The sequence below is a fragment of the Nocardioides albidus genome, assembly GCF_006335005.1.
GTDB classification, from domain to species: Bacteria; Actinomycetota; Actinomycetes; order Propionibacteriales; family Nocardioidaceae; genus Nocardioides; species Nocardioides albidus.
This window is the reverse complement of the sequence record NZ_VDMP01000024.1, coordinates 357678-413473: the sequence shown is the minus strand read 5'-3', so window position 1 is coordinate 413473 and position 55796 is coordinate 357678. Positions and strand designations below refer to the sequence as shown.

Here is a 55796-nt window from a genome sequence, read left to right as displayed (position 1 = left end):
ACGCAACCACCTACCGGACTCGACTGCGCGCGCGGCAGCGCGGCGGAGCGCAGCGACGACGCGCTCGCGCCATCCAACGAAACGCTCGCGCCATCCAGGCGGAAGGGACCCGGGACACCTTCGGACCGTCCCGGCTCCCGACTGGCTGCCGCCGCGCGCGACGTTGTCTAGGGTGACCCGGGCCCTTCCGGCTCGCTCTCGAGGGGCGAACCGACCTCCGCGAACCGTCCCCGCGCGGAGCTGGTGCTACTCCGCCGACATACGGCCACTCGGACGTCGGTCCGCCGGCCACGACCTGCACGAGCGAACGTCTGACGTACTTTGGTAAGCCTCATTCATCCTGTCAACCGCCGCCTGACCTGCGGTGATACGCGTTCTCGCAGGTCAGTGCGCCCTGCCCGACGCCGAAATTCCCGCAAAATTGGCGGTCATCCTCGGCGTGTCGGCCGGCGACGCGCCGAGAGGCGGGTCAGTGACCGACGGGACGGTTCTCGTAGTACGTCGAGAGCACGATGGTCGTGCGGGTCGAGACGTTGGCGGCGGAGCGGATCCGGCCGAGGAGGAGCTCGAGCTCGGCGGGCGTGGTGGTGCGCACCTTGAGGACGTAGGACTCCTCGCCGGCGACCGACCAGCACGACTCGATCTCCGGCAGCCCCTCGAGGCGGTCCGGGCAGTCGTCGGGCTGGGAGGGGTCGATCGGCCGGATCGAGATCAGCGCGGTGAGCGGGACCCCGATCTCGGCGTAGTTCACCGTCGCGCCGTAGCCGAGGATCAGGCCACGCTGCTCGAGGCGCTTGACGCGCTGGTGCACGGCCGAGGTGGACAGTCCCGTGGCGCGACCGAGATCGGTGTAGGACATGCGTCCGTCCTTGGCCAGGAGTTCCAGGATCTGCCGATCGATGGCCTCGACCGCTGGATTGCCACTCTGACTCACGGCCCCACCCTATTAGGCTCCGGCGTGATGACTCAGCGCCTTCTACTCCTCGATACGGCCAGCCTGTACTTCCGGGCCTACTTCGGCTCGCCGGAGATCCTCGCACCGGACGGCACCAACGTGAACGCGGTGCGCGGACTCCTGGGCTACATCGCCCAGCTGACCGATCAGTACCGGCCCACCCACCTGGCCTGCTGCTGGGACGAGGACTGGCGTCCGCAGTGGCGCGTCGACCTGATCCCGACGTACAAGGCGCACCGGGTCGTCGAGGAGGTCGTGGGCGCCCCGGACGTCGAGGAGGTGCCCGATCCGCTGGAGCTGCAGGTGCCGGTCATCCGTGAGGTGCTCGAGGCCTTCGGGATCGCGGTCGTCGGTGCGCCCGGATACGAGGCGGACGACGTGATCGGCACGCTGGCCACCGGCGCCGGCATGCCGGTGGACGTGGTGACCGGTGACCGCGACCTGTTCCAGCTCGTCGACGACGCGGCCGGGGTCCGCGTGCTGTACGTCGGCAAGGGGGTCGGGCGCCATGAGCGGGTCGACGAGGCCTGGGTCGTCGAGAAGTACGGCGTGCGCGCCGACCAGTACGCCGACTTCGCCACCCTGCGCGGCGACGCCTCGGACGGACTGCCCGGTGTGAAGGGGGTCGGGGAGAAGACGGCGGCCAGCATGCTGCAGAAGTACGGCGACCTCGCCGGCATCGTCGCGGCCGTGGAGGACCCGGCGAGCGACCTCGGGCCCGGCCCGCGGATGAAGATCCGCGCCGCCGCCGACTACCTCGCGGTGGCGCCACGGGTGGTCGCAGTGGCCCGGGACATCGACCTGCCCCGTGAGCACCTCGCGCTCCCCCGGACGCCGGCCGACCCCGACGTGCTCGCCGCGCTGGTCGAGCGCTGGTCGCTGTCGTCGCCGGTCGAGCGGCTCCTCGGGGTGCTGGCGTCGTAACACGGCTGTCATCGGACGGGTAGCCATCCGAAATCAGCCGTTCCTAGGTTGATCGCCGAGATGCACCTGACACCCGCCGACACCGAGAAGCTGCTGCTGAGCGTGGCGGGCATGGTCGCCCGGGACCGCCTGGCCCGCGGCGTCCTGCTCAACTACCCCGAGGCCGTCGCGCTCCTCTCGTGCTGGGTGCTGGAGGAGGCCCGGGCGGGGGCGCTGGTCGCCGACCTCATGGAACGCGGTCGCGAGGTCCTCGACCGGAGCCAGGTGCTGCCCGGCGTCGCGGACATGATCACCGACGTCCAGGTCGAGGCCACCTTCCAGGACGGGCGCAAGCTCGTCACCCTGCACCACCCGATCCCGTGAGGAGGCAGCTGTGGGCATCGTGACCGACGGTCCGGGAGCCGTGCGGACCGCGCCGGGATCCGTCGTCCTCAACGGCGACCGGCGACCCGACGAGCGGCTGGTGCTGGTGGTGACCAACACCGGCGACCGCCCGGTCCAGGTCGGCTCGCACGTGCACCTCGTCGAGGCGAACGCGGCGCTCGCGTTCGACCGGGCGGCGGCGTACGGCTTCCGGCTGGACATCCCGTCCGGCACCTCCCGCAGGTTCGAGCCGGGGGCCTCGCAGGAGGTGGCCCTCGTAGCGTTGCGGGGCGCACGACGGGTGCCGGGCATCCAGGTCAAGGCGGACGGCGGCGCCGTCGATGGTTGAGATCAGCCGCGCCGCGTACGCCGCCCTCTACGGCCCGACGACCGGCGACCAGGTCCGGCTCGGCGACACCGACCTCTGGCTGGAGGTCGAGCAGGATCTGGTGGTCGGCGGCGAGGAGGCGGTGTTCGGCGGCGGCAAGTCGATCCGCGAGTCGATGGCGCAGTCCACCCGGACCTCGGCCGAGGGCGCCCCGGACACGGTGATCACGGGCGCGCTGGTCCTCGACCACTGGGGGGTGGTCCGCGCCGACGTCGGGGTCCGTGGCGGTCGCATCGTCGCCCTCGGCCGAGCGGGCAACCCCGACATCGCCGACGGGGTGCATCCGGACCTCGTGATCGGTCCGGGCACCGACGTCGTCTCGGGCGAGGGACGGATCCTCACCGCGGGCGCGATCGACGTCCACGTGCACTTCCTGTCGCGCTCCCAGCTCGTGGAGGCCCTCGCGACGGGGATCACCACGGTCGGTGGCGGCGGCACCGGACCGTCCGAGGGCTCGAAGGCGACCACCGTGACGCCGGGAGCGTGGCATCTGGCGACCGTGCACCGGGCCCTCGACACGCTCCCGCTGAACGTGCTCCTGTTGGGCAAGGGCAACACCGTGAGTGCCGCCGGGCTGGCGGAGCAGGCCCTGGCCGGCGCCGCCGGGTTCAAGGTCCACGAGGACTGGGGGTCCACGCCGGCCGCCATCGACGCGGCGCTGCGGGCGGCCGACGAGTTCGGTCTGCAGGTCGCGCTGCACTCCGACAGCCTCAACGAGGCCGGCTACGTCGAGTCGACCATCGGCGCGATCGACGGGCGCGGGATCCACGCCTTCCACGCCGAGGGCGCCGGTGGGGGCCACGCCCCCGACATCCTCACGGTGGCCTCTCTTCCGTACGTGATCCCGGGGTCCACCAACCCGACGCTGCCGCACACCGTCAACACCGTGGCCGAGCACCTCGACATGCTGATGGTCTGCCACCACCTGAACCCGCAGGTGCCCGAGGACCTCGCCTTCGCCGAGTCCCGGATCCGGGCGACGACCATCGCTGCAGAGGACCTGCTGCACGACCTCGGCGCGCTGTCGATCACCTCGTCGGACGCCCAGGCCATGGGCCGCATCGGCGAGGTGGTGTGCCGCACCTGGCAGGTCGCGCACGTCATGAAGCACCGGTACGGCGACCACGCCGACCTGGGCGGCGGCCGCGCCGACAACCTGCGGGCCCGGCGCTACGTGGCGAAGTACACGATCAACCCGGCGATCGCCCACGGCATCGACCACGAGGTCGGCTCCGTGGAGCCGGGGAAGCTCGCCGACCTGGTGCTGTGGGACCCGCGGTTCTTCGGGATCCGCCCCGAGGTGGTGATGAAGTCGGGAGCGCTGGTGTGGGGGGCGCTCGGCGACCCCAACGCCTCCATCCCGACGCCGCAGCCGGTCGTGATGCGACCGACCCTGGTCGACGACGGGAGCGCGCACGCGGTCACGTTCGTGGCACCGGCGGCGCTGGAGGACGGGCTGGCCGACCGGCTCGGACTCCGACGCCGGCTCGCCGCCGTCCGAGCGACCCGGGCGGTCACCAAGGCGTCGATGGTGAACAACGATGCGCTACCCCGCATCGACATCGACCCGGAGACCTTCGAGATCGACGTCGACGGGGAGCGGGTCGTGCCGGCGCCGGCCGCCGAGCTCCCACTCGGCCGGCTCTACTCGATGTTCTAGGCGGGCTGGCGACGATGACCGATCCGGAGCTCATCCTGCTGCTGCTCGCGGACGCGCGGCTCCCCGTCGGCGGACACACGCAGTCCGCCACACTGGAGGGCGCGCTGGGCCGAGGGCTGGGAGCCGCTGACGTCCCCGGCTACCTCCGTACCCGCCTGCTCAGCAGCACCCGGGTCGAGGCGGGCACCGCCGTGGTGGCCCGCGCGACCGTGGAGCGACGCGGCCCGCTCGATCCGGTGGAGCGGGCCTGGGCCGCGCGCACGGTGTCTCCGGCCCTGCGCGACGCGTCCCGGGTGCAGGCCCGCGCGCTCCTACGATTCGTGCGCCGGACCTGGCCCGACGTCGCCCGGCCGCTCGACGACCTCGCGCGGCCGAGCCGGGCGACCGTCCTCGGGGCCGTCGCCGCCGGGCTCGGGCTCGGCGCCGGGTCGCTGGCCCGCCTGGTGGCCTACGACGACGTCCAGACCGTCTGCGCCGCCGCGCTCAAGCTCCTTCCGCTCGACCCGGTGACCGTCGCCGGCTGGGTCGTGGAGGCTCTGCCCGGTGTGGCCGAGGTGGAGCGCGCCGTCTCCTGGGCCGAGCTGCCGTCGGACATCCCGGCGTGCTCGGCCCCCCAGATCGAGGCGTGGGCACAGGATCACGCCGCCACCACCAGGAGGTTGTTCCGTGCCTGAGCACACCCATCCCGGCCCTGCCGGCCGGCCCTCCCGCCCGCTCCGGCTCGGCGTGTGCGGGCCGGTCGGCACCGGCAAGAGCTCGCTCATCGCGCTCCTGTGCCGTGAGCTGGCCGGACGCCTCGAGCTCGCCGTCGTGACCAACGACATCTACACCGACGAGGACGCCCGGTTCCTGCGCTCAGCCGGCGTCCTGGCTCCGGAGCGGATCCGCGCCGTCGAGACCGGCGCCTGCCCCCATACCGCGATCCGCGACGACATCAGCGCCAACCTGACGGCCGTGGAGGAGTTGGAGGAGGAGTTCGCGGGCCTGGACCTGGTGCTGATCGAGTCCGGCGGCGACAACCTCACCGCCACGTTCTCGCCGGCACTCGTCGACGCCCAGGTCTTCGTCCTCGACGTCGCCGGCGGCGGCGACGTCGCCCGCAAGGGCGGTCCCGGGATCGAGCGGGCCGACCTGCTCGTCGTCAACAAGACCGACCTGGCGCCGTACGTCGGCGTGGACGTGGCCCGGATGCTCGCCGACGCCACGTCGGCGCGGGGCGAGCGACCCGTGATCGGGCTGTCCCGCACCGACCGGGCGAGCATCGACGCGCTCGTGGCGTGGGTCGACGACGTCCGGCGCAGCCGGGCGGCCGGCATCCACGTCCCCGTCGACCCGGGCCCGATGGCGCGTCACGTGCATGCTCACCAGCACTGAGCGCACCGCCCGCACCCGGGTGCGGGTCAGCCCCGCCGACACCGGCCGCTGTCGGGTGCGGACCACGGTCACGCTCTCCGACCCCACCGCGTCCTCGCTGCGGCCGGTGCTGGTCCACCACGACGCGACGTCCGCCCGGGTGTCGCTGGTGCCCGAGGGTGCGCTGCTGTTGGCCGGTGACCGGGTCGAGGTCGACCTCGCCGTGGACGCCGGCCTCCGTCTCGACCTGGTCGAGCCGGGAGGAACGGTGGCCTTCGACATGCGGGGCGGCCGGGCGATCTGGGACGTGCGGATCACCCTCGGTCGGGGCGCGGTGCTGACCTGGGCCGGTGAGCCCTTCGTCGTGGCCGCCGGGGCGGCCGTCACCCGGAGCACCCGGATCCGGCTCCGCGACGGCGCTGTCCTGGCGCTGCGCGAGTCCCTCGTCCTGGGCCGCCACGGCGAGGAGCCGGGACGCGTGCACCAGTCGACCGAGATCGTCACCGGCGCGGGGCCGGTCCTCGTCGAGGACCTCACCTTCGACGCACTGACCGCACCGGCGCTGCTCGGGGGCCACCGCGTGATGACGTCCGTCCTCCTCGTGGGCGCGCCCGCCCCTGCCGGAGCCGAGGCGGACCGCTACGACCTGGAGGCCGGCGGCACGCTGTGGCGCCGCCTCGGCGTCCAGGCGCACGAGGCGGACCTGACGGGGGCCTGGGGTGCGGTCCGAAGCGGGGTCGGTCCCGGGGAGGGCTAGTCGCCGGCGACGATCCCGCGGCGCAGCAGCCGGACCAGCTGTCGCGCAGCGTCGCGCACCGGCGTACCGGCGGCGGCGTCGGCGATCTGGCCGGCGAAGTCGATGAGCTGCTTCATCTGGCGCACGAAGTCGCCGGCGGTCTGGTCGTTGCGGGTGATGATCTCGTCGAGCTCCTGGCCCTCGGCCCAGCGCCAGGCGGTCCAGGCGAATCCGGGGTCCGGCCTGCGGAGGAAGTCGAGCCGGTGCTCGCGCTCGAGACGCTCCAGGTCGGCCCACAGCCGGGTCATCGCCTCGATGGTCACCGCGATCGCGCCGCCGGGCACGTTCGAGGGACCGTCCTCGGGCCGACGGGCCTCGTAGACGAGGGCGGAGAGGACGGCGCCGAGCTGGGACGGGGTGAGGTCGTCCCACAGGCCGGTGCGCAGCGACTCGGCGGCGACCAGGTCGAGCTCGGAGTAGATCCGCATCAGGCCGCGCCCGCGCTCGGTGACCTCGTCGTCATGCAGGTAGTCGAGGGCTTCGAGGACCTCGCAGACCCGGTCGAAGGTGCGGGCCACGGTGTTGGTGCGCCGCTCGATGCGCTGGGCGAGGACGTCGGCGTCCTTCCTCAGCTTGGCGTGTCGCTCGGCCCAGCGGGCGTGGTCCTCGCGGTCGGCGCAGCCGTGGCACGGGTGCTCGCGCACCTGCGCGCGCAGCGCCTGGATTTCACGTGCGGTGTCCTCGTCGACGGGGCCGCGCTCGGCCCGCGGCTTCGTCACCGACAGGGGCAGTGCGCGCACCGCCTCGCGGACCTGCTGGGCGATGTCCTTGCGCTGGTGCGGGTTGCGCGCGTCGACCCGCTTGGGGAGCTTGATCCGGGCGACGGCCTCGACCGGGGTCGGGAAGTCCATCATCGCCAGGCGCCGCCCCTGACGCTCCGCGGTGATGACCAGCGGCCGGTGGCCCTGCTCCGACAGGCCGGGATCGACGACCACGGCCGGCCCGGCGAACTTGCCGACCGGTACGACGATGACGTCACCGGGCTCGAGCCGCTCGAGCGAGGCCATCGCCTCGTCGCGGCGGTCGTGGCGGCGCGCCCGGCTCGACTCCTTCTCCAGCTCCGAGATGCGGCGGCGCAGGGCGGCGTACTCCATGAAGTCGCCGAGATGGCACTGCGCGGCGTCGGCGTACCCGGCCAGCGCCTCCTCGGCCTTGCGCAGCTGCCGGGCGAGCCCGACGACGGCCCGGTCGGCCTGGAACTGGGCGAAGGACTGCTCGAGCAGCTCGCGGGCCTGGTGGCGGCCGTAGGAGTGCACGAGGTTGACCGCCATGTTGTACGACGGCCGGAAGCTCGAGCGCAGCGGGTAGGTGCGGGTGGAGGCCAGTCCGGCCAGCTCGCGCGGGTTCATCCCCGGCTGCCAGAGCACGACGGCGTGCCCCTCGACGTCGAGGCCGCGTCGACCGGCCCGGCCGGTGAGCTGGGTGTACTCCCCCGGTGTGATGTCGGCGTGGGTCTCGCCGTTCCACTTGCTGAGCTTCTCCAGCACGACCGTGCGGGCGGGCATGTTGATGCCGAGGGCGAGGGTCTCGGTCGCGAAGACGATCTTGATCAGCCCGCGCAGGTAGAGCTCCTCGACGCACTCCTTGAACGCCGGCAGCATCCCGGCGTGGTGGGCCGCCACGCCGCGGGAGGCGGCGTCGAGGAAGTCGTGGTAGCCGAGGACGTGGAGGTCGGCCGACGGCAGCCCGCCGAGGGTGCGCTCGACGTACCTGATGACCTCGTCGCGCTCCTCGGGCGAGGTGAGGCGCAGGTTGGCGTCGAGACACTGCTGGACGGCGGCGTCGCAGCCGGCGCGGCTGAAGATGAAGTCGATGGCCGGCAGCAGGTTGTCGCGCTGCAGACGGTCGATCACGTCGAGGCGGCCGGGGATCCAGATCCGGCGCCCGGTGCCGACGTTGCGGCTGCCCGGTCCGCCCGGCCGGGACCCCTTGGGGGTGCGGTGGCCCTTGAGCCGGGTCGAGGCCCAGTCGTCGCGGGCGAGCTTCACCAGCTCGTCGTTGACCGGGGCGCCCTCGCGCACGAACCCGGCCGAGGCGTCGACGTCGGTGGAGGCGAACAGGTCGAGCAGCCGGCGACCCACCATCACGTGCTGGAACAGCGGCACCGGGCGGCGCTCGGCCACGATGGTGCGGGTCGAGCCGCGCACCGTCTCGAGCCACTCGCCGAACTCCTCGGCGTTGGAGACCGTGGCCGACAGCGAGATGACCGAGACCGACTCGGGGAGGTGGATGATGACCTCCTCCCAGACCGCGCCGCGGGAGCGGTCGGCGAGGTAGTGCACCTCGTCCATCACCACGAACCCCAGCCCGACGAGGGTGCGGGAGCGCGCGTAGAGCATGTTGCGCAGCACCTCGGTCGTCATCACGACCACCGGCGCCTCACCGTTGATCGTGGTGTCGCCGGTGAGCAGGCCGACCTTCTCCTTGCCGTAGCGGGCGGCCAGGTCGGCGTACTTCTGGTTGGACAGTGCCTTGATCGGCGTCGTGTAGAAGCACTTGCGGTCGGTCTCGAGCGCCAGGTGGACCGCGAACTCCCCCACCACCGTCTTGCCGGCGCCGGTCGGGGCGGCGACGAGCACGCCGTCTCCGTCCTCGACCGCCTTGCAGCCCTCGACCTGGAAGTCGTCGAGCGGGAACGAGTAGCCGGCGGCGAAGTCGCGGAAGACCGGGTGGCCGCGATCCTTGCGGTACGACGCGTAGCGCTCGGCCGGACCGAGCTCCTCGGACCCGCTCGTCGAGTCGCTCACGCCATCACCTGCAGGGCGCCGGGGACGGTCTCGACACTCAGCGGCAGGGGGCCGAACCGCTCGCCGTCGGCGTACCCCACGATGCCGGAGGAGGCGATGGTCACCCGGCGGACCCGATGGCGCTCGTACTGCGGATGGGTCACGTGGCTCCCGTCGAACAGCTTCGGATAGGTCCGGACCAGCTCGCGGCGGCTCATCGGCTTGATCAGGACGACGTCGAGCAGTCCGTCGTCGAGCTGGGCGCCGTGGGTGATCCGCAGCCCGCCGCCGAAGGACGGGCCGTTGCCGACGGCGACGAGCATCGCCTCGACCTGTCGCTCGACCCCGTCGAGCTCGAGGACGTAGCGCAGCGGCCGGAAGGTGCGCAGCTCGGCGAGGGTGGCGAGGTTGTAGCGCATCTGGCCGCGCGGCCAGCGCATCCGGTTGGCGCGCTCGTTGACGACCGCGTCGAAGCCGGCGGCGAGGACCCCGCCGAAGTAGCGGTCTCCGATCCGGCCGAGGTCCACGGTGCGCGGACTGCCGTGGAGGATCCGTACGGCGGCCGCGGCCCCGCTGCGCAGCGGCAGGTCGAAGTAGCGGGCGAAGTCGTTGCCGGTGCCGGCCGGCAGGATGCCGAGCGGGATGCCGGTGCCGGCCACGGCCTGGATCCCGATGTTGACCATGCCGTCGCCGCCGCACACGACGAGCGCGTCGGGCTTCTCGGCGGCGGCGACCCGGGCCAGGTCGAGGGTGTCGTCCGCGTCGCGGCCGGTGAGGGACGTCGTCCGCCAGCCGGCGGCGTGGAAGCGCGGGAGAGCCTCGTCGCGCACCCGGGCGCCCTGTCCCTTGCCGGACGTCGGGTTGGTGAGGACGATCGCGCGGGGCATCAGAGCGGGCTGGCCTCGTCGGGCGAGAGACCCGCGTTGATCGTCCGCCCGGCGCGGCGGCGGTCGTTGAGGCGGGCGATCACCTCGGAGATGAAGAACAGCACCACCATCGGCACCGCCATGAACGTCATGGTGAACGGGTCGCCCGACGGGGTGGCGATCGCGGCGAACACGAACGAGCCCACGATGATCCACGGCCGCGACGCACCCAGCGCCTTGCCCTTGACCACGCCGGCCATGTTGAGCAGGACGACGAACACCGGGATCTCGAACGCGATCCCGAAGACGAGCAGGGTCCGGGTGAAGAAGCTCAGGTAGTCGTTGAACTCGACCAGGTTGGTGAGATCGGCCTGGGTGAACCCGATCAGGATCTCCAGGCCCTTGGGCAGGGTGAGATAGCCCAGGGCGATCCCGCCGATGAACAGCGGGCCGGCGATGATGGCGAACAGGATCGTCCAGCGCTTCTCGTTGGAGTGCAGCCCGGGCAGCACGAACGCCCAGATCTGGTAGAGCCAGAACGGGCTGGTTCCGATCACCGCGGCCAGCCCGCACAGCTTGAGGTAGAGCAGGAAGCCGCCCGCCACCCCGCTGGTGGTCGCGATCGTCCGGTCGTGACCGAGCGACTCTCGCGCCTGCTGGTAGGGCTCGTTGACGATCGCGAAGATCGGGTCGAAGAAGAAGAGCGCCACCACGAAGGCGGCGAGCAGCACGAAGGCGCCCTTGAGGACGCGGGCGCGCAACTCCCGCAGGTGGTCGGACAGCGCCATCCGTCCGTCGTCGCCGACGGGATGGACGGGCTTTCCGATGAAGAGCTTGAGAAGACCCGTGCGAGCCAAGGTCAGGCGTTGTTCTCGCGGCGCTCGTCGACGATCTCGGCCTCGGTCACGTCGTCGAGGCGGGCGTCGGCGGCGTTGAGCTCACCGGCCGGCTTGGTCGGCTTCTTCTCGTCCTCGTCGTCGCGCAGACCTTTGGTCTCCGCCTTGAAGATCCGCAGTGCCTGGCCCGTGCCGCGCGCCAGGTCGGGAAGCTTCGCGGCGCCGAAGACCAGCACCACGATCGCCAGGATGATGAGCCACTCGGCGCCCTGGGGCATTCCGATCAGGGGAAACATCGGCGTGGACCAACTCTCGATCGTCGGGGTTCTGCGGTCAGGGTCCATGCTACGCCCCTGTCACCGGTAGAGACTGAGGGTCTCCTGTGCACGGGCAGTGAACGTCTCGGTGAACTCTGCGGGCCGCACCACCGTCGCGTGCGGGGCCAGGCGCAGCAGCAGCCGGGTCAGCCACCGGCGGTCCACCACGACGAGGTCGACCTCCGCGGAGCCATCCTCCCGGGGGCGGACGTCGCGCATCGGGTAGTAGTCGGTCGCCCAGGTCGCGGGCGGTTCGAGTCGGAGGGTGACCACGGTGGCGTCCGGGGTGGCGTCGTCGTTGAAGAGCCCCTCGGCGAGATCCCTCGGCGCTCGCGCGGGAGTGGTCCGCGGTGAGGGAAGCAGCTCGGCCTTCGTGATCCGGTCGAGGCGGAACAGCCGGTCGTCCTCGGCGCGGTGGCAGTGGGCGTCGAGATAGGAGAAGACGCCGTGCGCGACCACGCCGTACGGGTCCACCACCCGCTCCGACTCCTCGTCGCGGGAGGGCACGAAGTAGAGCAGCCGGAGCTGGACGCCCCGGGCGACCGCCTCGTCGACCAGCGCCGTCAGCTGCGCGACCCGGACCTGCTGCGCGTCGCGCGGGGACGGGGTGATCTCGACGTGCGGCGCCCCCGCGGCAGCCTCCAGCTTGGCCAGGACCCGGTCGACCAGCTCGGGCGTGGCACCCGCCGAACCGGTGTCGCGGAGCATCCGCAGCGCCACGATCATGGCCGAGGCCTCGGTCGCGCTCAGCCGCAGGGGCCGCGCGAGGTAGTCGGCGTTCTCCACCCGGATCACCCCCTCGGTGACCGGGCTCCCCTCCTCGGTGACGATCGCGTCGAGGTCCACGTCGATCAGGTCGTCCGGCAGCCCACCGGGCAGACCGCACATGAACAGGACCTTGAGATCCTGCACGACCTGCTTCGGCGTCGTACCGAGCAGGGCCGCCGCCTCCTCCAGCCGCACACCGTCGCGGTGGTGCAGGAACGGCACCAGCGTCAGCAGCCGGGCCACCTGGTCGCGCGCCCCCGGCGCCGGGGTCTGCCGGCTCACGAGAGCGCCTGCGTGAGTCGCGCGACGACCTGCTCGCGCACCGCCACGGGCTCGACGAGGACGACGTCGGGACCGTGCGAGAGCACCTCGTCGGCGAGGCCCTGGGTCGGGCGGACGAGCACCAGGCGGTCCCAGCCGGTGTGGTCGTCAGGGCCCGCGACGCCGACCTCGATCCGCTCCGCGGCGCGGCGCAGGCCGTGGCCGGCCCCCTCACGCACCAGGAGCACGGCGGTGGTGGTGGGCATGGGGGGTGCCATCCGGCGGGCGATCTGGCGCACGTCGGTCTCCGGCGGGACGTCGTAGGCGCCGGGCGGTCCGACGAGGCGCACCTCGCCCTGGACGCGGGAGAGGCGGAACACGCGCTCGGCGCGGCGGTCGGCGTCGTACCCGACGAGATACCAGCGCCCGGAGTAGCGCACGACGCCCCAGGGCTGGACCCGGCGGCGCATCGGAGCGTCGGCGTCGGGGCGCTGGTAGTCGAACTCGATCGCGGTGCGCTCGCACACGGCCACCCAGCATCGCTCGAACGCGGGCTCCTCGGCGGTCAGCAGCGGCCGGGCGATCTCCAGCGCGTCGAGGTCGACGTCGATCCCGGCGGCGGTCAGCTTGCGGACGGCGTCCGTGGTGGCTTGGGCCATGGTGGCGTGCTGCCACACGCGCGAGGCGATGCCGACGACGGCCGCCTCCTCCTGGGTGAGCTCGACATCGGGCAGCGCGAACGCCTCGGGTGGGATCCGGTAGCCGACCTCGTCCTCGAAGAGAGGGTCGATCGTGGCGACCTCGATGGGGACGCCGAGACTGCGCAGCTCCTCCTTGTCCCGCTCGAACATCTTCTCGAAGGCGTCCGGGCGGGAGTCGGGGTACAGCAGCTCGCGGATCCGCTCCTTGGCGATCGGCCTGCGCTGCACCAGGAGCATGATCAGCAGGTTGAGGAGGCGCTCACTCTTCGGTGCTGGCATCCGTGCTCGGCTCGACGCTGGGGGTGGTCGCGCCGTCGGTCGGGGCGGCGCCGTCGGTCGGGGCGGCCGTGTCCGCGGGGGCGGGCTCCGGGGCCGGCGGCGTGTCGGCGGCGTCGAGGATGTCGACGACGAAGTAGAGGGTGGAGTTGGCCGGGATGTCCTCGCCCTGCGCCTTGTCGCCGTACCCGAGCTTCGGCGGGATCTGGATCAGCACCCGGCTGCCGACGGGCAGACCGACGAGGGCCTTCGACCAGCCCTTGACGACCGAGGCGCCCTTGCCGCCGACGACGGCCTCCAGGGCGCTGCCCTTGGGGTAGCTGGCGTCGAAGGGCTTCTCGGCGCCGGGGATCTGGCCGAGGTAGTTGGCCAGGATCGTCTGGCCCTTGGTCACCGCCGGCCCGGTGCCCTTGGTCAGGGTCGCGACCTCGAGCTTGCCACTCGGCTTCGGCGCGCCCGTGAAGTCCAGGCCGGTGGGCACGCCGTTCTCCTCGACGATCTTCGGCGCCCAGGCCGGCGCCGCCTCGTCGGTGCCCTCCGGCCCGGCGAGCCCGGCGATGTCGGCGACGAAGAGCAGACCGTCCTCGTTGCCGATGTCGAGGCCGGCGAGCAGCCCGGCGGCCTGGCTGCCGAGGTAGTCGCCGAAGACCTCCTCGCTGCCGACGGTGACGGCCATCCGGCTGCCGATCTTCTGGCCCGCCTTGATCTGGTCGGCGAAGCCGAGGGAGAGCAGGTCGGTGAGGCTCTGCGGTTCCTTCTCGGTGCCGACCGTGACCAGGGTGCTGAGCGACTCGGGGGCGTAGCTGTCGTAGGCGATCTTGTGGGTCCAGCCGTCGGCGAGGGTGAACTCGACGCGTACGACGTCGCCCTTCTCCAGCGCCTCGCCGTCGCCGTCCGTGAGGACCTTCGCCTTCGGCTTCTCGGCGGTCATGACCGACTTCCAGTCGAGCGTGGGCGTCTCACCGACCGGGCCGCTGACCGTCACCGCGTCGAGACCCTTGGCCTCGTCGGAGTCGGACCCGCCGCAGGCCGCGAGCACCAGGCTCGCCGGCAGCAGGGAGGAGAGGAGGAGCACGGAGGGACGTCGCAGGCGCATCAGCACGCGCAAACCTTACCCACAGCGCCCAGCAGAACAGGGGTCTGGGGGCGGAGGTCCCAGCGGGGGGCCACGGGTGCGGCGCCCCCGTGTGTTCACATGCCGTCGATCAGGCGTTGCACGCGCTCGTCGTACGCCCGGAACGGGTCCTTGCACAGCACGGTGCGCTGCGCCTGGTCGTTGAGCTTGAGGTGCACCCAGTCGACCGTGAAGTCGCGGCGCCGCTCCTGCGCGCGACGGATGAACTCGCCCCGCAGGCGGGCCCGGGTGTTCTGCGGCGGGACCGACTTCGCCTCGAAGATCTTGAGATCGCTGGCGACCCGCGCCACGGCGCCGCGCTTCTCGAGCAGGTAGTAGAGGCCGCGGCCGCGGTGGATGTCGTGGTAGGCGAGGTCGAGCTGGGCGACCCGAGGGTGGCTGAGCGGGATGCCGTGCTTGGCGCGGTAGCGGTCGATCAGCTTCCACTTGATGACCCAGTCGATCTCCCGGTCGACCAGACCGAGGTCGTCCGACTCGACCGCCTTGAGACCCCGCTCCCACAGGTCCAGCGCACGCTCGATGACCGGCGTCGAGATCGCACGCCGGTCGACGAAGTCCCGCGCCTTGGAGAGGTACTCGCCCTGGATGTCGAGCGCGCTGGCCTCGCGGCCGTTGGCCAGGCGGATCTTGCGCCGCCCGGTGACGTCGTGGGAGATCTCCCGGATCGCCCGGATCGGGTTCTCCATGGTGAGGTCGCGCATCACCACGCCCTCCTCGATCATCCGCAGCACGAGGTCGCAGGAGGCGACCTTGAGCATCGTCGTCGTCTCGCTCATGTTGGAGTCGCCGACGATGACGTGCAGGCGGCGGTACTTCTCCGCGTCGGCGTGCGGCTCGTCTCGGGTGTTGATGATCGGGCGGCTGCGGGTGGTCGCGCTGCTCACGCCCTCCCAGATGTGCTCGGCGCGCTGGCTGACCGAATAGCTGGTCCCGCGCGGCGTCTGGGTCACCTTCCCGGCGCCGACGATGATCTGGCGGGTCACCAGGAACGGGATGAGGATGTCGGCCAGCCGCGAGAACTCGCCGGCCCGACTCACCAGGTAGTTCTCGTGGCAGCCGTAGGAGTTGCCCGCGGAGTCGGTGTTGTTCTTGAACAGGTAGATCTCGCCCGCGATCCCCTCGTCGTGCAGGCGCTGCTCCGCGTCGAGCAGCAGGCCCTCGAGGACCCGCTCCCCCGCCTTGTCGTGGGTGACCAGCTCGGTCACGTCGTCGCACTCCGGCGTGGCGTACTCCGGGTGGCTGCCCACGTCGAGGTAGAGCCGGGCGCCGTTGCGGAGGAACACGTTGCTGCTGCGCCCCCAGCTGACGACCTTGCGGAAGAGGTAGCGCGCCACCTCGTCGGGGCTCAGGCGTCGCTGTCCGCGGAAGGTGCACGTGACGCCGTACTCGTTCTCGATGCCGAAGATACGACGGTCCATGTCAGAACATTACTGCTGTGGTGCGCGCGGGGTACTGAACCAGCATGAACGCGCCCGAAGACTTCTCACCTCGTCCGTCCGCCAGCGCCCCGGTCTGGTTCGGCCGGCCGCGGCCCGGGCCCTTCCCGCCGCTCGCCGAGTCGGCGTCGTACGACGTCGCGGTGGTCGGCGGCGGCCTGTGCGGTCTGCTCTGCGCCCTCCTCCTGGCCCGGGGCGGACGGTCCGTGGTCGTGCTCGAGGCGCGCCGGATCGGTGACGGCACGACCGGGCACACGACCGGGAAGGTCAGCCTGCTGCAGGGCACCAAGATGAGCCGCGTCCTGCGTCGCAACCCGCCGTCGGTCGCCCGCGCCTACGTGGACTACGTGGAGGCCGGGCGGGAGGGCCAGGCCTGGCTGCGGCGGTTCTGCGTCGAGCACGGTGTGGGGGTCGAGCCGCGGCACGCGACGACGTACGCGACCACCCGGATCGGCATGCTGCGGGCCCAGGGCGAGCTCGCCGCGGCGCGGACCTCGGGGCTCGACGTCACCTGGACCCGGTCCACGGAGCTGCCCTTCGAGGTGTTGGGCGCGGTGCGGCTGGAGGACCAGTTCCAGCTCGATGCCATGGAGCTGCTGGTCGCGCTGGTCGCGGAGGTCGTCGCGGAGGGCGGCGTCATCCGCGAGGCCACGCGGGTCGAGGCGGTCGACCGGGCCGACGACGAGGTGGTGGTGCGCACCGAAGGGGCCGAGGTGCGCGCCACGGCGGTCGTGATGGCGACCAACCAGCCCGCGATGATGCGCGGCGGCTTCTTCGCCCGCCTCCAGCCCCAGCGCTCCTACGCGGCGACGCTGACCTCCGACTGGGTGCCCGACGGGATGCACCTGTCGTCGGACCAGCAGGTCCGGTCGCTGCGCTCGGTCCGTGACGGCGCGGACGAGGAGCTGCTCATGGTGGGCGGCTCGGGACATGTCACCGGGCGCGGGTCGGCCGGCGAGCGGCTCGACCGGCTGCTCGCCTGGGCGCGCGAGACCTTCCCCGGCTCCGAGGTGCGCCACGTCTGGTCCGCCCAGGACCAGTCCCCGATCGACGGACTCCCCTATGTCGGCCCCGCCGTCCCCGGCGACCACCGGATCCAGGTCGTCACCGGGATGGACAAGTGGGGCCTGTCCACCGCACCCGCCGCCGCGCTGCTGCTGGCCGCCGACCTGCTGGGCGGTGAGCCGCCCTCGTGGGGCCGGGCGCTGCGGACCTGGGCACCCCGGGAGGTCCTCGCCGCCGGGCGCGCCGCCGTCGTGAACGCCGAGGTCGGCTGGCAGATGGCCTGCGGACACGCCGGCCGCCTGCTCGCCGCCGACCGCCCTCCCCTGTGCACCCACCTCGGCGCTGTCCTCACCTGGAACGACGCCGAGGACTCCTGGGACTGCCCCCTCCACGGGTCGCGGTTCGCGGCCGACGGGTCGGTGCTGGAGGGGCCGGCGGTTCGGCCGCTGCGGTGATTGATGCGGTTTGGGACCGAACCGCATCAATTCGACCCAGTGCCCAGCTACAGGGGCGGGGCGACGGGCGGCTCACCCGAAGGTGGCTCGCCCGTGCTCGGGTTCTCCAAGGGGGCGACGTTGCCGGAGACCTGGTCGGTGGGGTCGGCGGGGTCGTCGGTGCTCGAGGTGGTCGCGCCCGTGCCGGGTGCGCCGTCGTCGGGAAGGGGCGCGGCGTGCTCGGGGGTGCCGCGGGGGCCGAGCAGCTCGGCGACCCGGGCGGGGCGCAGCCGGGAGAACTTCCGCGGCTGCGAGCGGGTGCGGTCGAGGACGGCGACCTCGAGGTCCTCGACCGGGATGACCCGGTCGCCGTCGCCGGTGTGACCGAGCGCGGCGACGGCCACGGTGAGGGCCTCGCCGAGCGAGGCGCCGGGCGTGTAGTGCTCCGACAGGTAGGTCGACACGGTCTCGCTGTCGCCGCCCATCACCGCGAAGCCGTGCTCGTCGGCGACCCGGCCCTCGTAGGTGAGGCGGTAGATCTGGTCGTCGGCCGCGGTGGCCCCGACCTCGGCGACGAAGATCTCCACCTCGTAGGGCTTCTCGCCGCCGGAGGAGAAGATCGTGCCGAGGGTCTGGGCGTAGGCGTTCGCGAGTCCGCGGCCGGTCACGTCGCGGCGGTCGTAGGCGTACCCGCGCATGTCGGCGAGCCGGACGCCGGCGATGCGCAGGTTCTCGAACTCGTTGTAGCGGCCGACCGCGGCGAACGCGAGCCGGTCGTAGAGCTCGGAGACCTTGTGCAGGGCCTGCGAGGGGTTCTCGGTGACGAGCAGGACGCCGTCGGCGTACTGGACGGCGGCCAGCGACCGGCCGCGGGCGATGCCCTTGCGCGCGAAGTCCGCCCGGTCCTTCATGAGCTGCTCGGGCGAGACGTAGAACGGGGTGCTCATGCCTGCGCCTCCTCTCCGCCGCCGGGCAGGGGGGCCAGCGGTCCGTCGGGCCGTGCCATCCGGGCACCGACCACCTCGTCGGCGAGCGCGCCGATGGCCGCCTCGTCGAGCTGGACGGCGCCGTCGGCCGTGACCACCCAGACGATCGGGAAGATCCGGCGGGTCAGGTCCGGACCGCCGGTGGCGGAGTCGTCGTCCGCGGCGTCGTACAGCGCCTGCAGGCACACCCGGACGGCGTCGTCGGACGACAGGTCGTCGCGGTAGAGCTTCTTCAGCGCGCCGCGGGCGAACAGCGAGCCCGAGCCGACGGTGAAGAAGGACGCCTCCTCGTGGCGGCCGCCGGTGACGTCGTACCCGAAGATCCGGCCGGTGCCGCTGTCGAGGTCGTAGCCGGCGAACATCGGGACGACGGCGAGGCCCTGCATGGCCATGCCGAGGTTGGCGCGGATGAGTGCAGAGAGCCGGTTGGCCTTGCCGTCGAGGGAGAGGATCGAGCCCTCGATCTTCTCGTAGTGCTCGAGCTCGACCTGGAACAGCCGGACCATCTCGACGGCGAGTCCGGCGGTGCCGGCGATGCCGACCACGGAGTACTCATCGGCCGGGAAGACCTTCTGGATGTCGCGCTGCGCGATGACGTTGCCCATCGTGGCGCGCCGGTCGCCGGCCATCACCAGTCCGCCGGGGAAGGTGACCGCGACGATGGTCGTGCCGTGCGGAGCGATCTCGGCCGCCGAGCCCGCCGGCAGCGAGCGCCGCGCCGGCAGCAGGTCGGGCGCGTTCTCGGCCAGGAAGTCGCTGAAGGAGGAGGTCCCGGGGCGCAGGAAGGCGCCCGGGATGCGTGCGTCGCTCATCGAGGGCTACTCGCCGCCCTTCTGGATGAACGACTTCACGAAGTCCTCGGCATTGGTCTCGAGCACGTCGTCGATCTCGTCGAGGATCGCGTCGACGTCGTCGTCGAGGGCCTCCTTGCGCTCGGCCACGTCGGACTCGGGGGCGACCTCGGTCGTCTCCTCCGTCTCCTCGGACTTGCGCGGCTGCTTCTGCTCCTGGGCCATGACGCCAGCCTATCCACTCCGCCCCGAGCGCGGGGCTAACGGCTGAGGGCGCGGACCAACTCGTCGGCGGTGGCACACCGGTCGATCAGCTCGCCGACGTGCGCCTTGCTGCCGCGCAGCGGGTCGATGGTCGGCACCCGCTGGAGCGACTCACGCCCGGGCAGGTCGAAGATGACCGAGTCCCACGACGCCGCGGCGATGTCGGAGGCGTACTTCTCCAGGCAGCGGCCGCGGAAGTAGGCCCGGGTCTGCTCCGGCGGGTTGGTCATCGCCTGCTCGACGTCGTCGTCGGTGAGCAGCCGCTGGATCCGGCCGGCCCCGACGAGACGGTGGTAGAGACCCTTCTCGGGCCGGATGTCGGAGTACTGGTAGTCGATCAGCTGCAGCTTCGCGTCGTCCCAGGCCAGCGCGTCGCGCGAGCGGTACTGCTCGATGAGCTTCAGCTTCGCCACCCAGTCGAGCTGGTCGGCCAGCGACATCGGGTCGGACTCCAGCCGCGCGAGGACGTCCTCCCACCGGGCCAGGACGTCGACGGTCTGGGCGTCGGCGTCGGCGCCGTAGCGGTCCTCGACGTACTTCTTGGCCAGGTCGAGGAACTCCAGCTGCAGCTGGATGCCGGTCAGCTTGCGCCCGTCCGCCATCGTCACGGTCTGCCGCAGGCTCGGGTCGTGGGAGACCGCGCGCAGAGCCGCGACCGGGGTGTCGACGGCCAGGTCCCGGGTGATGAACTGGTCCTCGATCATCGCCAGCACCAATGAGGTCGTGCCGACCTTGAGGTACGTCGCGACCTCGGCCAGGTTGGCGTCGCCGATGATCACGTGCAGGCGGCGGTACTTCTCCGGATCCGCGTGCGGCTCGTCGCGGGTGTTGATGATCGGCCGCTTCAGGGTGGTCTCGAGGCCGACCTCGACCTCGAAGAAGTCGGCGCGCTGGCTGATCTGGAAGCCGTGGTCGCGACCGTCCTGGCCCTTGCCGACCCGTCCGGCGCCGCAGAACACCTGCCTGCTGACGAAGAAGGGGGTCAGGTGGCGCACGATGTCCGCGAAGGGCGTCGAGCGGCGCATGAGGTAGTTCTCGTGCGCGCCGTACGAGGCGCCCTTGTTGTCGGTGTTGTTCTTGTAGAGCACGATCGCGGGATTGCCCGGCAGCTGCTGCGCGCGCCGGGCGGCGTCGAGCATGACCTGCTCCCCCGCCTTGTCCCAGCGGACGACGTCGAGGGGACTGACGACCTCGGGCGTGGAGTACTCCGGGTGGGCGTGGTCGACGTAGAGCCGGGCGCCGTTGGTGAGGATGACGTTGGCCAGGCCGAGGTCCTCGTCGGTGAGCTGGCTGGGGTCGGCGATCTGGCGCGACATGTCGAAGCCGCGGGCGTCGCGCAGCGGCGACTCCTCCTCGAAGTCCCAGCGGGCCCGGCGGGCGCGCACGGTGGCGCTCGCGTAGGCGTTGACGACCTGTGACGACGCCACCATCGGGTTGGCGGTCGGCTGGCCCTGGACCGAGATGCCGTACTCCACCTCGGTGCCCATCACGCGGCGCACGCTCATGCGTCCAGCCTACGGCGTGCACCCTGTGCTCCGGCGGGATGCCGGGACGCCGTTCGGGTAGCGGACAGGGACGGGGGTGAGGTCGTTGGCCGATGCGCGGGACGAGACCGAGGAGGCCGCGCGAGAGGCGCGGGACCATCCGGCGGTCAGCGGCGCCGCCCGCGCCGGCATGGCGGCGTACGGCGTCGTCTACATCCTCATCGGCTGGTTGGCCGGACAGGCCGCGCTGGGCCGCCCCACCGGCTCGGCGTCGGGACAGGGTGCGCTGGAGCAGGTGCGCGAGCAGCCGCTGGGCGCCGTCGTGCTCTGGCTGGCCGCGGCGGGTCTGGCCGGGCTGGTGGTGTGGGAGGCCTGCCAGGCCGTCGGCGGCCATCGCGACGAGGACGGCCTGCGGCGCTGGGCGGGTCGCGCCGCGTCAGCGGGCCGGGGCGTGGTCTTCGGCGTGCTGGCGGTCCTGGCGGTCCGGGTCGCCAGCGGTCACGCCAGCGGCAGCGGAGGAGGCGTGACCGGTCGCCTCATGGAGCTGCCGTTCGGGCGGACGGTCGTGGTGCTCATCGCGCTCGCACTCGCCGGTGTCGGCGTGTTGAGCTTCGTCCACGTCGTGACCGGGCGCTGGCGCAGAGGCCTCGACATCGAGGGCCGCACCGGCGCCGTCGGCCGGGTCGTCACGGTGCTCGCCCGCGTCGGGTACGTCGCCCGGGGCGTGGCGTTCCTCGTGCTGGCCGGGATGTTCGTGTGGAGCGCGGTGACCCACGACCCGTCGAAGTCGGGCGGCCTGGACCAGGCCATCGCGAGGTTCCGGGACGAGCCGTTCGGACCGGCCCTGATGCTCGTCGTGGCGGCCGGCCTGGCCTGCTACGGCGCCTTCCACATCGTGCGCGCGCGCTTCCTGCGCGGAGGCTGAGCGGACGTGCCGGGCCCCGGGGGCCCGGCACGCGGGAGTCAGCGGCTCTTCGCGACCTTGACGGCGGCGGTGACGCCGAGCGCGACGAGGGCGACGATGATGAGCTTCTTCATGTGGGGGGCTCCTCCGGATGGTCGGGTGATGACCCGCCCACCCTAGGCGAGGGCACCAACAGCGGTCAGAGGTACTGGCCCGTGTCGCTGACCGTGTCGATCGAACGGCCCGGCTCGGTGCCCTGCTTGCCGGTGATGAGGGTGCGGATGAACACGATCCGCTCGCCCTTCTTGCCCGAGATCCGCGCCCAGTCGTCGGGGTTGGTGGTGTTGGGCAGGTCCTCGTTCTCCTTGAACTCGTCGACGCACGCCTGCAGCAGGTGGGAGACCCGGAGTCCCTTCTGGTCGTGGTCGAGGAAGTCCTTGATGGCCATCTTCTTCGCGCGGTCGACGATGTTCTGGATCATGGCGCCGGAGTTGAAGTCCTTGAAGTAGAGGACCTCCTTGTCGCCGTTGGCGTAGGTCACCTCGAGGAAGCGGTTCTCCTCGGTCTCGGAGTACATCCGCTCGACCGTCGCCTGGATCATCCCGCCCACCGCGGCCTGCCGGTCGCCGCCGAACTCGCGCAGGTCGTCGGCGTGGAGCGGCAGGTTGGCGGTGAGGTACTTGCTGAAGATGTCGCGGGCCGACTCCGCGTCGGGGCGCTCGATCTTGATCTTCACGTCGAGACGACCGGGCCGCAGGATCGCCGGGTCGATCATGTCCTCGCGGTTGGACGCGCCGATCACGAGCACGTTCTCGAGCAGCTCGACACCGTCGATCTCGCTGAGCAGCTGCGGGACGATGGTGTTCTCGACGTCGGAGGACACGCCCGAGCCGCGGGTGCGGAACAGCGAGTCCATCTCGTCGAAGAACACGATGACCGGCGTACCGGTGCTCGCCTTCTCCCGCGCCCGCTGGAAGACCAGGCGGATGTGCCGCTCGGTCTCGCCGACGTACTTGTTGAGGAGCTCGGGGCCCTTGATGTTGAGGAAGTAGGACTTCCCCTCCTGACCGGTCTTGGCGGCGACCTTCTTGGCCAGCGAGTTGGCGACGGCCTTCGCGATCAGCGTCTTGCCGCAGCCCGGGGGGCCGTAGAGCAGGATCCCCTTGGGCGGCTTGAGCTCGTGCTCGGCGAACAGCTCGGGGTAGAGGTAGGGCAGCTCGACGGCGTCCTGGATCATCTCGATCTGGTTGCCGAGGCCGCCGATCATCTCGTAGGTGATGTCGGGGACCTCTTCGAGGACCAGTTCCTCGACCTCCGACTTCGGCACCTTCTCGTAGACGTAGCCGGCTCGCGAGTCGAGCAGCAGCGAGTCGCCGGCGCGCAGGGTCTCGGTGAGCAGCGGCTCGGCCAGGCGGACGACCCGCTCCTCGTCGGCATTGGCGATGACCAGGACGCGCTCGCCGTCGGCCAGGACCTCCTTCAGCATGACGACCTCGCCGACCGTCTCGTACTCGAACGCGGCGACCACGTTGAGGGACTCGTTGAGCATGACCTCCTGGCCACGCTGGAGCGTGTCGAGGTCGACAGCGGGACTGGCGGTCACCCGCAGCTTGCGGCCGCCGGTGAAGACGTCGACGGTGTCGTCGTCGTTGCGCTGGAGGAAGGTGCCGAAGCCCGCCGGCGGCTGGGCCAGCCGGTCGACCTCCTCCTTCAGCTTCAGGATCTGGTCGCGGGCATCGCGCAGCGTCCCGGCGAGCCGCTCGTTCTGCGAGGTCACCGCCGCCAGGGACCGCTGGGCCTCGGCGAGTCGGGCCTCGAGCGACCGGGCGGCGCCGCCCGGCGAGTCGACCAGGCGGTGGCGCAGGTCCCGCACCTCCTCCTCGAGGTAGCGCACCTGGTCCTCGAGCTCCTCACGGCTCGGGGAGTGGTGTCCGCCGGTCGTGCCTTCACCCATGCTCGTCATGGCACACCTCCTTGTCACCGACATTACTCGGGCCGGTGGTGCGGGGAAGTGATTGATGCGGTTTGGTCCCCAACCGCATGTCGCGGGCCGAAATGCACGCGGTTCGGTCCCAAACCGCGTGCTGATCGCCGCCCTCAGTCCTCGGCGGGGGTGTCCGGGACGCCGGGCGGGCGGGGGCCGCTGTAGTCGGGTCCGTAGGCGCCGGGGGCGGGGCGGCGCTTCTTCAGGGGGGCACGCTCGCCGGGTGCCATCCGCCGCGCGGTGACGAGGAAGGCGGTGTGGCCGATCATCTTGTGGCCGGGGCGTACGGCGAGGCCCTCGACGTGCCAGTCACGGACCAGCGACTCCCACGGGGCCGGCTCGGTGAAGCCGCCGTGGACGCGCACCGCCTCGACGAACTTCGACAGCTGGGTGGTGGTGGCGACGTACGCGCACACGATGCCGCCGGGCAGCAGCGCGTCGGCGGCCGCATCCAGGCAGTCCCAGGGGGCGAGCATGTCGAGGATGATCCGGTCGCAGCGCTCCCCCGACGCGGGCAGCTCCTCGGCCAGGTCGCCGAGGGTGAGCCGCCAGGCGGGGTGGTCGCCGCCGAAGAACTGGGTGACGTTGCGGCGGGCGACGTCGGCGAACTCCTCGCGCCGCTCGTACGACGACACGCGGCCGTGCGGCCCGACGGCACGCAGCAGGGAGCAGGTCAGCGCGCCCGAGCCGACGCCCGCCTCGACGACGTGGGCGCCGGGGAAGATGTCGGCCATCGCGATGATCTGCGCGGAGTCCTTCGGGTAGACCACCGCCGCCCCGCGGGGCATCGAGACGACGAACTCCGACAGCAGCGGGCGGAACACGAGGTACTCGCCGCCGGCCGACGAGGTGACCGTGAACCCCTCCTCGCGCCCGATCAGCTCGTCGTGCTCGAGGTGGCCCTTGTTGGAGAAGAAGCGCTTGCCCTCGACGAGCTCGAAGTTGTGCTTGCGGCCCTTGCCGTCGACCAGCCGGACCCACTCGCCGACCCGCAGGGGGCCGCGGTGGACGCCGGACCAGGCATCGGGGGGTACGTCGCCGGAGGGGCTGAGGGGCGCATCGGTCACCGGCGCAATCTATCGGCCCGGCGGCCGCTGCCTGAATCGGCTCAGCGGCGCACGGCTCGGATCAGGTCGGCGGCGGAGAGGACGCCGTACACGCGGCCGTCCGCCTCGAGCAGGACGTACTCCGAGGCGGGCGTGGACCGCACCGTGTCGAGCAGCTCCGTGCCGCTGATCCCGACGGGCAGCGTCAGTCCGGGCTCGAGGGTGCGGGCGACGGTCGAGACCGCGATCCACGGCGCGCGGTCCGCGGGTACGGCGCGGGCGGCGGTCTCGTCCACGACGCCGACCGGGCTGCCGTCGGCCGTGGTGGTCACGATGCTCCCGGCGTCGGCCTCGCGGGCTCGGCGCATCGCCTCGGCCAGCGGGAGGTCGTCGGGCACCGTCAGCGCCCGCCGAGCCAGGTCGGTGGCGACGATGTCGCTGAACTGACGGGTCACGCCGGCGACGGCGAGCGCCTGGCTGGCCCCGCTCCAGAGGAACAGCGCGATGACGAGGAGGATGAGCGGGTTGACGACGGCACCGTGGCGCGAGGACCACAGCGCCCACACCCCGACGGCGACGGCGATCCCGCGGCCGGTCCAGGCCGCGACCGCGGTGCCGGTGTGGACCCGTCCCGTGATCGCCCAGACGCCGGCCTTGAGCACCCGGCCGCCGTCGAGCGGCAGTCCGGGGACGAGGTTCAGGACGCCGATCATCAAGTTGGCGCCCGCGAGGCCCTCGACGACGAGTCGCAGCAGGCCGTCGGGCGTGCCGAACCACAGGGCGAGCGCCCCGGCCCCGACCGCGATCGACGTGATCGGACCGACGACCGCGATCCAGAACTCCTGGCGCGGGCGGCGGGCCTCCCCCTCGATCGACGTCGCCCCGCCGAGGAAGTGCAGCGTGATCGAGTGCACGGTGAACCCGAACCGGCGGGCCACCAGCGCGTGGGACGCCTCGTGGAGGAGGACGGCGAGGTAGAGGGCGATCGCGAAGGCGACGCCGACGACGTACTTCAGGCCGCCGAGCCCCGGCTGGACCTGGTCGACCCGCGGCGCCATGAGGACGGCGATCAGCCCGGCGATGAGGAACCAGGAGCCCGACACGAGCACGGGGCTGCCCGCGATCCGACCGATCCGGAACGTGCCCCGGGGCAGGGGCGGATGGTCGGCGGGCATGGCTCGAGGCTATCCGGCGACCGGCTGACGGACGGAATGTCGGAGGCCTCGCCTACTGTCGGGGACATGACCACAGCACCCGTTGCCGGCGTCGAGCCGGCCGACCCGGCCGAGCGCGGCGGCACCCGCGTCGACGGCGTCGAGGTGCTGGGCGCGCTGTCGCCGTCGCGGGTCGGCGACTTCCTCAACTGCCCCCTCCTCTACCGCTTCCGCACCATCGACCGGCTCCCGGAGCCCGCCTCGCCCGCCGCGGTGCGCGGGACGGTCGTCCACCGCGTCCTGGAGCAGCTCTTCGACCTGCCGGCCGCCGAGCGCACCCCCGAGCGGGCCGACCGGATGCTGGCGCCGGCGTGGGAGGAGCTGCAGGAGATCGAGCCGGCCGTGACCGAGATGTTCGCGAAGGACGGACCGGAGATCACCGCGTGGCTCGCGTCGTGCCACGACACCTTGGCGAAGTACTTCGACCTCGAGGACCCGACGCGGCTCGAGCCGGCCGAGCGCGAGCTGTACGTCGAGACGCTCACCGACTCCAAGCTCCTGCTGCGCGGCGTGATCGACCGGGTCGACATCGCGCCCGACGGGGCGATCCGGGTGGTGGACTACAAGAGCGGCGCCTCTCCCCACGAGATGTTCGAGGGCAAGGCGCTCTTCCAGCTGAAGTTCTACGCCCTGGTCCTGTGGCGGATGCGCGGCGTCGTGCCGAAGATGCTGCAGCTGGTCTACCTCGGCAACAGCGAGGTGCTGCGCTACGAGCCCGACGAGCGCGACCTGCTCGCCACCGAGCGCAAGGTGCTCGCCGTGTGGGACGCGATCCGCGCCGCGACCGAGCGCCGGGAGTTCGAGGCGCGCAAGGGCGCCGGCTGCACGTGGTGCGCCCACCAGGCGATCTGCCCGGCGTACGGCGGCACGCCCCCGCCGTACCCGGTCGAGCAGCCCGTCACCGAGCAGCCCGTCACCGTGCAGGCAGCGAGCCCAGCTCTGCCGGAGTGACGCCCTCGAGCGAGTCTCGGAAGGTCCGCGCGGGTCCCGGCGGCACGGGCACGTGGTTCGGCACGACCAGCACCCGGCAGCCGGCGGCCTCGGCGGAGGTCGCCCCGGTCGGCGAGTCCTCGATCGCGACGCAGTCGGCCGGGTCGACGCCGAGGGCGGCCGCCGCGGTGAGATAGGCCTCCGGGTGCGGCTTGCCGTTGTCGACCATGTCGCCGGTCACGATCACCCGGAAGGTCTCGGGCGGCAGGTGCTCGAGGATCGGCGCGACGAAGCGCTGGTAGGACATCGTGACCAACGCGCACGGGACGCCGGCGTCGTGCAGCGCCAGCAGGAGCTCGCGAGCGCCGGCACACCAGGGCACCGCGTGCCGGACCTGGTCCACGACGCCGTCGAGGAGCATCTCGACGACCTCCTCGGCGGACTGCGCGAGCCCGAGCTTGGCCCTGATGTACTCCCCCGAGACGATCAGGTCGTTGCCGACCAGGGTCATCGCGTCCTCGTGGGTCCACGTCCCGCCGTGCTCCTCGGCGATCGCGGTCTCCGTGGCCATCCAGTACGGCTCGGTGTCGACGAGGGTTCCGTCCATGTCCCACAGGACGGCGGCGGGGAGCCGAGGATCAGCCTCGTGCTGCTGACCGGCCGGCTCACGAGGAGAAGGGGTGTTCACCGATGCCCTCCGAAAGGCTCCGTGCGACTGACGACGCGACTATGCACCCTCGGTGCGTCGCCTGCCGCATCGAGGGCGGCCTCGAGCGGGGGCTCGGTGTCGCTCGACCGAGCCGCTCGGTCGCACTCTCGTCAGGCGGCGAGGTGGAGGTGCCGGGCGATCCGGTGTCGCCGGGACTCGGCGTTGTGGGCGGCGGTGTGCCGGGCGGTGTCCTGGGCGGAGGCGTACTGGGCGGCGATGGCCCGCGCCGACCGGAGGTCACCGAGGGCCAGCGCCTCGTTCACGAGCGCCACGAAGTAGTGCTCGTCGGGGTCGACGGCGGGTTGTGCGTTCTCGTTCATGAAGGTGCAACGCCGACGCCCCCGCGATCGATACCCACCGGGTCGGCTCAGTCGTCGGGGTCGTAGCCGAGGTTCGGCGAGAGCCACTTCTCGGTCTCGACGACGCTCCACCCCTTGCGGGATGCATAGTCCTCGATCTGGTCGCGGCCCAGGCGGCCCACGACGAAGTACTGCGCCTCGGGGTGGCTGTAGTAGAGGCCGGAGACCGATGCACCGGGCCACATCGCCATCGACTCGGTGAGCTCGATGCCGGTGTTGGCCTCGACGTCGAGGAGCTCCCAGATCGTCTGCTTCTCGGTGTGGTCGGGGCAGGCGGGGTAGCCGGGCGCGGGCCGGATGCCGGTGTACTTCTCGGCGATCAGGTCCTCGTTGGTCAGCTGCTCCTCCGGCACGTGCGCCCAGAACTCGGTGCGCACCCGCTGGTGGAGCCGCTCGGCGAACGCCTCGGCGAGCCGGTCGGCGAGGGCCTCGAGCATGATCGCGGAGTAGTCGTCGAGCTCCTCCTTGAACGCCATGATCCGCTCGGTGGTGCCGATGCCCGCGGTGACCGCGAACGCGCCCACCCAGTCCCCAGCGGCGACCGAGCTGCCGATCGGGGCGACGTAGTCGGCCATCGACCGGTTCGGGACGCCCGCGCGGTGCTGGCCCTGCTGGCGCAGCTGGTGCAGGGTCGCACGGACGGCGGAGCGCGCGTCGTCCTCGAACACCACGACGTCCTCGCCGGTGCTCGCGGCCGGGAACAGCCCGTAGACGCCGTTGGCCCGCAGCCACCGCTCCTCGACCAGCTTGTCGAGCATGGCCTGCGCGTCGTCGTACAGCTTGCGGGCGGCCTCGCCGTGGGTGGGGCTGTTGAGGATGTCGGGGAACTTGCCCTTCATCTCCCAGGCGTTGAAGAACGGCTGCCAGTCGATGTAGTCGCGCAGCTCGGCGAGGTCGTAGTCGGCGAGCACGTGGACGCCCGGCGTGCGCGGCTGGGGCGGGGCGTAGCCGTCCCAGTCGATCGGCGTGCGGTTGTCCTGGGCCGCGGCGAAGGACAGCTGCGGGCGCTCCGACTTCTGCGAGTGCCGGGCGCGCAGCGAGTCGTAGTCGGCCTGTGTGGCCTCCAGCAGCGCCGGGCGCTGGCGCTCGTCGAGCAGTGCGGCCGCGGTCGGGACCGACCGGGAGGCGTCCTTGACCCAGACCACCGGACCGTCGTACTTCCGGTCGATCTTGACCGCCGTGTGGGCGCGCGAGGTCGTCGCGCCGCCGATGAGCAGCGGGATCTCCAGGCCGAGGCGCTGCATCTCGGTGGCGAAGCCGACCATCTCGTCGAGGCTGGGCGTGATCAGGCCGGACAGGCCGATGATGTCGGCGCCGACCTCCTTGGCGGTGTCGAGGATCTTCTGTGCGGGCACCATCACGCCGAGGTCGATCACCTCGTAGTTGTTGCACGACAGCACGACGCCGACGATGTTCTTGCCGATGTCGTGGACGTCGCCCTTCACGGTGGCGAGCACGATCGTGCCGTTGGTGTCTTTGGCGGTGGCCAGCTCCGGGTTGTCGAGCTTCTCCTGCTCGATGAACGGGATGAGGTAGGCGACGGCCTTCTTCATCACGCGCGCGGACTTCACGACCTGCGGCAGGAACATCTTCCCGGCGCCGAAGAGGTCGCCGACGACGTTCATGCCGTCCATCAGCGGGCCCTCGATCACCTCGATCGGACGGCCGCCGCGCGCGGCGATCTCCTGGCGCAGCTCCTCGGTGTCGTCCTCGACGAAGCCGTCGAGTCCCTTGACCAGCGCGTGCGTGATCCGCTCCCCCACGGGCAGGGAGCGCCACTCCTCTGCTGCGGCCTCGACGACCTCGCCGTTGCCGCGGTGCCGCTCGGCGAGCTCGAGGAGCCGCTCGGTGGCGGCCAGCGAGTCGTCGGTGCGGTTGAGGACGACGTCCTCGATGGCATCGCGCAGCTCGGGGTCGATCGTGTCGTAGGGCACCAGCGCGCCGGCGTTGACGATGCCCATGTCGAGCCCCGCCTCGATGGCGTGGAACAGGAACACCGCGTGGATCGCCTCGCGGACCGCGTTGTTGCCGCGGAAGCTGAACGAGACGTTGGAGATGCCGCCGGAGACCTTGGCGCCCGGCAGGTTCTGCTTGATCCAGCGGGTCGCCTCGATGAAGTCCTGGCCGTAGGTGGCGTGCTCCTCGATGCCGGTCGCGACCGCGAACACGTTGGGGTCGAAGATGATGTCCTCTGCCGGGAAGCCGACCTGGTCGACGAGGATCCGGTAGGCGCGCTCGCAGATCGCCTTGCGGCGCTCGAGGTTGTCGGCCTGGCCGTCCTCGTCGAAGGCCATCACGACCGCGGCCGCGCCGTACTTCTTGCACAGCTCGGCCTGCTCGCGGAACTTGTCCTCGCCCTCCTTCATGGAGATCGAGTTGACGATCGGCTTGCCCTGCACGCAGCGCAGCCCGGCCTCGATGACCTCCCACTTCGAGGAGTCGATCATGAGCGGCACCCGGCTGATGTCGGGCTCGCTGGCGATCAGCTTGAGGAAGCGGTCCATCGCGGCGACGCCGTCGATCATGCCCTCGTCCATGTTGACGTCGATGACCTGCGCGCCGGCCTCGACCTGCTGGGCGGCGACCGAGAGGGCGGTGTCGTAGTCGCCGTCCTTGATCAGGTTGCGGAACTTCGCGGAGCCGGTGATGTTGGTGCGCTCGCCGACGTTGACGAACAGGCTGTCGTCGGTGATCGTGAACGGCTCGAGCCCGGAGAGCCGCATGGCGGGCTCGACGGTGACGGGCTCGCGGACGGCCCGGCCCTCCATCCGGCGGGCGATCTCGGCGATGTGGTCCGGCGTCGTGCCGCAGCAGCCGCCGACGATGTTGAGGAAGCCGGCCTCGGCGAACTCGACGAGCACGGCGGCGGTGTCGCCCGGGGCCTCGTCGTACTCGCCGAACGCGTTGGGCAGGCCGGCGTTGGGGTACGCCGAGACGAACGAGTCGGCGAGGCGGGAGAGCTCGGCGACGTAGGGCCTCATCTCCTTCGCGCCGAGCGCGCAGTTGAGGCCCACGGCCAGCGGCTTCGCGTGCCGCACCGAGTCCCAGAACGCCTCGGTGACCTGGCCGGACAGGGTGCGCCCGGAGGCGTCGGTGATCGTGCCGGAGATGACCACCGGCCAGCGGCGGCCCGTCTCCTGGAAGAGGGTCTCGACGGCGAAGATCGCCGCCTTGGCGTTGAGGGTGTCGAAGATGGTCTCGATGAACAGCAGGTCCGAGCCGCCGTCCACCAGGCCGCGGGCCGCCTCGAGGTAGGCCTCGACGAGCTGTTCGTAGGAGACGTTGCGCGCGGCGGGGTCGTTGACGTCGGGGCTGATCGAGGCGGTCCGCGTCGTGGGGCCGAGCGCGCCGGCGACGTACCGCCGGCGGCCCGTCTCGGCGGCGACCTCGTCGGCGATGCGGCGCGCCAGGCGAGCCGACTCGAGGTTGAGCTCGTAGGCCAGGGACTCCATGCCGTAGTCGGACAGCGAGATGGAGTTGGAGTTGAACGTGTTGGTCTCGACGATGTCGGCGCCCGCGGCGAGGTATTCGCGGTGGATCCCGCCGATGATCTCGGGCTGGGTGATCGACAGGAGGTCGTTGTTGCCGACGAGGTCGCTGGGCCACTCCTCGCGGTCGGCGAAGCGCTCGCCGCGGTAGCCGGCCTCGTCCGGTCGGTCACGCTGGATCGCCGTGCCCATCGCCCCGTCGAGGATGACGATGCGCTCGCGCAGCAGTGCGGTGAGCTCGTCGGTCGCGTCGGGCTGCCAGCGCGGGTCGTGCTCAGACATGTCCATCCTTCCGATTATGGAAGGCGCCCTTGTTCTTCTCGCCGAGCGTGGCGGACCGCCCTGGGGCTGCCCCGAGGGGGCCGGTCCGTTGCAACGCCTCTCGGCTGCTGCCGATCCTACTCGGATCCACGACTAGGCTCAGGAGGGTGATGGAGATCGAGACGGTCCCCGAGCTGGTCCGGCCCGTGGTGATCGCTGCGTTCGAGGGCTGGAACGACGCTGCCGAGTCGGCGACGGCCGTCGTGGACCACCTGATGAGGGCGTGGGACGCGAAGGTGGTCGCGGCGATCGACCCCGAGGAGTTCTACGACTTCCAGGTCAACCGTCCCACCGTCGGCATCGACGAGAACGGCTTCCGCAAGCTCACCTGGCCCAGCACGCATATCGCCATCGCCTCTCCCCCGGACCTGGACCGCGACGTGATCCTGGTCCGCGGCATCGAGCCGAACATGCGCTGGCGGCAGTTCACCGCGGAGATCCTGGCGACCATCGACGACCTGGGCGGCGAGCTGTTCGTGACCCTGGGCGCCCTGCTGTCCGACAGCCCGCACACCCGTCCGATCCCGGTCTCGGGCTCCACCACCGAGGCCGAGCTGATGGACCGGCTCGTCCTGGAGCAGTCGACCTACGAGGGACCGACCGGCATCGTCGGCGTCCTCCAGGACGCCTGCGCCCGCGTCGACATCCCCGCGGTGTCCTACTGGGCCGCCGTCCCCCACTACGTCGCCCAGCCCCCGTGCCCGAAGGCCACCCTGGCCCTGCTGACCCGGCTCGAGGACCTGCTCGAGATCCCGATGCCGCTCGGCGACCTCCCCGACGAGGCCCGGGCCTGGGAGCGGGGCGTCGACGAGCTGGCGGAGGAGGACGAGGACATCGCCGACTACGTCCGCTCGCTCGAGGAGTCACGCGACACCGCCGACCTGCCCGAGGCGTCGGGTGAGGCGATCGCGCGCGAGTTCGAGCGGTATCTCAAGCGGCGGGGCGAGACCGACTGAGCGCCGCGGTCGACGCGGTTCGGGCCCGAACCGCGTCGATTCGGGGTCCGGGGATGCCGCCTCTGCCTGATCGGTGCCGTGCTACAACGCGACGCCGAGGGCAGCGTCGAGCACCGGCAGCAGGGTGACGGCGGCGTCGGGGTCGCTGGTGTCGGCCAGGCCGCCGGTGCCGAGGGTGGCCTTGACCCAGGCGTCGACGGCAGCGGTCGCGCGGGGCGCGTCGAGGTCGTCGGCGAGCGCGGCGAGGACCTCCTCGACCACCGGACCGGCCGGGGCGCCCGCACCCAGCGCGAGGGCGCGGCGCCAGTCGGCGAGGTCGTCCACGGCCTGCCACAGGTGGGCGTCGGTCCACTCCCAGTCGCTGCGGTAGTGGTGCCGCAGGAGGGCCAGGCGGATCGCCATCGGGTCGATGTCGCTGTTGCGCAGGGCGGAGACGAAGACGAGGTTGCCGAGCGACTTCGACATCTTCTGGCCGTCGTAGGCGACCATCCCGGCGTGGGTGTAGACCCGGGCGAACGCCTCGCCGGTCGCGACCTGGGCGTGCCCGGCGCACATCTCGTGGTGGGGGAAGATCAGGTCGCTGCCGCCGGCCTGGACCTCGAACGCGCCGCCGAGGTGGGTGAGCGCGATCGCGGCGCACTCGATGTGCCAGCCGGGGCGGCCCGGTCCGTAGGGGCTGTCCCAGGCAGGCTCGCCGTCACGCTCGCCGCGCCACACGACGCAGTCGAGCGGGTCCTTCTTCCCGGCGCGGTCCGGGTCGCCCCCGCGCTCGGCGAAGAAGCGGAGCATCGTCTCGCGGTCGTAGTTCGACTCCTCGCCGAAGGCCCGGTCGGCGGCCACGGAGAAGTAGAGGTCCTGCTCGACCCGGTAGATCGAGCCGGCGGCGTCCAGGCGCTCGATCAGCTCGATGACCAGCGGGATCGACTCGACCGCACCGACGTACTCGACAGGAGGCAGGACGCGCAGCGCCTCCATGTCCTTGCGGAACAGCTCGGTCTCGCGCTCGGCGAGCTCCACCCAGTCGACGCCGACCTTGGCGGCGCGCTCGAGCAGGGGGTCGTCGACGTCGGTGACGTTCTGGACGTAGCGCACGTCGTGGCCGGCGTTGCGCCACGCCCGGTTGAGCAGGTCGAACGCGACGTAGGTGTTGGCGTGGCCGATGTGCGTCGCGTCGTAGGGGGTGATGCCGCAGACGTAGAGGCGCGCGGGCCCGCCGGACGCGTCAGGGCGACTCTCCACCTTGCCGCCGCGGGCGGTGTCGTGGAGGACGACCTGGGGTCCGGTGACCGGCAGCACCGGGAGACCCGGAGCGTTCCATGCGCGCATGCCTTGATGTTAGGGGTTGGCTCTAGAACGGCGGCCACGGGATCGCCGGCCACCCGTCGGAGGGCCCGGGCAGCACTCCCGTGGCCAGCAGCCGTTCGGTACGACGCTCCAGGGCGCGGATCTCGTGCTCGGCGAGATGGGTGGCGAGCCGTTCGCCGAGGTCGCCGCGGATCGCGGCGAGCACGGCGGTGACCACCGTGACCTCCTCGCTGGTGAGAGCGGTGCCGGCCCAGCCCCACAGCACGGTGCGGAGCTTGGCCTGGTGGTGGAAGGCGACCCCGTGGTCGACGCCGTACCGGTGCCCTCCGGGCATGGCGAGCACGTGACCACCCTTGCGGTCGGCGTTGTTGACCAGGACGTCGAACACGGCGAGACGGCGCAGGCCGGGCGAGTCCTCGTGGACGAGGGTGATCGGGCGGTCGCGCTCGTCGAGGCCCTCGACGACCTCCATCCAGCCGGGCGGCACCTCGCCCGAGCGGACCAGGGTGACGGCCTCGTCGTCCGGGTCGACCTCCTGCCACTCCTGGACCATGCCGGGCCCGTGCGGACCCTCGCCCCACCAGGTGCGCGGCACCAGGTCCCAGCCGGTGGCCTCGGACACGAGGAAGGCGCTCACCTCGCGCCCGGCGAGGGTCCCGTCGGGGAAGTCCCACAGCGGGCGTTCGCCGGCGACCGGTTTGTAGACGACCTCGCGTCCGTCGAGCTCGGCGAGGAAGGTCGCGTTGGACGCGGGCATGATCCGGCCGCGGATCTGCAGGCTCATCTCCAGCCTCGTCCCCACGGTCGCCGGCGGGTCACTGGTCGCCGGGCTCGCGCCGCTTGAACCCGTTGGCCCGCACGCACAGGTGGCCGTCGGGGTCGATCGGCTGCCCGCAGAAGGGACAGGTCGGCCGTCCGGCGCCCACGACGTGCTCCGCGCGTCGTACGAACGCCCGGGCCTGTCCCGGCTCGAGGCGGACCAGCAGGAGCTCGGCCGGGTCCTCGCCGTCGGAGAGCTCCACCGGCTCCTCCCCCACCGGGAAGACCTCGACCACCACCCGCTCGTCGTCGGGATCCCAGGACAGGGTCATGGTGCCGGCACGGAACTCCTCCTCGATGGGCAGCTCCAGCGGCTTGTCGTCGGCGAGTCCGAACGGCGCCATCGCGGGGACGGTGCCGCGCGAGCGCCCGTCGGCGATCACCTCGTCGAGGAGCTCGTCGATGCGCTCGGCCAGGGCGATGACCTGCTGCTTCTCGAGCGCGACCGAGACGAGCCGCGAGCCGGCACGGGCCTGCAGGAAGAAGGTGCGGCTCCCGGGCTCGCCGACGGTGCCGGCGACGAAGCGCTCAGGCGGATCGAATCCGTGGACGATCGGCATGGGGCGAGCCTAGTAGTCCGGTCAGTGGGGGCCGGCGCCGCCGCCGACGACGGCTCCCCGGGAGCGGGCCCGTCGCCTGCCCGTCCTCGGCGCCAGCCAGGACAGATCGCCGTCGTGGGTGTTGCTGGCCAGCACGTAGGGCCGGTCGGGGGCGTAGCGGACGATCGAGACCGACGCCGGGTCGACGCCGATGCGCTGGAACAGGTCGAGGTGCATGCCGAGGGCGTCGGCGAGGACCGACTTGATGATGTCGCCGTGGCTGACGGCCACCCAGACCGCGTCGGGGCCGTGCTCGCGCGTGACGGTCGCGTCGAGGCGTCGTACGGCGGCGACCGCGCGGTGCTGCATCGCGACCATCGACTCGCCGCCGGGGAAGACGGCCGCCGACGGCTGGCGCTGGACCGTCTTCCACAGCGGCTCCCGCGCCAGCTCCTTGATCGGGCGGCCCTGCCACTCGCCGTAGTCGCACTCGGCGAGCGCCTTCTCGGTGACGGCCGTGGCGTCGCGCCCTGCGTCGCGCTGGGCGTCGGCGATCGCCCGGGCGGTCTGCCGGCAGCGCTCCTGCGGGCTGGTGACGAGCGTGGCCAGCGGGACGCTCGCTATCCGAGCCCCCGCTCGCGACACCTGCTCACCGCCGAGATCGTCGAGCCGGACGCCCGGCGTGCGACCGGCCAGGATCCCGGACGCGTTCGCGGTCGTCCGGCCGTGCCGCACCAGCAGGAGTGTCGCCATGGCCGCGACTGTAACGACTAGCGTGGACACGTGATCGTCGACAGCGCCGTCTACCGGCACGGCACCCGCCTCCCGGTGGACTGCCACCTGCACGACTACGCCGCCCTGCGGGCCGCGGCGAGCAGCCACCACGACTTCGTGTGGGTCGGCCTCTACGAGCCGAGCCACGCCGAGCTGAGTGAGATCGCGCAGGCCTTCGACCTGCACCCGCTCGCCGTGGAGGACGCCGTCGTCGCCCACCAGCGACCCAAGCTCGAGAAGTACGAGAACAATCTGTTCCTTGTCCTCAAGACGCTCTGGTACGTCGACGAGGACGACGCCGTCGAGACGGGCGAGATCAACGTCTTCATCGGCGCCGACTTCGTGATCACCGTGCGGCACGGTCGCGGCTCGGCTCTCAGCGACGCCCGGCACGAGCTGGAGAAGAAGCAGGCGGTGCTCGACCACGGCCCGTCCGCGGTGATCTACGCCGTGTGCGACGCCGTGGTCGACGGCTACACCGCCGTGGTGGCGGAGCTGGAGACCGACGTCGACGAGGTCGAGGCCTCGGTCTTCTCCGACCGGCGCTCCCAGGACGGCGACCGCATCTACGTGCTCAAGCGCGAGCTCTCCGAGGTACGCCGCGCGGTGTTGCCGCTGCGGGAGCCGATGCGCCGCTTCGCGACCGGCACGGTCGACCTGGTCGAGGCGGAGGCGGCGCCGTTCTTCCGCGACGTCAGCGACCACCTCGCCCAGGCCGCCGAGGAGATCGACAACCTCGACTCCCTGCTGTCCTCCGCCTTCGACGCCCATGTCTCGCGCATCGCGATGCAGCAGAACGACGACATGCGCAAGATCTCCGCCGGCGCGGCGCTCGTCGTCGTGCCCACGCTGATCGCCGGGGTCTACGGCATGAACTTCACACACATGCCCGAGCTGGACTGGACCTTCGGCTATCCCTTCGCGCTGCTGCTCATGGCCGCCACGGCCGGCGGGCTGTGGATCCTGTTCAAGCGATCCGGCTGGTTCTGACGCTCGCCACCGGCTCGGTGGCTCACCCCTTGCTGGCGATGAGGTCGAGCGCGTACCCGATCCACCGGTCGGCCAGGACCCGGTCGATCCCGTGGCCCCGCTGCCCCTCGAGCTGGTTGATGTAGGCGGTCAGCTGGTTCCACTCCGTCGGGTGCTTCTTCTTGAGGTGGCTCTGCTGGGCCGCCAGCAGCGAGTCCTTGAGGCCGTCGTAGACCTTGCGATCCGTGATCAGGCCCAGGCTCCACGCGCGTTCGAGGTTGCTGAGCAGGCTCTCGGTCGTGGCGCGGACGCGGAACTGCCGTGGCGTCGTCGCGGTGTTGCCGACGTTGTCGGTGGCGGTCACGACGATGGTGTGGATCCCGGCGTCGAGCCAGAACATGTCGAGCACGGCACCGTTCGACGACGCCGCCCCGTCCAGGGTCACCGAGTGCGAGGCGACACCGGAGCCGGGGTCGGTGACGGAGTACTGGATCGAGGAGAGGTCGTCGGTGTCGTACTGCGCCAGGGCCGGCTGCTGGTAGGTCACTTCGGGCGGGGTGTTGTCGACGTACACGTCGAAGGACTGCTCCCGTACGCCGCAGGGGTCGACGGAGCGGGTCTGGACGTGGACCAGGCCGTCCCCGACGGTGCCGACGGTGACGGTGCCGGCGTTCGAACCGGTCGGCTGCCAGGGCCCGGGCGCCTGCCCGTCCGGGGTGACCCGGTAGGCCAGCGAGATCTCGCTGTCGGACCAGAACCCGTCGTGGGTGGCGATCGACAACGGGGTGGCCGAGGTGACGTAGGTGCGTCCGCCGGCGACGTACGTCGGCGTGCCGGTCGTGAAGGTCGCCGTCGGCGGCTGGGGGTCGTTGGGGTCGTTGCTGGTGACGCCGTCGCCGGTGGCGTCGCCGAGGTCGGGGAAGTCGGCGGTGCCGTTCTCCCAATCGGTGAACAGGCCGCGGAAGGCCCGCTCACGCAGCACGCACGACTCCCACAGCGGGAAGTCCCCGGTGCCGGCGCTCTCCCGGTTGAAGACGGGCTTGCCGTCCTGGCGCCACGCGTGGTCGCCGTCGATCAGCTTCAGCCACTGGCCGTCGCTGCCCCCGAGGCGCCGGGTCATGATGTTCTCGGTCTTCGCGGTGCCGTAGAGGGCGTACGGGTGCCCGACCTTCGTCGACAGGACCGCGTTGAGGGTGGGTCCGTCGAGCAGCAACAGCTTCGCGGTCGTGACGGTGTTCTGGTAGGCCGCGAACCGGTCCTCGTCGAAGGCGGCGGTGTCGGTCAGCGCGCCGCTGGGCTTGTGGTCGGCGGCCGTGAGGCCCAGGTAGCTGTCGAGCAGGTCGGCCTCGCCGTTGTCGAACAGGCTGATCGTCCCCAGCGAGCCGAGGCTCACCGACGGCGCCCGCATCCAGGCCGACGGGTTCTCCAGGAACTCCTCGATGTCGCTGATCGGCAACTCGAAGCGGTCCTCGATCGCCTTCTTGATGTAGTCGGTGATCGCCTTGTCGAGGATCGCGAGCGGGTTGAGGATCGGGTTGAGGACCGGGCCCAGCGCGTCCTGGAAGGCGGTGGTGACGGCGTCGGAGACGGTGGCGAGGGCCTCGGCGAGCGTCACGGCGACGTCGGGCGCGCCGAGCATGGAGAGCAGGTGGTCGTAGAGGAAGTCGTCGGACTCGTCCAGGACGACCTCGATCATGCCGATCCCGTCCTCGCAGTCGATGCGCAGCTGGTCGGACTCCGCACCCTTCCAGGCGCACTTCTCGTTCTGCAGGTCGCGCCGGGTCTGCGGGTCGAACAGGGCGCGGGTCGCGGCCAGGCCCAGCTCGCCCCAGTCCCGCAGGCCGGCGTCGATGTCGTCGATCCACGCCGAGGCGTACGCCTTGAGCGCCTGCTGGGCGGCCCATGCCACGGACTCGCCGGCCAGGGTCAGGAGCGCGGCGACGCTCTGGCCGACGAACTCGATGCCGAAGAGCGCAGCCTTGATCGGGCAGAGGATGGCGTCCCCGACGGAATCCTCGATGCCGTCGAAGTTGCAGGCGCTGGCCAGGTCGTCCAGGCTGTCCTGGAGGCTGTTGAAGTGGGCGAGCGCGTCACCCACCGGGTCGATGTCGGCGCCGCCGACGAAGGACGCCAGGCCGGCGCGCAGCTGGTAGAAGCGGTCGAGGATGGGTCCTCGCTTGTTGGTCGGCGAGCCGTTGTCCCGCTTGACCAGGGTGTTGTAGATGAACTTGATGGGCGCGTCGAAGGCGATCCCGGGCGTCGAGTCGTCGCTGATGTCGCCGCCCGGCGCCGGGCCACGCTCGGGGTTGCCGTCGTAGAAGCGGGTCGCGTCGCCGACATAGCCCTCGGAGATCAGGTGCTTGAGTGCGATCGACGCCTTCTCCGGGTCGCTGAGCAGCTCGTCGACGGCCGGGAAGATGCCCTCCGAGAGCTGGTTGACCATCGTGTGCGCCCACAGGTCACCGGCCGCGTGGGTGAGGAAGCCGTAGACGAAGGCCAGGATCTGGCTCTTCTCCTCGGTGCCGTACTGCGGGTCGTCCTGCGCCTCCCATGCCTTGCGCAGGAGGTAGGTCAGCCACAGCCCGGTGTCCTCGGGGTGGATGACGGACTGGCCCATCGCGAGATCCGGGAAGCCGTCGGGTCCGATCACGCCGGCGTTGTAGTACGACGGCCAGTCGCGCAGTGCCGCGACGACCTTCGGGTCGACGGCGTACTCAGCCCCGTCGATGGTGACCTTGCCGTTGTCGATCGCATCCGACCGCGCGTCCTGACCCGTCTGGACATGGGTGTAGGGCTTGAACGCCTCGGCGGGCAGGCTCAGCCCGAGACAGACGAGGGCGAGGGTGCTGATCGAGATCAGGACGCGGCGCAGGAACATGACAACCTCCGACTGGCTTCCGTCCCCCCGCTGGGCACGCTAGCCACGCCCGGGCCCGCGCGTGGCGGAATCCCTCGTTCTTTACCAGTCGGGCCCCTGCGGCGTCAGGCGGTGAGCACACCGGCGCCGAGCAGCACCAGCACGGCGGTGCCGAGCACGACCCGGTAGACCACGAACGGCGTGTACGACTTGGTGGTGACCCAGCGCAGCAGCCACGCGATCGCGGCGTACCCGACGACGAAGGAGATGACCGTGGCGACGATGGTCGGCCCCCAGCCGTAGTCGGCCTCGCCGGCGTGGGCCGTGCCGACGTTGCCGATCTCCTTGAGCTCGAACACGCCGGCGCCGACGACGGCGGGGATGGCGAGGAGGAAGGCGAAGCGCGTCGCCGCCTCCCGCTCGTAGCCGAGGAGGCGGCCCATCGACAACGTGGCGCCGGAGCGGGAGACGCCGGGGATCAGCGCCAGGGCCTGGGCGCCTCCCATGAGGGCGGCGTCGCGCAGGGACATCTGCTTCATCGCCAGCTCGTTGCGACCGATCCGGTCGGCGAGGCCGAGCACGAGGCCGAGAACGATCAGGGTGCAGCCGATGATCCACAGGTTGCGGAAGTCGCGTTCGATGACGTCCTTGAGCAGGACGCCGAGGATCACGATCGGCAGCGACCCGACGATGATGTACCAGCCCATCCGGGCGTCGAGGGCTCCGCGGTACTCCGGCTTGAACAGCGACAGCAGCCACGCGCGGGCGATGCGCCAGATGTCCTTGCGGAAGTAGACGAGCACGGCCAGCTCGGTGCCGATCTGGATGACCGCGGTGAAGGCGGCGCCGGGGTCGCCCCAGCCGAAGAGCTCCGGGAAGATCCGCAGGTGCGCGCTGCTCGAGATGGGGAGGAACTCGGTGAGTCCCTGGAGCACGCCGAGGAACACTGCCTGCAGGAAGTCCGCCACGACGCGCCATCCTAGGGACACCGCGGTGACGACCCTCATCCTCGCCCATCGGCGTGCCCGGCGCGTCCCGCTCGGCGGGGCGGATACCTTGTGCCCCATGCAGCAGCGGTACGTCGGCGCCAGCGGCCTCCAGGTATCGCGCCTCGCCCTCGGCACGATGACCTGGGGCAAGGACACCGACGAGCACGAGGCGCGCGACCAGCTGGCCGCGTTCGTCGAGGCCGGAGGTACGACGCTCGACACCGCCGCCGGCTACACCGACGGCCGCTCCGAGGCGCTGCTCGGCTCCCTGCTGGGGGACGTCGTGCGGCGTGACGAGGTCGTGATCGCCACCAAGGCGGGCATCTGGCGCCGCGGGAAGGAACGGGTCACCGACACCTCGCGCGGTGCGATGCTGCGCGGCCTCGACACCTCCCTCAAGCGGCTCGGCACCGACCACGTCGACCTGTGGCAGGTCCACGTGTGGAGCGACGACGTCCCCCTCGAGGAGACCCTGGGCGCCCTCGACCTCGCGGTGAGCAGCGGCCGGGCGACGTACGTCGGCATCTCGAACTTCAACGGGTGGCAGACCGCTCGGGCGGTCACTCTGCAGGAGGTCGCCGGCCGGGCGCGGATCGCGTCCACCCAGATGGAGTACTCGCTGGTCAACCGGCGCATCGAGCGGGAGGTGCTCCCGGCTGCCGAGGCCTTCGGTCTCGGCCTGTTCCCGTGGTCCCCGCTGGGCCGCGGTGTGCTGACCGGCAAGTACCGCACCGGCACCCCGTCCGACTCCCGCGCGGCCTCGCCCGTCTTCGCCGGGTTCGTCGACGCCTATCTCGACGACCACAGCCGCGGGATCGTCGAGGCGGTCGCCCGGGCCGCCGACGGGCTGGGCTGGACGCCGCTCGAGGTGGCCCTGGTCTGGGTCCGCGACTCCCCCGGCGTCACCGCGCCCGTGGTCGGCGCGCGCACCGCCGCCCAACTGGCCGGCGCGCTCGGCTCGGAGGAGAAGGTCCTGCCGCCCGAGATCCGGGCGGCGCTCGACGACGTCTCCGGAGGTGCCGCGTGAACGTCTCCCTGCTCCGTCCCGGCGTGATGCGCGGTCTGGGCCGCGGCGTCGAGTGGGAGTTCGAACGGGTCACCTTCGACCGCGAGTTCTCCCGCAACACGGTCGCGAAGCTCCTCGTCGAGCGGGCCGAGCACGGCGGCTGGGAGCTCGACCGCGTGCAGATCGGCCCGGACGGCCGGCGCCGCGTGGTGCTGCGGCGCAAGATCATCCGGGCCGTCCGCACGGCCTGAGCGGAGCTCTCCGCAGATCAGCGGATCTGCTGCAGGAAGCCCGCCACGTGCGTGCGCAGGTCCGCGGAGAGCCGCGAGAGCTCGAGCGAGGCGCCCGTCATCTCGGTCGCGCCGGTGCTGGTCGCGATGGTCGCCTCGCCGATGGCGGTCACGTCCTCGTTGACGCCCGAGACCGCACCGGCAGCCTCGGAGGTCGTCCGGCTCAGCTCCGCCGCGGCGTGACGCTGCTCGCCGACCGCGCCCGCGATCGTGGCCACGTTGTCGCCCATGCCGCGCACGGCGGCGCCGATCGTCTCGATCGCGGTGACCGCGGCGCCCGCGGCCGCCTGGATGGCGTGCACCTGCTGCTCGATCAGGCTGGTGGCGTCGGCCGTCTCGGAGGCGAGCGTCTTCACCTCGGAGGCGACCACCGCGAAGCCCTTGCCGTACTCCCCCGCACGCGCTGCCTCGATCGTGGCGTTGAGGGCCAGCAGCCGGGTCTGGCTGGCGACCTGGCTGATCACGCCGACCACCTCCCCGATCTCCTGCGAGGCCGTGGACAGGCTCTGCACGGTCGTCATCACCTGCTGGGTCTCCTCGACCGCCCGTACGCCGGCGTCGTTCGACTGGCTGGCCTGCTCCTCGATGGCCCGCACGGTGCTGACGAGTTGCTCGACGGCGGCCGCCGCGACGGTGACAGCGTCGGCGGCGGTATGGGAGTTCTCTGACACCTGGGCCGCCCGGGTCGCCGTCCCCTCCGCGTTGGCGGCCAGGGTGCGCGAGGATGCCTCCATCTCGGCCGCGGCCGCCGCGACCTGGTCGGAGAGCCCGAGGACAGCCTCCTCGAACCCGTCTGCGAGCTCGAGGCGCTGCCGCTCCTGGGCCGCGAGCTGCTCGTTGGCCTCGGCCATGGCGCCGATCGCGGTGTTGATCGTGACCGCGCCGGCTCGGAAGGAGCCGAGCATGCCGCGGACCAGGAAGCGGCGGAAGAACTTCCCATCGGCCGCGAACTCGAGCGATGCCGAGGACTCCCGGACGTAGGCGTCGGTGCGGTCCAGCAGGTCGTTGACGGCGGCGCGAGCCGCGACGAGGTCGGTGTCCTCGCCGAGGACGGGCACCCGCGGCTCGAGGTCGCCGGCCGCCGCGGAGCGACACACGCTCGTCATGGCGAGCAGCGCGGCGCGGCAGCGGTCCAGGTCCTCCCGCAGGGCGTCGGCGGTCTCGGTCTCGGCGGCGAGCACGGCGGTCATGCGGCCACCACCGTCGCGTTGTTGAGCGACCAGACGTACTCGTCGTACGACAGGCCGGCTTCGGCGAGCACCTGCTCGAGGAGCCGGCAGCCGGCCTCGACTGCCTCCCGCGCGTTGGAGTGCCGGCGCTCCTCGGCGACGAGTCGCTGATAGAGCGCGGTGATGGCGCTGAGCGCCGTCGCGTCCGCCGTCCGGCGGTTGGAGTGGTAGCCGACGATGTTGGCCGAGGTGTCGAAGGTGGGGGTCACGTGCGCGAGGACCCAGTAGTGGCTCCCGTCGGCACTGAGGTTCATCACGTAGGCGAAGATCTCCTGGCCGGACACGATCCTGTCCCACAGCAGCCAGAACACCGAGCGCGGCATGTCGGGATGCCGGATGACGTTGTGCGGCTTGCCGATCAGGTCGGACTCCGGGTAGCCGCTGATCTCGACGAACAGGTCGTTGACGTACGTCAGCCGCCCCTGCCGGTCCGTCTTGGACACGATGATCTGGTCCGGATGGAAGGTCTTCTCCACGCCTGTCGGCGCGATGGCGGTTCGAGACACGGTGCGACTCCCCTCATCCCGTCGGGCTGACGGGTCGACGGAAGGATCGGCGGCGGCCTCCGCGAGTTGAGGACTCCAACAGCGTCCGGCCTGGGCTCAGGCCTCGTCGAGGAACCGATCCATCACCCGCGCCCCGAACTCGAGCGCGTCGACCGGCACCCGCTCGTCGACGCCGTGGAAGAGGGCGGTGAAGTCCAGGTCGTCGGGCAGCCGGAGCGGCGCGAAGCCGAAGGCGCGCATCCCGAGCTTGGTGAAGTGCTTGGCGTCGGTGCCGCCGCTCATGAGGTACGGAGCGACCAGCGCGTCGGGGTCCTCCGCGAGCAGGCTGCGCGTCATCGCGTCGACCAGGGCACCGTCGTACGGCGTCTCCCACGGCGCCTGCCGCGACACGAAGTCGATGTCGACGCCCTCGCCGGTCAGCTCGGCGAGGGTCGCGAAGAACTCGTCCTCGAAGCCCGGCAGGAAGCGGCCGTCGACGTGGGCGGTGGCGTCGGTGGGGATGACGTTCACCTTGTAGCCGGCCTCGAGCATCGTCGGGTTGGTCGAGTTGCGCAGCACGGCGCCGAGCATCCGCGCCGCGCCCCCGAACTCCTCCACCAGCGCGGGGGCGTTCTCCGGGGTGGCCTCGACGCCGGCGAGCTCGCCGACCGTGGCGAGCAGGGTCCGCATGGTCGGGGTGAGCCGGACCGGCCAGTCGTGGGCGCCGATCCGCGCGACAGCCGCCGCGAGCCGGGTGACGGCGTTGTCGTCGTTCATCATCGAGCCGTGGCCCGCGCGGCCGCGGGCGCTGAGCCGCATCCACGCCATGCCCTTCTCGGCGGCCTCGATCAGGTAGAGACGCCGCCCGCGCACCGTCGTGCTGAACCCGCCGACCTCCCCGACCGCCTCCGTGCAGCCCTCGAACCACTCGGCGTGGTTCTCGACGAGCAGTTGGGCGCCCTCGTGCCCTCCGGCCTCCTCGTCGGCGGTGAAGCACAGCACGACCTCACGCTCGGGGACGCGCCCGGCCCGCTGGCGGGCGCGGACGACGGAGAGCAGCATCGCGTCGAAGTCCTTCATGTCGACCGCGCCGCGGCCCCACACGTAGCCGTCCTGCACCTCGCCGCTGAACGGGTGCACCGCCCAGTCCTCGGCCGCCGCGGGTACGACGTCGAGGTGGCCGTGCAGCAACAGCGCTCCGCGCTCCGCGGTGGCCCTCGAGCCGGCGCCGCCCCAACGGGCGACGACGTTGGCGCGGCCGGGCCTCGTCTCGATCACCTCGGCGGCGATGCCGACCTCGTCGAGCAGCCCCGCCACGTGCTCGGCCGCCTTCCGCTCGCCGGTGCTCTCGCCGCCGCCGTAGTTCGACGTGTCGATGCGGATCAGGTCGCGGCACAGGTCGACGACTTCTGCCGACGGGTCGTTGGATTCGGCCATGTCGCCATCGTCGCACGGCGCGGAGCACTAGCGTGCTGGACGTGGCTCCCCCCGACTGGAAGCAGTATCGCCCCGACGACACCCCCGATCCGGACAGGCCGGCGCCGGGGTCGAAGGCACCGGCGCCCTACCGCCCGCCCGCGCCGCCGAAGCCGATCCGCTCCGTCGAGGAGCGCACGGTCCGTCGTACCGGGCCACGAGCGGTCGCCGTCGGCATCGCCGGTGTCCTCGTCGCCGGGTGCGCCTGGGGAGCGTTCGCGGTGGTCCGCAACGCGACCGAGCCCGACCAGCCGCAGACCGCGGAGGGATTCGCCGCGATGCTGGTGGACCTGAGGGAGGAGACGGGCGGCACACAGGTCTTCGAGGCCGTCCTCTACCCCGGCTACGGCATCCTCGACGTGCCCGTGTCCCCCGGTGACGTGAAGCAGATCAGCTACCGCTGGGACGGCGGGCTCGACGAGTGGACGAAGGGCACGAGCGACGACGAGGCGTTCGACCTCGCCGACGTCTCGGGCGAGGTCCTCGACGGCCTGTGCGCACACACGCGCGACCTCGTCGACGACCCCGGCGACTGCTACCTCATCATCAGCAAGCCGGACGCCACCGACCCGAAGGCGGGTTGGATCTCCGCGTACACGAGCAACGAGTTCAGTCAGGGCGGCTACATCGAGTACGACCTCGAGGGCAACGAGGTCGAACGCCACACCTGGTGAGGACGGACGACCTCCTCGTCGTCACCGGGTCTGCCCGATCGGGCAGCCCGGTCTGCCCGTTCTCCCGGCGCTCAGCCGCCCGCGCCCCCGGTCCCGCGGACCTAGAGTGGTTGGCCAGCGCGACGTGGAGGGAGCCATGGCAGGCCAGCAGGCGTTCATTCCCTGGCACAGCGTCGCCGCGGGTGTCACCGCTCCCCGCACGGAGCCGCTCACCTTCGGGGAGGCGCTGGAGTCGCCCTGCGCGACCTGCTCGACGTCACCGTGCTGCACCCACCTCCCGGTGCACACCTTCCGGGTCGCGACGCTGGGCGATCTCTCCTACGCGGCCTACCTGCTGAACTTCGACCGGATCCGGCTCGGCGTCACGAGGACCGGTGACTGGAGCGCGTACTACGTCCGGCCGTGCCGCTTCCTCGATCCCACCGAGCTCACCTGCACGGTCCACGAGACGGCCCAGCAGCCGCAGATCTGCCGCAACTACAACCCCTTCCAATGTTGGTACCGGCGGTCGATGACGGCCTCGGTCACCGACGACTTCATGTTCATCGACCGGAGCCGGCTGGAGTTCATCGCCGAGCACGTGCGCTTCGACGACCAGCGCGCCATCGTCGCCATCCCGGACTGGGACGATCTGCTGGTGGCCTTCGCCGGGCTCAGCGACGACGAGCCCTGGGACGAGCAGGCAGCGATCCCCGACGACGGAGCCCGCACCCAGTGGCAGCGCCAGGTCCTCGACCCGGACGGCGTCGTACCCGCACACCGGCGCCTGCTGGCCTTCGCGGACGACGCGGAGCCCTGCGGATCGTGCTCGGCACCGTGCTGCGAGACCGTCGAGTTCCCACAGGGCCACCCCACGTCGCGCAGCTCGCTCGACTTCTTCCAGTTCTGCCTTGGCTTCCCGGGAGTCGAGCTGCTGATCAGCGACGCCGGGTGGACACTCGCGGTCAAGACCCGTTGCCGGCACCTGGCGGACGGAAGGTGCAGTGTCTACGGCGACCCGCAGCGCCCCCTCCTGTGCCGCTACTACGACGCGTGGAGGTGCACCTACCGCGACCGCTACCTGACCCCCCGCCCCACGGCGAGCCTGCGCATCACCCTCGAGGACTTCGGCGCCCTGACCGACACGGTCACCGTCGACGCCACAGGCACGATCGTCGAGATCGAGCCACTGGAGGGCATCCGGTCGCGGATGGAGGCCGCGTGGCGCAAGGCCGCGGGTCTGGGTCAGGAGGTGTCGTGAGCGAGCGCCTGCGCAAGGAGGTGCCCGCGCCCGTCCCCCATCGTCCACCGGCCCGCGCCACACCCACTTCCGCACCATCGCCGGCCCCACCGCCGATCGTGGCCACGCAGGCGGGGCCCACGCTGGGACCGATGACGCCGGTGTCGATGCAGCGGCTCGGCGTACGCGTCGGCAACTCCCGGCTCTCGACGTTCATGGGACCGGCTCCCTCCGGCGCCCGCCTGCAACGGGTGCCGGTCAGCTACCCCGACACCGGCGAGACCCTGTACGAGAACCCGTCGAGTCCCGGCGCCACGGCCGCGTCGCAGCAGTTCGAGGCCACCGGCTACGGCGGCGGCTCGATCGACTACGACATCGAGCGCACGGCGGACCATGCGGTCGTCACGGTCCGGGTCCAGTTCGTCAGCCAACCGCGCGGAGAGAACCGGTGGCTGGTCGACAAGGCGGGCAAGCTCCTGCTCGACGCGAAGGGTCAGAAGCAGCCGGACCCGACCTTCGCCGCCGACGTCGGCACCCCCAAGGAGATCCCGGCGGGCGACAAGCGCCGCGACTTCGCGACGGCCCAGTGCGAGAGCATCACCAAGTCGTGGAACCACTACGACCTGACCAGCAAGACGATCCCGAAGGCGGGGCAGGCGGGGCCGGACGGCACGTCGGCGCCCGCGCCGCCCGCGACGCCGGTGACCCTCCCCCTGAAGTTCGTGGCGAAGCCGGAGTTCGCACTGGGAGCCAAGGGCACCCACACGACGATCCGCGTCTACGGCGAGGACACGGTCGCCGATCGCGATGGCGCCCACCCGGTCGACTCGGGTCACTGGTACATGAACACCAAGGCCAACTACGGCGACATGGACCTGCACGCGATCTCCGCGCACGAGTACGGCCACCTGATCGGCCTCCAGGACGAGTACTTCCGCAGCGACGACCAGACCCACCAGATGCTGCACAAGATGGGCGGAGGCGCGAAGAACGCCGACGCCGCCCTCGACCAGAACACCCTGCGGATCATGGTCACGGCCGCGCTCTACCCGGTGATCGAGAGTCGGCTCACGCTCGGCATCGACGCCATCGCCGCCACCTTCGCGACGTCCTATCCGCTGCTGAGGAAGCAGCTCACCGGCGCGGTCCGCAGCGCGTGGGCCGACGCCGGACTGCGCGCAGGACTGGTGAAGCAGATCGAGCCGGCGCTGAAGTCGCCCGGCCTCAAGCGCCAACTGCCGGCCATCGTCGCCTTCGAGACCGGGGAGAACCTCTCCAACGTGACGCGGGCGAGCGACGCCCTCGCCAGCACCTCCGTGAAGTACGTCGAGAGCGTCGTCCTCGGCGAGTTCCTGGACTGGCAGGCCGCCATGAGCGCGGCCTTCTCCACGACCGGCGCCGACGGCTCCAGCCTCACCATCGGCACCGAGGTCAGCTCGAACGTCAGCACCTACGGCAGCACGGGAGCCGGAAAGGCGGCCGCGGCCGGGATCGCGGACACCGTGATCGGTGGCGGCGCACCGACCCCGAAGATCGCCCCGTCGAGCACGCTGCTCGGCCAGCTCGCCGACATTCCGAAGCAGTGGGAGACGCCGGGCAAGGGCCTGGACTCGGTCTACACCGCCGCGTACGTCGGACCGCAGATCTCCGCGGCCGCCGACGCAGCGGTCGCGACGGGTGCCTTCGGCAAGACCCTCGGAGTCGGGCAGCTCTACCTCCGGGTCCTCAAGCTGGTCGACTCGACCGTGCGCGCCAGCGCCACCAAGGCAGCCCGGTCCTTCGTCGACGACGCCGTGCATGCCAAGGTGGAGGCACAGCTCATGGGCCTGAAGAGCCAGATCGAGACGGAGGTCGCCGGCGTCCTCGGCATGAAGGCCGGCGCCCTCGCCGCCAAGTCGCCCGCCGATCCCAACGTCACCGCGCTCGCCACCAAGCTGCACACGATGCTGACCTCGCAGCAGGCGCCCGGCAAGTACGACTCGGCCGGCGAGATCACACCGGGCGCCGGCAGCGCCGGGATGGACGTGCGGCACAGCAGCAGCTCGATCATGAGCGCCAACGACGTGTCGAAGGCCGGCTTCCGCTCCGACCTCATCCAGCCGGTCGTCGACCAGTTCAACTCCAAGCTGAAACACGCCGACGAGGAGAGCTTCACTGCCAAGGTGAGCCGATGAGCACCATCTTGACCTTCACGTTCGCGACGCCGTCGGCGACGTACGACGTCGTCGAGCTCGCCGACGACGGCACCGTCACCCGCGCGACCGGGCGGCCGACCGGGCCGAGCGCCGACGTACGCCTGGGCTGGTGGCAGGGCGCACTCGACCCCGCCGTCGCCGGCACGGCGACCCGGCTCGCCGCGGCGGCGTGGCCCGACGCGGCGCTCCCGAGGCCACCGGCCGCCGGGGCGTGGACGGCGTCCGGCGCCACCTCGCGCCGCGGGCTGTGGGGAGATCCCGATGAGGTGGGCTCGGCACTGCGCGTCCTGCTCGCCGAGTGCACCGAGTCGGCGACGACGCCGCTGGCGGTGGTGCGACTCACCGCGACCCAGGCGGCCGACGACGCCCCGGTGCTGCTCTCGATCGCCTCCAGCGGCTCGGTCGCCCTCGAGGCCACGCTGCGCGACGACGCGCTGACCTCCGAGGAGACGGTCGTCTTCATCACCGAGGAGGCCGAGGTGGTCGGCTATCTCGGCACGCCGCTCCCCCTCCCGCCAGGGACACGGGCGACGGGCGTCCTCCACGGCCGCCGCCTCGGCCCGGACGGTCAGGCTCTCACCGGGTCGCTGCGTGTCGACGGACGTGCCCCGCTGTCGATCGCGGCCAGGGTCACTTCCGGGTGAAGAACTCCAGCTCGCCGATCGCCGTGCGGCTCTCGGCCGCCGACCCGGCGTAGGCCTTCCGGATCTCGATCCGCACCCTGGTGACCTTGCTGTCCCCGAGGTCGATGCGGGCCGGGCCACGCTTGTCCTCGAGGTGCGCGACGTGCAGCGCCGTCGAGTCGCCCTCGCGGTCGACGACGATGCGCAGCTCCTTCGGCCGCCCCTGGGCGAGGAATGCCTCCTCGTCCGACGACGACACCCCGGGCGTGACGAGCAGGTAGACCAACCGGACCGGACTGTCGAAGTGGACCTCGAGATACTCCCCCGCGCCCGCGCCCGTGGACGCCGGCGCCCAGTACTTGTTCGGCGTGCCGTCCCGTGCGAGCCGGGCGCCGTGACCGGGTTGGCTGCTGGACGCCGAGATCTTGCCGGGCACCTGCGGCTCCACCCCGGAGACCCGGTCGCGCACGGTGTCGACGGCGCCGATGACCACGTCGCGCAGCAGGAACCCGCCGATGCCGAGCGCGCCCAGCGCCACCACGGTGCCGATCAGGCGCGCCGGGCTCGGCGCCCGGCGTAGGGCATGCACGGTGGGTCGGCTGCCGGCTGCCGTCGTCCGCTTCCGTCGACGGAGGATCCGCCGCCACCACGGGATCCTCACGACCTCGGCCTCGGCGAGGGTGTGACCGCACCGACGGCAGAACATGCGGGTCGCCTTGTTGCCCGCGCCGCAGTCGCCGCAGACGAGGTCGCCGGGGTTGAGCGGCTCCGGCGGCGGCTGGGAGGCCCGCGACCTCGGCTGCGGGCGCGGCCGACCGGGCTGCTGCGCGCCGGGCTGCTGGAGTCCGGGCTGCGGGGCGGCCGGCTGCTGGTCGACGGGGACGACCAGCGCCTCCGCGACGCTCGGCGCCGCAGGCCCAGCACCGGACCCGTCACCACCTCCCGTCACCGGAGGCGGCGGCGGCACGGGCGCGGGCGGCCGTTCCGCCGTACCCCTGCGGTCGAGACGGGGTGGGGAGGCGGGCTGGGGGCGTCCCCGTCGTGGAGGCGTCGGCGGCGGCGCCGCCTCCACGGCCGCCTCCACAGCCACCGGCGCAGGCTCGGGCGCAGGCTCGGGCTCCGATGCTGCGCTCCACTGGAGGTAGCAGCCACAGTTGCCGCAGAACTGCTCGTCGGCATCCAGCGCCGCACCGCAGTCGGGACACACCCGGTTCATGGCTTGCCTTCCTTGTTGACGACGAAGGAGTGCGCGACGTGCGCGGGCTTGGTGGCCTCCAGCAGGGCGTCCACCCGGCGAGTGTCGACGCTCGCCGGATCGGCGGCCCGGATCCGGACCGCGACGTGCGGCTGGGCGACGCCCGGCAGGTCGCCGTCCGGCCGCTGGGACCACACGCACCCGCCGGAGTCCCGGACCTCGACCTCCACGCCGAGGCCGAGCGACAGGGCCTCCTGGATGCCGCGCGCGGTCCCTCGGCGACGGTGCACCTGCGCGGCGCGGGCGATCACGGCCCGGCGCTGCGCCAGGTCCCAGGAGTCGTCCAGCTCGACGCCGACCCAGGCGGCCAGGAAGGCCAGGAAGTCCTCCGGCGCGAGATGCGGGTCGAAGTAGGACCACAGCGAGTCGAGGGTCGCGAAGATCGGCGCGTAGCCATCGTCGAAGGCGCGCACGAACCGCTGCAGGAACTCGTCGTCCTGCAACACTCCGGGAAGCCGGTGGAGCACCGGCACCGGGCTGTCGAGCCCGGGGATCTGCCCCCGGGAGGTGCGTGTCTCATCCACCGCTGACCACTCGGATCCGGTGGTCGAAGGAGAACGTCAGTGCGTTGCGGTCCAAGTCGATGCGCTGGGTCGCCTGGCCGCGCTTGCCGGTGATCGGGTCGGCGCCGAAGAGCGCCACGTCCTCGACCAGCTCGGTTCCGGCGAGACGTTGGAGTACGGCGTACACCTCACCCGCCTGGACCGGTCGGCCGAAGGGCCAGCCGGTGCCGTCGGGTCCGCCCGCGAGAGGGCTGTAGTAGCGGTTGAGGGCGAGCAGTGCCTCGCGCTGCAGCTCCTCGGGCACCGCGCGGAGCCGCGCGACGAGTGTCGCCACCACCGTCACCCCCTGGTAGAACGGCGGCTCCACGACCACGCGTGCGCCGACCGTACGGCGCTCCTCGATGAAGTCCGTGACGGCCTGCAGTGTCTCCGGGGTGGGTACGAGGTCCTCGAAGCGCAGCCTGCCGTCGGCGTCCGCGGGTGCTGCCGGGACCAGCAGCACGCGGACCCCGCCTGCCTCCTCGGCCGAGCTGGCCGGCACTGTCCGGACCCTCGCGACCTGGGGCGCCGCCGACCGCGCGAGCTGGTCGTAGTCCTCGGCCGTGACGGCGCGGTCGCGGGTGCGCAGCGCCAGCGGGCCCCGCAGCTTGGCCTCCTCGACCGTCTCGGCGGCGACGCCGCCGATGGCGGCGCGACGGTTCTCGACCCGGTCGATCCCCGGCACGGTGGTGCGCAGCACGCGCACGAGACCGGCCGAGACGTTGCCGGTCGGCCCACCACCGACCCGATACGACCGCACGCGCAGCGGTGCGCCCTTGGCCGGCACCGCGCCGTACATCCGCAGGCCGCCCTCGGGCTCGCGGACCGCCGGCCCGAACTGCACGTCGCCGGTGGCACGATCGACCCGGAACACGGAGTCGTCGGCGTCGCACCCGGCGAAGGAGTCCACCTCGCGCCAGCGCTCCCAGCCCCCGCCCGCGGCCACCTCGAGGCCGAGCTCCCGGCCGTCGGAGACCACCGGGCCGTGCGCCAGCCGGAAGACCTGTCCGGGCACGCCCTCGGACATGCCGAGCACCTCGTCCTCGATCACCTCGGCGTGCACCGCCTCGACCGTGCCGCCGACGGTGAAGGCGACGGCGCTGGAGATCGTGGGGCTGGAGCTGTAGAAGGGGTATCCCTCGATGGCCGGCACCGCTCGGCAACGGACCCACCCGGCCCGCTGGTTGGCGATGAGCGACGCGGTGTGGGTGCGCGGGAGGTGCACGATGACGTCGCCTTCGCGGTTGAGGCCGCCGGTGTCGTCGCGGTCGACCTCGCAACCGATCCACGCCGCTCCGTCCCACGCCTCCCACGCCAGCGGAGGGGCGGTGGGGTCGACGCCGACGCCCTGCACCTGGCAGCTGAAGCGGAACGCGACGGCGCACGACGGGGCGGCGTCGTCGAGCCCGAGCAGGAGCGCGTCGTCGTACGCCGGCTGCTCGGCGAAGCACGGGAACTCCGTCCCCAGGCTCAGCTCGCTGTCACGAGAGACCGGCTCGCCGTCGGCGGCCTGCACGAAGACGTGACGCAGCTCGCGCGGCGGCATGGCGAGGTCGCGCGTCGTACCGAAGACGACGGCGTTGTCCCGCTCCGTGCGCAGTGTCGCGACCTCCGCGCCGGCGGGGAGGGCGACCGTCTCCTCCGGCGGCGCCGACAGCCACGCCGTGACGTCGACTCGGGCGGGCGTCGGCGGGTGCAGCGTGACGCCGAGGAGGTCGAGGAAGGTCACATACATCCGGTCGGGCACCCGATTGAGCCGGTAGAGCAGCTCGTCGGTCATGAAGGCGAAGGTCTCGATCAGCGTCACTCCGGGGTCCGACACGTTGTGGTCGGTCCACTCGGCGCAGCGCTGCTGGACCATCCGCTTGGCGTCGTCCACCAGGTCCTGGAAGCGGCGGTCGTCGAGGTTGGGGATCGGCAGCGACATGTCACACCAACTCTTCGTGCGGGGGGATCACATAGAACGGGAAGACCAGGTTGCGTGGATCGTTCGTGCCGCGGACGACGTACTCGACGTCGACGTAGAGCACGCCGCGGTCGACCGCGTCGAAGCGGACGGTGACCGCCTCGAGGTCGACGCGGGGCTCCCATCGCGTGATCGCGACCCGGACGGCGTAGGCGATGTCTCCGGCCGTCGATGCGTCCGCGGGCGCGTAGACGTAGTCGTGCACGGCACAGCCGAACTCCGGTCGCATCGGGCGCTCGCCCGGTGCGGTCATCAGGATCAGCCGGATGCTCTCCTCGATCTCGCGGGTGCCGCTGACCAGCGCGATCCGGCCGGTCGGGGCGGACCGCAGCGGGAAGGCCCAGCCGGATCCGACGAACTCCTCCCCCATGGCTCAGCCCCCGATCATCACGGTCGGGCAGCCGGGCGGCAGGATCGCGGCGCCGCAGCCCGTGAGGTCGCCGACCCGGGCCGCCGGCTTGCCGCCGATCAGGACGGTCGCCGAGCCCTTGACGATCGGCGACGGCGGATGCGGACCGGCGGGGGGCGGGAAGGAGCAGGTGTGCAGGTCGCCCAGGACCGCTGCCGGCAGCCCGCCGATGAGCACCGTCGGACAGCCCGGTCCCGTGATCACGCCCGGATGGGGCGTCAGGTCCCCGACCCTTGCCGCGAACGACATCAGCACTCCTCCCGTCCGCGCATCAGTTGATCTTCACCATCGAGCCCTTGACGGAGGTGATGCCGGAGGAGCCGAGCTCCGCGGCGGCCTGCGCCGTGACCTTGACGTTGGTGCCTTTGAGCTCGAGGCTCCCCTTCGCCTCGACCGTGACGTTGACGCCCTTGAGCGTGATGTTGCCGGCGCCGGTGCTCACCTCGACGTTCTGCTTCGCCTTCACCGTGCAGGGGCCCTCGGAGAGGATCTCGATCCCCTTGGCCGTCTGGTTGAGCGTGATCCGCTGGGCGCCGGCGTTGGTGCTGATCTGCAGCGATTCCTGACCGGCCTTCTCGAGGAGCTCGACGCGCATGCCGGTGCGGCCGACGAATCCGCGCCGGACGATCTTGCCGTCGGTGCTGTCGATGTTGGCCGCCCAGCCGCCCTGCGGCGGATCGACGCCGTTGTAGAGCCCGCCGAGGATGTAGGGGTCGCCGAGGTCGCCCTGCCCGAAGGCCACCAGCACTTCGTCGCCGATCTCGGGCAGCACGAGGCTGCCTCGGTCCTTGCCGGCACCCGGCTGCACGGTCCGCGCCCACCACGACTCGTAGGAGTCGGCCAGCCAGGGGAGCTTGATCTTGACGCGGCCGTGGTTGTCGGGATCGCGGACGTTCGTCACCAGCGCCGGGACCACCCCGGCGACCTGGGCGCGCGGGTGCGTCGTCGGGCTGGCGGTGCCGAACAGCGAGCGCTCGGAGGCGTTGCTGGCGGTGAAGTGGGTGCGGTAGCCGAACTCCCTCGAGAACTCGTGGCGCGTGGCGGTCAGCACGTACTTCCCGGTGAATGCCTGGCCGACGCCGGTCAGGGAGACGGCTGCCCCGGCACGCAGCTTCGGGTTGCCGCGCGCCGTACCGTCCAGCTCGGAGAATCCGCCCGCGATGTGGTCGGCGAGGGCTGCTGCGACCGCCTTCGCCTGATGCTGCGCGCGGATGTCCACCCGGCCCAGGACGTAGGGCGTCGCGTTGAACTTCCCCGCGAGGGTGGAGGGGGACAGTCCCGAGTCGGGCTGGGCGCTGGCGGTCGTGGCCGGCTCGGTCGCCGTCACCTCCCGTTTGTGAACCGGGTCCCAGCCGCGGACCTCGACCCGCGGCACCTGACCGTCCGCGGTCATGGTGCCGCGCAGGTTGATCAGGTTGACTCCGCGCTCCAACACCATCGGGTCCTCGCGGGCCTGCTTCGAGGCCGGTGCGCCCGACGCCGGCGAACGGGCGACGAACTCGAGCCGCCCCTCGGCCATCCGGATGATCCGGTCGTTCT

52 protein-coding genes are annotated in these 55796 nt (G+C 71.7%); 18 read left to right on the top strand and 34 right to left on the bottom strand.

The window, feature by feature from the left end; translation table 11 throughout:
* Positions 1 to 469: 469 nt before the first annotated feature.
* Positions 470 to 934, bottom strand: coding sequence for an Lrp/AsnC family transcriptional regulator (locus FHP29_RS12875; RefSeq protein ID WP_139623241.1), 465 nt, complete (start codon positions 932 to 934; stop codon positions 470 to 472).
* A gap of 27 nt (positions 935 to 961) precedes the next feature.
* Here FHP29_RS12875 and FHP29_RS12870 point away from each other — a divergent pair, with 27 nt between their 5' ends.
* The 7 genes from FHP29_RS12870 to FHP29_RS12840 are packed head-to-tail and all read left to right on the top strand — an operon-like array spanning position 962 to position 6400.
* On the top strand, positions 962 to 1879 hold the full coding sequence (locus FHP29_RS12870; RefSeq protein WP_139623240.1) for a 5'-3' exonuclease: 918 nt from the start codon (positions 962 to 964) through the stop codon (positions 1877 to 1879).
* A gap of 60 nt (positions 1880 to 1939) precedes the next feature.
* Positions 1940 to 2242 (top strand): urease subunit gamma, encoded by a 303-nt coding sequence (locus FHP29_RS12865; RefSeq protein ID WP_139623239.1) that lies wholly within the window; start codon positions 1940 to 1942, stop codon positions 2240 to 2242.
* Between the two features lie 10 nt (positions 2243 to 2252).
* Positions 2253 to 2591 (top strand): urease subunit beta, encoded by a 339-nt coding sequence (gene ureB / locus FHP29_RS12860; protein ID WP_240044478.1) that lies wholly within the window; start codon positions 2253 to 2255, stop codon positions 2589 to 2591.
* Positions 2584 to 4290: an urease subunit alpha gene (locus FHP29_RS12855; protein ID WP_139623238.1), complete on the top strand. Its 1707-nt coding sequence runs from the start codon at positions 2584 to 2586 to the stop codon at positions 4288 to 4290. The genes ureB and FHP29_RS12855 overlap by 8 nt, the downstream gene beginning before the upstream one ends.
* A gap of 14 nt (positions 4291 to 4304) precedes the next feature.
* Complete coding sequence (locus FHP29_RS12850; protein ID WP_139623237.1) at positions 4305 to 4964, top strand: urease accessory protein UreF; 660 nt, start codon at positions 4305 to 4307, stop codon at positions 4962 to 4964.
* The gene (ureG, locus tag FHP29_RS12845) at positions 4957 to 5664 is read left to right on the top strand and encodes an urease accessory protein UreG (protein ID WP_139623236.1); all 708 of its coding nucleotides are present in this window, start codon (positions 4957 to 4959) and stop codon (positions 5662 to 5664) included. The genes FHP29_RS12850 and ureG overlap by 8 nt, the downstream gene beginning before the upstream one ends.
* Positions 5648 to 6400, top strand: coding sequence for an urease accessory protein UreD (locus tag FHP29_RS12840; RefSeq protein WP_139623235.1), 753 nt, complete (start codon positions 5648 to 5650; stop codon positions 6398 to 6400). The genes ureG and FHP29_RS12840 overlap by 17 nt, the downstream gene beginning before the upstream one ends.
* On the opposite strand, the gene FHP29_RS12835 is transcribed toward FHP29_RS12840, so the two are convergent.
* The 8 genes from FHP29_RS12835 to pafA all read right to left on the bottom strand — a co-directional run bounded on the left by FHP29_RS12835 (position 6397) and on the right by pafA (position 15743).
* Positions 6397 to 9186, bottom strand: a complete 2790-nt coding sequence (locus FHP29_RS12835; protein WP_139623234.1) for a DEAD/DEAH box helicase — start codon at positions 9184 to 9186, stop codon at positions 6397 to 6399. The genes FHP29_RS12840 and FHP29_RS12835 overlap by 4 nt on opposite strands.
* Positions 9183 to 10052, bottom strand: coding sequence for a diacylglycerol kinase (locus FHP29_RS12830; protein ID WP_139623233.1), 870 nt, complete (start codon positions 10050 to 10052; stop codon positions 9183 to 9185). Before FHP29_RS12830 ends, FHP29_RS12835 begins: the two co-directional genes overlap by 4 nt.
* Positions 10052 to 10819, bottom strand: coding sequence for a twin-arginine translocase subunit TatC (gene tatC / locus FHP29_RS12825; protein ID WP_240044477.1), 768 nt, complete (start codon positions 10817 to 10819; stop codon positions 10052 to 10054). Before tatC ends, FHP29_RS12830 begins: the two co-directional genes overlap by 1 nt.
* A gap of 71 nt (positions 10820 to 10890) precedes the next feature.
* Positions 10891 to 11145, bottom strand: coding sequence for a twin-arginine translocase TatA/TatE family subunit (gene tatA / locus FHP29_RS12820; protein ID WP_158296559.1), 255 nt, complete (start codon positions 11143 to 11145; stop codon positions 10891 to 10893).
* Positions 11146 to 11223: 78 nt separating this feature from the next.
* Positions 11224 to 12234, bottom strand: coding sequence for a helix-turn-helix transcriptional regulator (locus tag FHP29_RS12815; RefSeq protein ID WP_139623231.1), 1011 nt, complete (start codon positions 12232 to 12234; stop codon positions 11224 to 11226).
* Positions 12231 to 13193 (bottom strand): helix-turn-helix transcriptional regulator, encoded by a 963-nt coding sequence (locus FHP29_RS12810; RefSeq protein ID WP_139623230.1) that lies wholly within the window; start codon positions 13191 to 13193, stop codon positions 12231 to 12233. Before FHP29_RS12810 ends, FHP29_RS12815 begins: the two co-directional genes overlap by 4 nt.
* On the bottom strand, positions 13174 to 14286 hold the full coding sequence (locus FHP29_RS12805) for an FKBP-type peptidyl-prolyl cis-trans isomerase (RefSeq protein WP_240044492.1): 1113 nt from the start codon (positions 14284 to 14286) through the stop codon (positions 13174 to 13176). Before FHP29_RS12805 ends, FHP29_RS12810 begins: the two co-directional genes overlap by 20 nt.
* Before the next feature lie 95 nt (positions 14287 to 14381).
* Positions 14382 to 15743: a Pup--protein ligase gene (pafA, locus tag FHP29_RS12800; RefSeq protein WP_139623228.1), complete on the bottom strand. Its 1362-nt coding sequence runs from the start codon at positions 15741 to 15743 to the stop codon at positions 14382 to 14384.
* A gap of 44 nt (positions 15744 to 15787) precedes the next feature.
* Here pafA and FHP29_RS12795 point away from each other — a divergent pair, with 44 nt between their 5' ends.
* A complete protein-coding gene (locus tag FHP29_RS12795; protein WP_139623227.1) occupies positions 15788 to 17221 on the top strand; it encodes an FAD-dependent oxidoreductase in 1434 nt (477 codons plus the stop codon).
* 47 nt (positions 17222 to 17268) lie between these two features.
* Here the strand turns inward: FHP29_RS12795 and prcA are convergent, their stop codons facing one another.
* Genes prcA through dop form a run of 4 tightly spaced genes read right to left on the bottom strand, consistent with a single transcriptional unit; the run spans position 17269 to position 20746 of the window.
* Positions 17269 to 18147: a proteasome subunit alpha gene (gene prcA, locus FHP29_RS12790; RefSeq protein WP_139623226.1), complete on the bottom strand. Its 879-nt coding sequence runs from the start codon at positions 18145 to 18147 to the stop codon at positions 17269 to 17271.
* Positions 18144 to 18998 (bottom strand): proteasome subunit beta, encoded by an 855-nt coding sequence (gene prcB / locus FHP29_RS12785; RefSeq protein ID WP_139623225.1) that lies wholly within the window; start codon positions 18996 to 18998, stop codon positions 18144 to 18146. Before prcB ends, prcA begins: the two co-directional genes overlap by 4 nt.
* A 6-nt stretch (positions 18999 to 19004) precedes the next feature.
* Positions 19005 to 19202: a ubiquitin-like protein Pup gene (locus FHP29_RS12780; protein ID WP_139623224.1), complete on the bottom strand. Its 198-nt coding sequence runs from the start codon at positions 19200 to 19202 to the stop codon at positions 19005 to 19007.
* 35 nt (positions 19203 to 19237) lie between these two features.
* Positions 19238 to 20746, bottom strand: coding sequence for a depupylase/deamidase Dop (dop, locus tag FHP29_RS12775; protein ID WP_139623223.1), 1509 nt, complete (start codon positions 20744 to 20746; stop codon positions 19238 to 19240).
* 85 nt (positions 20747 to 20831) lie between these two features.
* Between dop and FHP29_RS12770 the strand changes: the two genes are divergently transcribed.
* Positions 20832 to 21650, top strand: a complete 819-nt coding sequence (locus tag FHP29_RS12770) for a DUF1206 domain-containing protein (protein WP_139623222.1) — start codon at positions 20832 to 20834, stop codon at positions 21648 to 21650.
* 178 nt (positions 21651 to 21828) lie between these two features.
* On the opposite strand, the gene arc is transcribed toward FHP29_RS12770, so the two are convergent.
* From arc to FHP29_RS12755, 3 genes are all read right to left on the bottom strand, one after another.
* Positions 21829 to 23592, bottom strand: a complete 1764-nt coding sequence (gene arc / locus FHP29_RS12765) for a proteasome ATPase (RefSeq protein ID WP_139623221.1) — start codon at positions 23590 to 23592, stop codon at positions 21829 to 21831.
* 134 nt (positions 23593 to 23726) lie between these two features.
* Positions 23727 to 24680 carry a tRNA (adenine-N1)-methyltransferase gene (locus FHP29_RS12760; RefSeq protein ID WP_139623220.1) on the bottom strand — a complete coding sequence of 318 codons (954 nt, stop codon included), beginning with the start codon at positions 24678 to 24680 and terminating at the stop codon, positions 23727 to 23729.
* Positions 24681 to 24721: 41 nt separating this feature from the next.
* Positions 24722 to 25834, bottom strand: coding sequence for a site-2 protease family protein (locus tag FHP29_RS12755; protein ID WP_139623219.1), 1113 nt, complete (start codon positions 25832 to 25834; stop codon positions 24722 to 24724).
* Between the two features lie 66 nt (positions 25835 to 25900).
* Between FHP29_RS12755 and FHP29_RS12750 the strand changes: the two genes are divergently transcribed.
* The gene (locus FHP29_RS12750) at positions 25901 to 26824 is read left to right on the top strand and encodes a RecB family exonuclease (RefSeq protein WP_139623218.1); all 924 of its coding nucleotides are present in this window, start codon (positions 25901 to 25903) and stop codon (positions 26822 to 26824) included.
* Here FHP29_RS12750 and FHP29_RS12745 read toward each other — a convergent pair.
* The 3 genes from FHP29_RS12745 to metH all read right to left on the bottom strand — a co-directional run bounded on the left by FHP29_RS12745 (position 26787) and on the right by metH (position 31641).
* Positions 26787 to 27491: an HAD family hydrolase gene (locus tag FHP29_RS12745; RefSeq protein WP_275669442.1), complete on the bottom strand. Its 705-nt coding sequence runs from the start codon at positions 27489 to 27491 to the stop codon at positions 26787 to 26789. The two genes, FHP29_RS12750 and FHP29_RS12745, sit on opposite strands and share 38 nt — an antisense overlap.
* Positions 27492 to 27622: 131 nt before the next feature.
* A complete protein-coding gene (locus FHP29_RS12740) occupies positions 27623 to 27832 on the bottom strand; it encodes a hypothetical protein (protein WP_139623216.1) in 210 nt (69 codons plus the stop codon).
* A 47-nt stretch (positions 27833 to 27879) separates the two neighbouring features.
* Positions 27880 to 31641: a methionine synthase gene (gene metH, locus FHP29_RS12735; RefSeq protein ID WP_139623215.1), complete on the bottom strand. Its 3762-nt coding sequence runs from the start codon at positions 31639 to 31641 to the stop codon at positions 27880 to 27882.
* 149 nt (positions 31642 to 31790) lie between these two features.
* Here metH and FHP29_RS12730 point away from each other — a divergent pair, with 149 nt between their 5' ends.
* Positions 31791 to 32636: a PAC2 family protein gene (locus tag FHP29_RS12730; RefSeq protein WP_420813421.1), complete on the top strand. Its 846-nt coding sequence runs from the start codon at positions 31791 to 31793 to the stop codon at positions 32634 to 32636.
* An 81-nt stretch (positions 32637 to 32717) separates the two neighbouring features.
* Here FHP29_RS12730 and mshC read toward each other — a convergent pair whose 3' ends face one another.
* Genes mshC through FHP29_RS12710 form a run of 4 tightly spaced genes read right to left on the bottom strand, consistent with a single transcriptional unit; the run spans position 32718 to position 36052 of the window.
* Positions 32718 to 33962: a cysteine--1-D-myo-inosityl 2-amino-2-deoxy-alpha-D-glucopyranoside ligase gene (mshC, locus tag FHP29_RS12725; RefSeq protein ID WP_139623213.1), complete on the bottom strand. Its 1245-nt coding sequence runs from the start codon at positions 33960 to 33962 to the stop codon at positions 32718 to 32720.
* 22 nt (positions 33963 to 33984) lie between these two features.
* Positions 33985 to 34725, bottom strand: coding sequence for an SCO1664 family protein (locus FHP29_RS12720; RefSeq protein WP_139623212.1), 741 nt, complete (start codon positions 34723 to 34725; stop codon positions 33985 to 33987).
* 31 nt (positions 34726 to 34756) lie between these two features.
* Positions 34757 to 35320, bottom strand: a complete 564-nt coding sequence (locus FHP29_RS12715) for a DUF3090 domain-containing protein (protein ID WP_139623211.1) — start codon at positions 35318 to 35320, stop codon at positions 34757 to 34759.
* Between the two features lie 21 nt (positions 35321 to 35341).
* Positions 35342 to 36052 (bottom strand): histidine phosphatase family protein, encoded by a 711-nt coding sequence (locus tag FHP29_RS12710; RefSeq protein ID WP_139623210.1) that lies wholly within the window; start codon positions 36050 to 36052, stop codon positions 35342 to 35344.
* A gap of 30 nt (positions 36053 to 36082) precedes the next feature.
* Between FHP29_RS12710 and corA the strand changes: the two genes are divergently transcribed.
* A complete protein-coding gene (gene corA / locus FHP29_RS12705; RefSeq protein ID WP_139623209.1) occupies positions 36083 to 37063 on the top strand; it encodes a magnesium/cobalt transporter CorA in 981 nt (326 codons plus the stop codon).
* A 22-nt stretch (positions 37064 to 37085) separates the two neighbouring features.
* On the opposite strand, the gene FHP29_RS12700 is transcribed toward corA, so the two are convergent.
* Complete coding sequence (locus FHP29_RS12700) at positions 37086 to 39920, bottom strand: hypothetical protein (RefSeq protein WP_139623208.1); 2835 nt, start codon at positions 39918 to 39920, stop codon at positions 37086 to 37088.
* Between the two features lie 104 nt (positions 39921 to 40024).
* A complete protein-coding gene (locus FHP29_RS12695; RefSeq protein ID WP_240044476.1) occupies positions 40025 to 40867 on the bottom strand; it encodes an undecaprenyl-diphosphate phosphatase in 843 nt (280 codons plus the stop codon).
* Between the two features lie 97 nt (positions 40868 to 40964).
* Here FHP29_RS12695 and FHP29_RS12690 point away from each other — a divergent pair, with 97 nt between their 5' ends.
* Positions 40965 to 41915, top strand: coding sequence for an aldo/keto reductase (locus tag FHP29_RS12690; RefSeq protein ID WP_139623206.1), 951 nt, complete (start codon positions 40965 to 40967; stop codon positions 41913 to 41915).
* Complete coding sequence (locus tag FHP29_RS12685) at positions 41912 to 42145, top strand: DUF5703 family protein (RefSeq protein ID WP_420813417.1); 234 nt, start codon at positions 41912 to 41914, stop codon at positions 42143 to 42145. Before FHP29_RS12690 ends, FHP29_RS12685 begins: the two co-directional genes overlap by 4 nt.
* 17 nt (positions 42146 to 42162) lie before the next feature.
* Here the strand turns inward: FHP29_RS12685 and FHP29_RS12680 are convergent, their stop codons facing one another.
* The 3 genes from FHP29_RS12680 to FHP29_RS12670 all read right to left on the bottom strand — a co-directional run bounded on the left by FHP29_RS12680 (position 42163) and on the right by FHP29_RS12670 (position 45335).
* Positions 42163 to 43374, bottom strand: coding sequence for a methyl-accepting chemotaxis protein (locus FHP29_RS12680; protein ID WP_139623205.1), 1212 nt, complete (start codon positions 43372 to 43374; stop codon positions 42163 to 42165).
* A complete protein-coding gene (locus FHP29_RS12675) occupies positions 43371 to 43919 on the bottom strand; it encodes a PAS domain-containing protein (protein WP_139623204.1) in 549 nt (182 codons plus the stop codon). The genes FHP29_RS12680 and FHP29_RS12675 overlap by 4 nt, the downstream gene beginning before the upstream one ends.
* Positions 43920 to 44015: 96 nt before the next feature.
* Positions 44016 to 45335, bottom strand: coding sequence for a M20/M25/M40 family metallo-hydrolase (locus FHP29_RS12670; protein ID WP_139623203.1), 1320 nt, complete (start codon positions 45333 to 45335; stop codon positions 44016 to 44018).
* A gap of 41 nt (positions 45336 to 45376) precedes the next feature.
* Here FHP29_RS12670 and FHP29_RS12665 point away from each other — a divergent pair, with 41 nt between their 5' ends.
* From FHP29_RS12665 to FHP29_RS12650, 4 genes are all read left to right on the top strand, one after another.
* A complete protein-coding gene (locus FHP29_RS12665) occupies positions 45377 to 46048 on the top strand; it encodes a hypothetical protein (protein ID WP_139623202.1) in 672 nt (223 codons plus the stop codon).
* 136 nt (positions 46049 to 46184) lie between these two features.
* Complete coding sequence (locus FHP29_RS12660) at positions 46185 to 47288, top strand: YkgJ family cysteine cluster protein (protein WP_139623201.1); 1104 nt, start codon at positions 46185 to 46187, stop codon at positions 47286 to 47288.
* A 131-nt stretch (positions 47289 to 47419) separates the two neighbouring features.
* The gene (locus FHP29_RS12655) at positions 47420 to 49441 is read left to right on the top strand and encodes a hypothetical protein (RefSeq protein ID WP_139623200.1); all 2022 of its coding nucleotides are present in this window, start codon (positions 47420 to 47422) and stop codon (positions 49439 to 49441) included.
* Positions 49438 to 50106 (top strand): hypothetical protein, encoded by a 669-nt coding sequence (locus tag FHP29_RS12650; RefSeq protein WP_139623199.1) that lies wholly within the window; start codon positions 49438 to 49440, stop codon positions 50104 to 50106. The genes FHP29_RS12655 and FHP29_RS12650 overlap by 4 nt, the downstream gene beginning before the upstream one ends.
* Here FHP29_RS12650 and FHP29_RS12645 read toward each other — a convergent pair.
* The 6 genes from FHP29_RS12645 to FHP29_RS12620 all read right to left on the bottom strand — a co-directional run.
* Positions 50093 to 51301, bottom strand: coding sequence for an NADase-type glycan-binding domain-containing protein (locus FHP29_RS12645; protein ID WP_139623198.1), 1209 nt, complete (start codon positions 51299 to 51301; stop codon positions 50093 to 50095). The genes FHP29_RS12650 and FHP29_RS12645 overlap by 14 nt on opposite strands.
* A complete protein-coding gene (locus FHP29_RS12640) occupies positions 51298 to 51864 on the bottom strand; it encodes a phage tail protein I (protein ID WP_139623197.1) in 567 nt (188 codons plus the stop codon). The genes FHP29_RS12645 and FHP29_RS12640 overlap by 4 nt, the downstream gene beginning before the upstream one ends.
* Positions 51857 to 53809, bottom strand: coding sequence for a putative baseplate assembly protein (locus FHP29_RS12635; protein WP_139623196.1), 1953 nt, complete (start codon positions 53807 to 53809; stop codon positions 51857 to 51859). Before FHP29_RS12635 ends, FHP29_RS12640 begins: the two co-directional genes overlap by 8 nt.
* A 1-nt stretch (position 53810) precedes the next feature.
* Positions 53811 to 54218: a GPW/gp25 family protein gene (locus FHP29_RS12630; RefSeq protein ID WP_139623195.1), complete on the bottom strand. Its 408-nt coding sequence runs from the start codon at positions 54216 to 54218 to the stop codon at positions 53811 to 53813.
* 3 nt (positions 54219 to 54221) lie between these two features.
* A complete protein-coding gene (locus FHP29_RS12625) occupies positions 54222 to 54506 on the bottom strand; it encodes a PAAR domain-containing protein (protein WP_139623194.1) in 285 nt (94 codons plus the stop codon).
* 22 nt (positions 54507 to 54528) lie between these two features.
* Positions 54529 to 55796: VgrG-related protein (locus tag FHP29_RS12620; protein ID WP_205014058.1), on the bottom strand; the 1268-nt coding region annotated here is incomplete at its 5' end.

What these genes read in the sequence shown, in the direction of transcription:
- tatA (WP_158296559.1), bottom strand. Translation starts at nt 11,145, where the DNA reads ATGCCCCAGGGCGCCGAGTGGCTCATCATCCTGGCGATCGTGGTGCTG.
- FHP29_RS12750 (WP_139623218.1), top strand. Translation starts at nt 25,901, where the DNA reads ATGACCACAGCACCCGTTGCCGGCGTCGAGCCGGCCGACCCGGCCGAG.
- FHP29_RS12660 (WP_139623201.1), top strand. Translation starts at nt 46,185, where the DNA reads ATGGCAGGCCAGCAGGCGTTCATTCCCTGGCACAGCGTCGCCGCGGGT.
- FHP29_RS12740 (WP_139623216.1), bottom strand. Translation starts at nt 27,832, where the DNA reads ATGAACGAGAACGCACAACCCGCCGTCGACCCCGACGAGCACTACTTC.
- dop (WP_139623223.1), bottom strand. Translation starts at nt 20,746, where the DNA reads ATGAGCGTGCGCCGCGTGATGGGCACCGAGGTGGAGTACGGCATCTCG.
- FHP29_RS12810 (WP_139623230.1), bottom strand. Translation starts at nt 13,193, where the DNA reads ATGCCAGCACCGAAGAGTGAGCGCCTCCTCAACCTGCTGATCATGCTC.
- FHP29_RS12645 (WP_139623198.1), bottom strand. Translation starts at nt 51,301, where the DNA reads ATGAACCGGGTGTGTCCCGACTGCGGTGCGGCGCTGGATGCCGACGAG.
- FHP29_RS12670 (WP_139623203.1), bottom strand. Translation starts at nt 45,335, where the DNA reads ATGGCCGAATCCAACGACCCGTCGGCAGAAGTCGTCGACCTGTGCCGC.
- FHP29_RS12635 (WP_139623196.1), bottom strand. Translation starts at nt 53,809, where the DNA reads ATGTCGCTGCCGATCCCCAACCTCGACGACCGCCGCTTCCAGGACCTG.
- FHP29_RS12850 (WP_139623237.1), top strand. Translation starts at nt 4,305, where the DNA reads ATGACCGATCCGGAGCTCATCCTGCTGCTGCTCGCGGACGCGCGGCTC.
- FHP29_RS12650 (WP_139623199.1), top strand. Translation starts at nt 49,438, where the DNA reads ATGAGCACCATCTTGACCTTCACGTTCGCGACGCCGTCGGCGACGTAC.
- metH (WP_139623215.1), bottom strand. Translation starts at nt 31,641, where the DNA reads ATGTCTGAGCACGACCCGCGCTGGCAGCCCGACGCGACCGACGAGCTC.
- FHP29_RS12755 (WP_139623219.1), bottom strand. Translation starts at nt 25,834, where the DNA reads ATGCCCGCCGACCATCCGCCCCTGCCCCGGGGCACGTTCCGGATCGGT.
- FHP29_RS12795 (WP_139623227.1), top strand. Translation starts at nt 15,788, where the DNA reads ATGAACGCGCCCGAAGACTTCTCACCTCGTCCGTCCGCCAGCGCCCCG.
- FHP29_RS12655 (WP_139623200.1), top strand. Translation starts at nt 47,420, where the DNA reads ATGACGCCGGTGTCGATGCAGCGGCTCGGCGTACGCGTCGGCAACTCC.
- FHP29_RS12855 (WP_139623238.1), top strand. Translation starts at nt 2,584, where the DNA reads ATGGTTGAGATCAGCCGCGCCGCGTACGCCGCCCTCTACGGCCCGACG.
- FHP29_RS12720 (WP_139623212.1), bottom strand. Translation starts at nt 34,725, where the DNA reads ATGAGCCTGCAGATCCGCGGCCGGATCATGCCCGCGTCCAACGCGACC.
- prcB (WP_139623225.1), bottom strand. Translation starts at nt 18,998, where the DNA reads ATGAGCGACGCACGCATCCCGGGCGCCTTCCTGCGCCCCGGGACCTCC.
- prcA (WP_139623226.1), bottom strand. Translation starts at nt 18,147, where the DNA reads ATGAGCACCCCGTTCTACGTCTCGCCCGAGCAGCTCATGAAGGACCGG.
- arc (WP_139623221.1), bottom strand. Translation starts at nt 23,592, where the DNA reads ATGACGAGCATGGGTGAAGGCACGACCGGCGGACACCACTCCCCGAGC.
- FHP29_RS12830 (WP_139623233.1), bottom strand. Translation starts at nt 10,052, where the DNA reads ATGCCCCGCGCGATCGTCCTCACCAACCCGACGTCCGGCAAGGGACAG.
- FHP29_RS12840 (WP_139623235.1), top strand. Translation starts at nt 5,648, where the DNA reads ATGCTCACCAGCACTGAGCGCACCGCCCGCACCCGGGTGCGGGTCAGC.
- FHP29_RS12625 (WP_139623194.1), bottom strand. Translation starts at nt 54,506, where the DNA reads ATGTCGTTCGCGGCAAGGGTCGGGGACCTGACGCCCCATCCGGGCGTG.
- FHP29_RS12805 (WP_240044492.1), bottom strand. Translation starts at nt 14,286, where the DNA reads ATGCGCCTGCGACGTCCCTCCGTGCTCCTCCTCTCCTCCCTGCTGCCG.
- FHP29_RS12710 (WP_139623210.1), bottom strand. Translation starts at nt 36,052, where the DNA reads ATGGCGACACTCCTGCTGGTGCGGCACGGCCGGACGACCGCGAACGCG.
- FHP29_RS12630 (WP_139623195.1), bottom strand. Translation starts at nt 54,218, where the DNA reads ATGGGGGAGGAGTTCGTCGGATCCGGCTGGGCCTTCCCGCTGCGGTCC.
- tatC (WP_240044477.1), bottom strand. Translation starts at nt 10,819, where the DNA reads ATGGCGCTGTCCGACCACCTGCGGGAGTTGCGCGCCCGCGTCCTCAAG.
- FHP29_RS12870 (WP_139623240.1), top strand. Translation starts at nt 962, where the DNA reads ATGACTCAGCGCCTTCTACTCCTCGATACGGCCAGCCTGTACTTCCGG.
- FHP29_RS12680 (WP_139623205.1), bottom strand. Translation starts at nt 43,374, where the DNA reads ATGACCGCCGTGCTCGCCGCCGAGACCGAGACCGCCGACGCCCTGCGG.
- pafA (WP_139623228.1), bottom strand. Translation starts at nt 15,743, where the DNA reads ATGGACCGTCGTATCTTCGGCATCGAGAACGAGTACGGCGTCACGTGC.
- FHP29_RS12865 (WP_139623239.1), top strand. Translation starts at nt 1,940, where the DNA reads ATGCACCTGACACCCGCCGACACCGAGAAGCTGCTGCTGAGCGTGGCG.
- FHP29_RS12730 (WP_420813421.1), top strand. Translation starts at nt 31,791, where the DNA reads ATGGAGATCGAGACGGTCCCCGAGCTGGTCCGGCCCGTGGTGATCGCT.
- mshC (WP_139623213.1), bottom strand. Translation starts at nt 33,962, where the DNA reads ATGCGCGCATGGAACGCTCCGGGTCTCCCGGTGCTGCCGGTCACCGGA.
- FHP29_RS12700 (WP_139623208.1), bottom strand. Translation starts at nt 39,920, where the DNA reads ATGTTCCTGCGCCGCGTCCTGATCTCGATCAGCACCCTCGCCCTCGTC.
- FHP29_RS12690 (WP_139623206.1), top strand. Translation starts at nt 40,965, where the DNA reads ATGCAGCAGCGGTACGTCGGCGCCAGCGGCCTCCAGGTATCGCGCCTC.
- FHP29_RS12780 (WP_139623224.1), bottom strand. Translation starts at nt 19,202, where the DNA reads ATGGCCCAGGAGCAGAAGCAGCCGCGCAAGTCCGAGGAGACGGAGGAG.
- FHP29_RS12715 (WP_139623211.1), bottom strand. Translation starts at nt 35,320, where the DNA reads ATGCCGATCGTCCACGGATTCGATCCGCCTGAGCGCTTCGTCGCCGGC.